Origin of the sequence: Pseudomonas sp. NFACC08-1 (assembly GCF_900106735.1) — a bacterium.
GTDB classification, from domain to species: Bacteria; Pseudomonadota; Gammaproteobacteria; order Pseudomonadales; family Pseudomonadaceae; genus Aquipseudomonas; species Aquipseudomonas fluorescens_Q.
This window is the reverse complement of sequence record NZ_FNNL01000017.1, coordinates 1-55,301: the sequence shown is the minus strand read 5'-3', so window position 1 is coordinate 55,301 and position 55,301 is coordinate 1. Positions and strand designations below refer to the sequence as shown.

The 55,301-nt window shown below is 59.7% G+C and carries 59 protein-coding genes, 1 tRNA gene and 1 pseudogene; 14 read left to right on the top strand and 47 right to left on the bottom strand.

Annotated features, from left to right (window positions below; genetic code table 11):
* The first annotated feature begins 68 nt into the window (after window positions 1-68).
* Window positions 69-398 carry a DUF2834 domain-containing protein gene (locus tag BLU76_RS26610; protein ID WP_092147334.1) on the top strand — a complete coding sequence of 110 codons (330 nt, stop codon included), beginning with the start codon at window positions 69-71 and terminating at the stop codon, window positions 396-398.
* On the opposite strand, the gene BLU76_RS26605 is transcribed toward BLU76_RS26610, so the two are convergent.
* The 5 genes from BLU76_RS26605 to BLU76_RS26585 all read right to left on the bottom strand — a co-directional run bounded on the left by BLU76_RS26605 (window position 391) and on the right by BLU76_RS26585 (window position 3,230).
* Window positions 391-792, bottom strand: coding sequence for a PaaI family thioesterase (locus tag BLU76_RS26605; RefSeq protein WP_092147332.1), 402 nt, complete (start codon window positions 790-792; stop codon window positions 391-393). The two genes, BLU76_RS26610 and BLU76_RS26605, sit on opposite strands and share 8 nt — an antisense overlap.
* Window positions 793-886: 94 nt before the next feature.
* The gene (locus tag BLU76_RS26600; RefSeq protein ID WP_092147329.1) at window positions 887-1,450 is read right to left on the bottom strand and encodes a GNAT family N-acetyltransferase; all 564 of its coding nucleotides are present in this window, start codon (window positions 1,448-1,450) and stop codon (window positions 887-889) included.
* Window positions 1,451-1,499: 49 nt separating this feature from the next.
* Entirely contained in the window at window positions 1,500-2,081 is a 582-nt protein-coding gene (locus BLU76_RS26595) for a hypothetical protein (RefSeq protein WP_063324972.1), read from the bottom strand.
* A 181-nt stretch (window positions 2,082-2,262) separates the two neighbouring features.
* The gene (locus BLU76_RS26590) at window positions 2,263-2,901 is read right to left on the bottom strand and encodes a helix-turn-helix domain-containing protein (RefSeq protein WP_092147325.1); all 639 of its coding nucleotides are present in this window, start codon (window positions 2,899-2,901) and stop codon (window positions 2,263-2,265) included.
* Entirely contained in the window at window positions 2,898-3,230 is a 333-nt protein-coding gene (locus BLU76_RS26585) for a type II toxin-antitoxin system HigB family toxin (RefSeq protein WP_092225104.1), read from the bottom strand. The genes BLU76_RS26590 and BLU76_RS26585 overlap by 4 nt, the downstream gene beginning before the upstream one ends.
* Window positions 3,231-3,385: 155 nt before the next feature.
* Here BLU76_RS26585 and BLU76_RS26580 point away from each other — a divergent pair, with 155 nt between their 5' ends.
* Window positions 3,386-3,736: a DUF7079 family protein gene (locus BLU76_RS26580; protein ID WP_092225101.1), complete on the top strand. Its 351-nt coding sequence runs from the start codon at window positions 3,386-3,388 to the stop codon at window positions 3,734-3,736.
* Window positions 3,737-4,041: 305 nt separating this feature from the next.
* Entirely contained in the window at window positions 4,042-4,407 is a 366-nt protein-coding gene (locus BLU76_RS26575; protein ID WP_371915050.1) for a BRCT domain-containing protein, read from the top strand.
* A 186-nt stretch (window positions 4,408-4,593) separates the two neighbouring features.
* Here the strand turns inward: BLU76_RS26575 and BLU76_RS26570 are convergent, their stop codons facing one another.
* The 5 genes from BLU76_RS26570 to BLU76_RS26550 form a co-directional block, all read right to left on the bottom strand.
* Window positions 4,594-4,881, bottom strand: a complete 288-nt coding sequence (locus tag BLU76_RS26570) for a type II toxin-antitoxin system Phd/YefM family antitoxin (RefSeq protein ID WP_092225097.1) — start codon at window positions 4,879-4,881, stop codon at window positions 4,594-4,596.
* Between the two features lie 160 nt (window positions 4,882-5,041).
* Window positions 5,042-5,998, bottom strand: a complete 957-nt coding sequence (locus BLU76_RS26565; protein WP_092225095.1) for a 2-hydroxyacid dehydrogenase — start codon at window positions 5,996-5,998, stop codon at window positions 5,042-5,044.
* A gap of 194 nt (window positions 5,999-6,192) precedes the next feature.
* Window positions 6,193-6,951, bottom strand: a complete 759-nt coding sequence (locus tag BLU76_RS26560) for an SDR family oxidoreductase (protein WP_063324967.1) — start codon at window positions 6,949-6,951, stop codon at window positions 6,193-6,195.
* Between the two features lie 21 nt (window positions 6,952-6,972).
* A complete protein-coding gene (locus BLU76_RS26555; protein WP_092225093.1) occupies window positions 6,973-7,671 on the bottom strand; it encodes a fumarylacetoacetate hydrolase family protein in 699 nt (232 codons plus the stop codon).
* Window positions 7,672-7,773: 102 nt separating this feature from the next.
* The gene (locus BLU76_RS26550) at window positions 7,774-9,105 is read right to left on the bottom strand and encodes an MFS transporter (protein WP_092225091.1); all 1,332 of its coding nucleotides are present in this window, start codon (window positions 9,103-9,105) and stop codon (window positions 7,774-7,776) included.
* Between the two features lie 564 nt (window positions 9,106-9,669).
* On the opposite strand from BLU76_RS26550, the gene BLU76_RS26545 reads away from it, so the two are divergent.
* Complete coding sequence (locus BLU76_RS26545) at window positions 9,670-10,602, top strand: helix-turn-helix transcriptional regulator (protein ID WP_092225089.1); 933 nt, start codon at window positions 9,670-9,672, stop codon at window positions 10,600-10,602.
* 74 nt (window positions 10,603-10,676) lie between these two features.
* Here BLU76_RS26545 and BLU76_RS26540 read toward each other — a convergent pair whose 3' ends face one another.
* Window positions 10,677-11,306: a hypothetical protein gene (locus BLU76_RS26540; RefSeq protein ID WP_092225087.1), complete on the bottom strand. Its 630-nt coding sequence runs from the start codon at window positions 11,304-11,306 to the stop codon at window positions 10,677-10,679.
* 280 nt (window positions 11,307-11,586) lie between these two features.
* Between BLU76_RS26540 and BLU76_RS26535 the strand changes: the two are divergent.
* A pseudogene (locus tag BLU76_RS26535) lies at window positions 11,587-11,865 on the top strand (GNAT family N-acetyltransferase); the annotation flags it as partial.
* 13 nt (window positions 11,866-11,878) lie between these two features.
* On the opposite strand, the gene BLU76_RS26530 reads toward BLU76_RS26535, so the two are convergent.
* The 4 genes from BLU76_RS26530 to BLU76_RS26515 form a co-directional block, all read right to left on the bottom strand.
* Window positions 11,879-12,106, bottom strand: coding sequence for a zinc ribbon domain-containing protein (locus BLU76_RS26530; protein ID WP_092225085.1), 228 nt, complete (start codon window positions 12,104-12,106; stop codon window positions 11,879-11,881).
* A 141-nt stretch (window positions 12,107-12,247) separates the two neighbouring features.
* A complete protein-coding gene (locus tag BLU76_RS26525; protein WP_092225082.1) occupies window positions 12,248-12,730 on the bottom strand; it encodes a nuclear transport factor 2 family protein in 483 nt (160 codons plus the stop codon).
* 258 nt (window positions 12,731-12,988) lie between these two features.
* Window positions 12,989-14,188, bottom strand: a complete 1,200-nt coding sequence (locus tag BLU76_RS26520; protein ID WP_092225080.1) for an MFS transporter — start codon at window positions 14,186-14,188, stop codon at window positions 12,989-12,991.
* A 216-nt stretch (window positions 14,189-14,404) separates the two neighbouring features.
* Window positions 14,405-14,494 (bottom strand) — tRNA-Ser (locus BLU76_RS26515).
* A gap of 308 nt (window positions 14,495-14,802) precedes the next feature.
* Here BLU76_RS26515 and BLU76_RS26510 point away from each other — a divergent pair.
* From BLU76_RS26510 to BLU76_RS26500, 3 genes are all read left to right on the top strand, one after another.
* A complete protein-coding gene (locus BLU76_RS26510; RefSeq protein WP_013693979.1) occupies window positions 14,803-15,492 on the top strand; it encodes a crotonase/enoyl-CoA hydratase family protein in 690 nt (229 codons plus the stop codon).
* A 188-nt stretch (window positions 15,493-15,680) separates the two neighbouring features.
* The gene (locus BLU76_RS26505) at window positions 15,681-16,403 is read left to right on the top strand and encodes a 1-acylglycerol-3-phosphate O-acyltransferase (RefSeq protein WP_092225078.1); all 723 of its coding nucleotides are present in this window, start codon (window positions 15,681-15,683) and stop codon (window positions 16,401-16,403) included.
* 133 nt (window positions 16,404-16,536) lie between these two features.
* Window positions 16,537-17,508 (top strand): magnesium and cobalt transport protein CorA, encoded by a 972-nt coding sequence (locus BLU76_RS26500; protein WP_063324951.1) that lies wholly within the window; start codon window positions 16,537-16,539, stop codon window positions 17,506-17,508.
* Between the two features lie 131 nt (window positions 17,509-17,639).
* Here the strand turns inward: BLU76_RS26500 and BLU76_RS26495 are convergent, their stop codons facing one another.
* The 3 genes from BLU76_RS26495 to BLU76_RS26485 all read right to left on the bottom strand — a co-directional run bounded on the left by BLU76_RS26495 (window position 17,640) and on the right by BLU76_RS26485 (window position 21,839).
* The gene (locus BLU76_RS26495) at window positions 17,640-18,374 is read right to left on the bottom strand and encodes an amidotransferase (protein WP_063324950.1); all 735 of its coding nucleotides are present in this window, start codon (window positions 18,372-18,374) and stop codon (window positions 17,640-17,642) included.
* 88 nt (window positions 18,375-18,462) lie between these two features.
* Window positions 18,463-20,607 (bottom strand): 3-hydroxyacyl-CoA dehydrogenase NAD-binding domain-containing protein, encoded by a 2,145-nt coding sequence (locus BLU76_RS26490; RefSeq protein WP_092225076.1) that lies wholly within the window; start codon window positions 20,605-20,607, stop codon window positions 18,463-18,465.
* A 26-nt stretch (window positions 20,608-20,633) separates the two neighbouring features.
* The gene (locus tag BLU76_RS26485) at window positions 20,634-21,839 is read right to left on the bottom strand and encodes an acetyl-CoA C-acetyltransferase (RefSeq protein ID WP_092147205.1); all 1,206 of its coding nucleotides are present in this window, start codon (window positions 21,837-21,839) and stop codon (window positions 20,634-20,636) included.
* Between the two features lie 604 nt (window positions 21,840-22,443).
* Between BLU76_RS26485 and BLU76_RS26480 the strand changes: the two genes are divergently transcribed.
* Window positions 22,444-23,256, top strand: a complete 813-nt coding sequence (locus tag BLU76_RS26480) for a cytochrome c (protein WP_092225074.1) — start codon at window positions 22,444-22,446, stop codon at window positions 23,254-23,256.
* 129 nt (window positions 23,257-23,385) lie between these two features.
* Here the strand turns inward: BLU76_RS26480 and BLU76_RS26475 are convergent, their stop codons facing one another.
* From BLU76_RS26475 to BLU76_RS26410, 14 genes are all read right to left on the bottom strand, one after another.
* Complete coding sequence (locus BLU76_RS26475) at window positions 23,386-24,189, bottom strand: transglutaminase family protein (protein WP_063324947.1); 804 nt, start codon at window positions 24,187-24,189, stop codon at window positions 23,386-23,388.
* On the bottom strand, window positions 24,186-25,136 hold the full coding sequence (locus BLU76_RS26470; protein ID WP_063324946.1) for an alpha-E domain-containing protein: 951 nt from the start codon (window positions 25,134-25,136) through the stop codon (window positions 24,186-24,188). Before BLU76_RS26470 ends, BLU76_RS26475 begins: the two co-directional genes overlap by 4 nt.
* Window positions 25,137-25,145: 9 nt before the next feature.
* Window positions 25,146-26,555 (bottom strand): circularly permuted type 2 ATP-grasp protein, encoded by a 1,410-nt coding sequence (locus tag BLU76_RS26465; RefSeq protein WP_063324945.1) that lies wholly within the window; start codon window positions 26,553-26,555, stop codon window positions 25,146-25,148.
* A gap of 387 nt (window positions 26,556-26,942) precedes the next feature.
* The gene (locus tag BLU76_RS26460; RefSeq protein WP_003179463.1) at window positions 26,943-27,284 is read right to left on the bottom strand and encodes a ribonuclease E inhibitor RraB; all 342 of its coding nucleotides are present in this window, start codon (window positions 27,282-27,284) and stop codon (window positions 26,943-26,945) included.
* A gap of 201 nt (window positions 27,285-27,485) precedes the next feature.
* Window positions 27,486-27,722 (bottom strand): hypothetical protein, encoded by a 237-nt coding sequence (locus BLU76_RS26455; protein WP_092147199.1) that lies wholly within the window; start codon window positions 27,720-27,722, stop codon window positions 27,486-27,488.
* A 141-nt stretch (window positions 27,723-27,863) separates the two neighbouring features.
* Window positions 27,864-28,472: an START domain-containing protein gene (locus tag BLU76_RS26450; protein WP_092225072.1), complete on the bottom strand. Its 609-nt coding sequence runs from the start codon at window positions 28,470-28,472 to the stop codon at window positions 27,864-27,866.
* A gap of 54 nt (window positions 28,473-28,526) precedes the next feature.
* Window positions 28,527-28,781, bottom strand: coding sequence for a YkgJ family cysteine cluster protein (locus tag BLU76_RS26445; RefSeq protein WP_063324943.1), 255 nt, complete (start codon window positions 28,779-28,781; stop codon window positions 28,527-28,529).
* A gap of 148 nt (window positions 28,782-28,929) precedes the next feature.
* Entirely contained in the window at window positions 28,930-29,406 is a 477-nt protein-coding gene (locus BLU76_RS26440) for a translation initiation factor 2 (RefSeq protein WP_092147193.1), read from the bottom strand.
* Window positions 29,407-29,491: 85 nt separating this feature from the next.
* Complete coding sequence (locus BLU76_RS26435) at window positions 29,492-30,934, bottom strand: aminotransferase-like domain-containing protein (RefSeq protein WP_014339472.1); 1,443 nt, start codon at window positions 30,932-30,934, stop codon at window positions 29,492-29,494.
* A 200-nt stretch (window positions 30,935-31,134) separates the two neighbouring features.
* Window positions 31,135-31,944, bottom strand: a complete 810-nt coding sequence (locus BLU76_RS26430; protein WP_092225070.1) for an OmpA family protein — start codon at window positions 31,942-31,944, stop codon at window positions 31,135-31,137.
* On the bottom strand, window positions 31,941-32,300 hold the full coding sequence (locus BLU76_RS26425; protein WP_003204190.1) for a DUF4398 domain-containing protein: 360 nt from the start codon (window positions 32,298-32,300) through the stop codon (window positions 31,941-31,943). Before BLU76_RS26425 ends, BLU76_RS26430 begins: the two co-directional genes overlap by 4 nt.
* Before the next feature lie 9 nt (window positions 32,301-32,309).
* Window positions 32,310-33,134 carry a substrate-binding periplasmic protein gene (locus BLU76_RS26420; protein ID WP_092225068.1) on the bottom strand — a complete coding sequence of 275 codons (825 nt, stop codon included), beginning with the start codon at window positions 33,132-33,134 and terminating at the stop codon, window positions 32,310-32,312.
* 75 nt (window positions 33,135-33,209) lie between these two features.
* Window positions 33,210-34,139, bottom strand: coding sequence for an electron transfer flavoprotein subunit alpha/FixB family protein (locus BLU76_RS26415; RefSeq protein WP_003204194.1), 930 nt, complete (start codon window positions 34,137-34,139; stop codon window positions 33,210-33,212).
* A 2-nt stretch (window positions 34,140-34,141) separates the two neighbouring features.
* Window positions 34,142-34,891 carry an electron transfer flavoprotein subunit beta/FixA family protein gene (locus BLU76_RS26410; protein ID WP_014339477.1) on the bottom strand — a complete coding sequence of 250 codons (750 nt, stop codon included), beginning with the start codon at window positions 34,889-34,891 and terminating at the stop codon, window positions 34,142-34,144.
* Window positions 34,892-35,437: 546 nt separating this feature from the next.
* Between BLU76_RS26410 and BLU76_RS26405 the strand changes: the two genes are divergently transcribed.
* A complete protein-coding gene (locus BLU76_RS26405) occupies window positions 35,438-37,102 on the top strand; it encodes an electron transfer flavoprotein-ubiquinone oxidoreductase (protein WP_092225066.1) in 1,665 nt (554 codons plus the stop codon).
* A 308-nt stretch (window positions 37,103-37,410) separates the two neighbouring features.
* On the opposite strand, the gene BLU76_RS26400 is transcribed toward BLU76_RS26405, so the two are convergent.
* A complete protein-coding gene (locus BLU76_RS26400) occupies window positions 37,411-38,301 on the bottom strand; it encodes an AraC family transcriptional regulator (RefSeq protein ID WP_063324937.1) in 891 nt (296 codons plus the stop codon).
* 178 nt (window positions 38,302-38,479) lie between these two features.
* Between BLU76_RS26400 and BLU76_RS26395 the strand changes: the two genes are divergently transcribed.
* Window positions 38,480-39,532, top strand: coding sequence for an NAD(P)-dependent alcohol dehydrogenase (locus BLU76_RS26395; protein WP_092225064.1), 1,053 nt, complete (start codon window positions 38,480-38,482; stop codon window positions 39,530-39,532).
* A 6-nt stretch (window positions 39,533-39,538) separates the two neighbouring features.
* On the opposite strand, the gene BLU76_RS26390 is transcribed toward BLU76_RS26395, so the two are convergent.
* The 5 genes from BLU76_RS26390 to BLU76_RS26370 all read right to left on the bottom strand — a co-directional run bounded on the left by BLU76_RS26390 (window position 39,539) and on the right by BLU76_RS26370 (window position 44,720).
* A complete protein-coding gene (locus BLU76_RS26390; protein ID WP_063324935.1) occupies window positions 39,539-40,342 on the bottom strand; it encodes an IclR family transcriptional regulator in 804 nt (267 codons plus the stop codon).
* Window positions 40,343-40,400: 58 nt separating this feature from the next.
* Window positions 40,401-41,711 carry an MFS transporter gene (locus BLU76_RS26385; RefSeq protein WP_092147175.1) on the bottom strand — a complete coding sequence of 437 codons (1,311 nt, stop codon included), beginning with the start codon at window positions 41,709-41,711 and terminating at the stop codon, window positions 40,401-40,403.
* A gap of 190 nt (window positions 41,712-41,901) precedes the next feature.
* Window positions 41,902-43,050, bottom strand: a complete 1,149-nt coding sequence (gene dgoD / locus BLU76_RS26380) for a galactonate dehydratase (protein ID WP_092147172.1) — start codon at window positions 43,048-43,050, stop codon at window positions 41,902-41,904.
* A 49-nt stretch (window positions 43,051-43,099) separates the two neighbouring features.
* Window positions 43,100-43,720: a 2-dehydro-3-deoxy-6-phosphogalactonate aldolase gene (locus tag BLU76_RS26375; protein WP_003204208.1), complete on the bottom strand. Its 621-nt coding sequence runs from the start codon at window positions 43,718-43,720 to the stop codon at window positions 43,100-43,102.
* Window positions 43,721-43,739: 19 nt separating this feature from the next.
* Complete coding sequence (locus BLU76_RS26370) at window positions 43,740-44,720, bottom strand: 2-dehydro-3-deoxygalactonokinase (protein WP_092225062.1); 981 nt, start codon at window positions 44,718-44,720, stop codon at window positions 43,740-43,742.
* Window positions 44,721-44,907: 187 nt separating this feature from the next.
* Between BLU76_RS26370 and BLU76_RS26365 the strand changes: the two genes are divergently transcribed.
* A complete protein-coding gene (locus BLU76_RS26365) occupies window positions 44,908-45,540 on the top strand; it encodes a glutathione S-transferase family protein (protein WP_092225060.1) in 633 nt (210 codons plus the stop codon).
* Window positions 45,541-45,545: 5 nt separating this feature from the next.
* Here BLU76_RS26365 and BLU76_RS26360 read toward each other — a convergent pair whose 3' ends face one another.
* Entirely contained in the window at window positions 45,546-46,028 is a 483-nt protein-coding gene (locus BLU76_RS26360) for a GNAT family N-acetyltransferase (RefSeq protein ID WP_053123788.1), read from the bottom strand.
* Window positions 46,029-46,217: 189 nt separating this feature from the next.
* Here BLU76_RS26360 and BLU76_RS26355 point away from each other — a divergent pair, with 189 nt between their 5' ends.
* Together BLU76_RS26355 and BLU76_RS26350 are read left to right on the top strand one after the other, a co-directional pair.
* A complete protein-coding gene (locus BLU76_RS26355; protein ID WP_018613594.1) occupies window positions 46,218-46,562 on the top strand; it encodes a hypothetical protein in 345 nt (114 codons plus the stop codon).
* A 31-nt stretch (window positions 46,563-46,593) separates the two neighbouring features.
* Window positions 46,594-46,974: a Rho termination factor N-terminal domain-containing protein gene (locus BLU76_RS26350; protein WP_092225058.1), complete on the top strand. Its 381-nt coding sequence runs from the start codon at window positions 46,594-46,596 to the stop codon at window positions 46,972-46,974.
* 153 nt (window positions 46,975-47,127) lie between these two features.
* Here the strand turns inward: BLU76_RS26350 and araH are convergent, their stop codons facing one another.
* From araH to BLU76_RS26310, 8 genes are all read right to left on the bottom strand, one after another.
* On the bottom strand, window positions 47,128-48,096 hold the full coding sequence (gene araH, locus BLU76_RS26345; protein ID WP_063324929.1) for an L-arabinose ABC transporter permease AraH: 969 nt from the start codon (window positions 48,094-48,096) through the stop codon (window positions 47,128-47,130).
* 10 nt (window positions 48,097-48,106) lie between these two features.
* On the bottom strand, window positions 48,107-49,651 hold the full coding sequence (araG, locus tag BLU76_RS26340) for an L-arabinose ABC transporter ATP-binding protein AraG (RefSeq protein ID WP_092147157.1): 1,545 nt from the start codon (window positions 49,649-49,651) through the stop codon (window positions 48,107-48,109).
* Between the two features lie 75 nt (window positions 49,652-49,726).
* On the bottom strand, window positions 49,727-50,731 hold the full coding sequence (locus BLU76_RS26335; RefSeq protein WP_092147154.1) for a substrate-binding domain-containing protein: 1,005 nt from the start codon (window positions 50,729-50,731) through the stop codon (window positions 49,727-49,729).
* Window positions 50,732-50,906: 175 nt separating this feature from the next.
* Window positions 50,907-51,725 carry an SDR family oxidoreductase gene (locus BLU76_RS26330; RefSeq protein ID WP_063324926.1) on the bottom strand — a complete coding sequence of 273 codons (819 nt, stop codon included), beginning with the start codon at window positions 51,723-51,725 and terminating at the stop codon, window positions 50,907-50,909.
* Window positions 51,726-51,961: 236 nt separating this feature from the next.
* Window positions 51,962-52,837 (bottom strand): SMP-30/gluconolactonase/LRE family protein, encoded by an 876-nt coding sequence (locus BLU76_RS26325; protein ID WP_092147151.1) that lies wholly within the window; start codon window positions 52,835-52,837, stop codon window positions 51,962-51,964.
* Window positions 52,834-53,580: a FadR/GntR family transcriptional regulator gene (locus BLU76_RS26320; RefSeq protein ID WP_092147147.1), complete on the bottom strand. Its 747-nt coding sequence runs from the start codon at window positions 53,578-53,580 to the stop codon at window positions 52,834-52,836. Before BLU76_RS26320 ends, BLU76_RS26325 begins: the two co-directional genes overlap by 4 nt.
* Window positions 53,581-53,742: 162 nt before the next feature.
* A complete protein-coding gene (locus tag BLU76_RS26315; protein WP_092225056.1) occupies window positions 53,743-54,303 on the bottom strand; it encodes a DUF1285 domain-containing protein in 561 nt (186 codons plus the stop codon).
* Window positions 54,304-54,319: 16 nt separating this feature from the next.
* The gene (locus tag BLU76_RS26310) at window positions 54,320-54,925 is read right to left on the bottom strand and encodes a DUF4823 domain-containing protein (RefSeq protein WP_063324923.1); all 606 of its coding nucleotides are present in this window, start codon (window positions 54,923-54,925) and stop codon (window positions 54,320-54,322) included.
* Window positions 54,926-55,301 lie beyond the last annotated feature (376 nt).

Below are 55,301 nucleotides of genomic sequence, written 5' to 3'. Positions count from 1 at the left end.
ATTGAAACCATGACGGTCAAATCACTAGCCTACCTCTATTGCCCCATGAACGAGTCCAAGGAGGTAAAGTGAAAAGACCCTACGTTGCACTTGTCGCGCTCCTGCTTTTTTCAATTTACACGGCGAGTACTGTGTTTCTCGCCGAGCAATCGCTCCTGGAGTTCGGCGTCAGGCTCATGTCCAGCCCGGACACCGCGCAGGTAGTCATCGACCTTTATCTGCTCGCTAGCATGGCGTGCATCTGGATGTACCGGGACACACGTTCGAAAGGCAGGTCGCTCACCTCGTTGCTGCCTTACTTCCTGATCACGGCGATCTTCGTATCAATCGGTCCGCTGTTGTACATCGTCGTTAACGGATTTGGACGTCAATCGCCAGTTCAGCCTCCACCTAGCTGAGCACCAGAAAAGATGCACTGGCTCGAACCACGCGCTCCTCTCCAGCGCTGATATAGGTATTGGCAAACACCAATCGACTACCGGTTTTTTGAATATCTACGGCAGCCTCCAACCAATCGCCGATCTTAGCGGAGCCAGCGAAATCAGTAGTCATCGTGGTCGTCACGAGCTTAAGAGGCGGATCTTTCGAGAACGCAGCGCTGTAGCCCAGCGCGATATCAGCCAGCGCCATGAACAATCCTCCGTGAGCGATTCCACGCGCATTGGTGTGTTTCTCCTCCACCCGAATCCCAACGGTAAAACCTTCGGAGTTTTCCCGATAATAAAAGGGACCAAGTAAGTCAAGAAAAGGGCTGCTACGAAATAACGGCCTGAAACCCTGTGGAATATCCATTTCACATTCCTTTATCCGTTAACCCGACAGATAGATCCTGACGACGACCGTGTTGAATTGTCGTTCACAGGCGACTTGACCCATTTGACTCTGCTCAATTCGATCCCAACGCGGACTTTTTCTCAAGCCAATTCTCACGCGTTATTTCCCAGATATCCTTAAGCAACGACCCACAGACAAACTCCCCCTGCTGCGTCCCGATCAGGCGCATGCCTTCATGCTCCGAAACTTTGCGCGAAGCCTCGTTGCCCACCGCCTTGGGCACTTGCATGACGGGGCGTTCAAGGTTTTCAAACCAATAGGCATTGATCGCTTCACAGGCCTCGCGCATGTAGCCCTTTCCCTGCCATTGCGGCGCCAGCCAGAAACCACGGTTGTTGCCGGGCTGGTCGTACAGGCTGATGCTGCCGATGCTCTGTGTCGGTTCTTCGGCAATGCGGATCATCCAGTGCCACTCGCGCCCGGCTGCAATAGCCGGGAGCGCATGGTCGCGCACGTACGTCAGCGCGCCGTCATCCGGGTAAGGCCAGGGCACGCGGCTGTCCAGGTAACGGACCACTTCCCAATGGGGAAATAGCCGTTGGATCGCCGGTGCATCCGTCAGCTCAAGGGGTGTGAGGATGAGGCGGCGGGTTTGGAACGTGGGGATGGGGCTCATGATGAAACTCCTTTTTCAACGTTATGGCGTCCTTGGAAAACCCTCCATGCTAAAAGTTATCCGTCGCCCTGCAGAGTTTGCTGTCCTTCAAGAATGAACGGGGAAGTTGTGTCGTTGCCGCAGGCAGTTGCTTGAGCCTCACCTCACACTCATAACGCCCCGCAGCATCCAGCTGGTAATCCTCCCCTGCCTTAGGGACAAAGCTGAACATGTTGTAGCATTGAGCACCGATGTAATGAAAGGCAATGGGCTGCCCGGCAGGCACCAGCAGCTCAGTCATGACCGTGGAAGACGAGTGTTTGTCGTCATCCGGCATGCCCAGGCTTTCGCCGTTGCGATTGGCGTAGCCATCGCGGAACGCCACCATGACGCCCGCGCCCGGCAGGCGGAAGTCCACGCAATCGGACTTGGGTACAGCCCTGACCATGCCATCGCTGATCACCCGCAAGCGGGCGGTCTCACCACCATCAGGCGTTGAGTAGGGAGTGGAAAAAGAGCGGACGTCCGATAGCGCTCCGCAGCCGGTGAGCAGGGTCAGTAAGGTGAGGCTCCAGGTATATCGCAGGACGCGGGACGTAATGCGCGGGCAAATGTCAGTTCGGGAGTTGAGGGGGTGCGGCGATTGGCTCACGATGATGCTCCATGCGGGTCAGATATCCAGGGCCAACGACGGTCGAGAAGAACGCGATGCCAGCGCGGGATTTTATAGAGGGTTCGGGGATTGGCTGCAATGGCCGAGGTATCGAAACGCGTGTCATCCTGAACTTCCGTGAATCGACAACCAATCCTGCCCCTTTCAGCAGATGATTGCCCTATCCCTTGTCCGGCTCTTTGGCTGTCTTTCTGTGGCCCTTCGAAGTCACCACGTTGTACTCACCGACACCGGCCTCTTCCACTGAACATGCGATCGGAGAGCCCTCGTGCAAAACGTAATGACCTGAAGCGCTAACGGAAAGAGGGACAGTTTCGATATGAGCCGCCACCTTTGCTGAGGTCGCGGTCAAGAAAGCACTCGGCTCCATCGCAAACCGCTCCGCCAGCGCATACGCCATCTTGTGGCTGATAGGCCTATCGCCATTGAGCACTTTGGACACCGCCGTTTTATCACCGATTTCAGGGAGGTCCGAACCGGTGAGCCCGAGCGTCTCCATCAGATCCTTGATCAATTGCACAGGCGTGCAGGTCGCCTCAAAAGCGGCATTCGACTCGCGAAACTGTTCGGAGTCGCGCTGGTAGGCCAGGATTTCCTCCTCGAGCTCAACGAGAATTTTCGCCTCAGTCTTGCTCAGTTCGCGTCCGTCGGTGAGCGCATCGAGCAGGTCGGTCGCACGCTCATAATCGGCAGGGGTCTTGATGCCATGCACAAACTCACCGCGCAGGCGATCCAGTACCGCATGTAGCTCGCCAAGCGTTGCGATCACGGTTTGAAAGTCGTTCCGGGCTGCGCTCATCGTCTTACCCCTTTGTTTCTTGCATACCAACTGTTGGCAACGTCGTAATCGGCATGCGTGTAGATGTGTTTGACGTAGAACTTCTGCCGGGTGTAGTTGACGCCACCTATCACCCTGAGATTATTGCCGCCTACGTCGATCACCACCCAATTCATTGCGGCTCTGGGCTTGAACAAGTCGACACCGTGCGTACCGAAAAGCTTTTGCAGGTCCGCGAACGCTTTGGGGCGTGCCATCCTCAAAATGCGCAGGCATCGATCAAGCCCGGCCTTGTCGTTCGGGTACAAAATCGCGGCGTCGTCAAAACGTGATGGCGTGAGTATATCCATGGGCTTCCTTGTCTTTGAGCCGATGGTACTCTGGTTGTGTTTTTTCACAACTCCAATTTATTGGCGGCAGCGGGATTCATACCGTGGCAAGCAGGCGATTTGGCCGGCAGCATTGGGCCAAATGGGTTATCACCTACACATCCCGAGACAAAAACATGAACCCTGTCGACTCGAACCACCTGAAAACCTGGCAGGCCCTTTCCTCGCTCTTTCTGGATACCGAGATCGACGACCTGACCTACGACTACATCGCTCGCGTAGTCCTTGAAACCAATTATTCGCCAAAGGAAATCCACGGCATCCTGTGGAATGAAGTGTTCCCGGTGCTCGAAACGAACCTCAGGTCCATGGCGGGTGAATGGGCGGGATGGACGGATGAGTGGCTGCTGGAGCACATCATTGCAAGTGATGGGATCGAGCCCAGGAAAGGCCGCGGCAGCATTGCCAAGGAGATTGCCAGGTGTTGGAGCCAGGTCGCGACGCGGCTCCCACCCGGATACGCTTGATACAACTGCATTGCCTCGTGACGAAATAATGGTGGTAGATTTCGACGGCATATGTTGAGGAACAAATGTTTCTCCAACCGTAACGAATACCGGAAGGATTCCGGGTAGATGCTGGTTTGGCCGGTAATGTGACAATCACAAGGAGTGACGCAGTGACGATTATCAAGTTCAGCTACAAAGATGCGAGGGGTAATTTGAGTGTCCGAGAACTGATCCAGTGATCAGAGAACTCACTCTACATTCAGGGACGATCCACTGGCGACTCATTCCCAAAAACCTTCCGAAAGGATCGAATTGTCGAGATATTGTCGGGCGCGGAGCTATTACTGAATGACGCCGCCCCTCCCGCTCCAAGGCTTTCGCCAAAACCAAAACCGTCTGCTTTGGCAGCACTGGGGGCCGCCTCCAATTGTCCCCGCCCCAAGTCGCCGCCCGGCGGGATAAATCAAATTCTTTTCACTGGTTTTACTGCTGCGCATCGTGCAGAGCTCGAACAGAAGGCGCAGGATTTTGGGTTAAGGGTGATGAGTACTCCAGGCAAGACTCTGACGTTTCTTTGCTATGGCGATAACGCCGGCCCGACGAAGGTCGCAAAGGCACTAGCGGCTGGTGCTTTCATCTTCGATGCGGAACAGTTTTTGAACCTGATCACTACGAGCGAGATGCCTTGAGACATCCGATGCAAAGTCGTTTGAGCGGTTTGACATAGCGGCGGAATATCCATCCCCAAAAGCAACGGTATGCGGGGCTGACTAACATGCCTTGCTGACCCCGACGTCAAAAGCGATGGTGTCCACCTAACTTTAAAGTGGACATCACTTCTAGCCTGGCTCCATCGGTACTGTCCCACCATGTAATCAATGCCCATTGGCGATATCAGCCTCAGCTTCGCCAATGAGCTCGTCAAGAGACACATGGACAGGCGTCTCATTGGCCTCGATCCGTGCCTTTACCATCTGTGCCAGCTCCAGTTCATCCAGGCGCTCAACCATGGCCTCGTAGGCACTTGCCGGGACCATGTAGCCCATAACACGGTTATGGTTCAACACGGCCACTGGCGCGCCATTAGCACCGTTCAGGACGGATGACGGATTTTTTTTGAGTTCGGATAGGCTGACGGCCACATCAGCCAAAACGAGTTGCATGGAGGCGGCTCCTTCAAAATAGGTCGTTATTTTGGTCTTTATTAACTGCACGGGCAAAGCGCAGACCAGCATACAACCTGAGACCTTACCTCCGCTTCCGCCTCAACATAGCAAGTTCATTAATTTGACCGTGTCATGACCTCCTTAAAGCTCTACACCCTCACCCCGTCACACACCCCTGCGGCACCTTCCCAGCAAAACTATCCACCAGACTCGCCACCACCATCTCCCCCATCCGCGTGCGGGTCTGCAACGTCGCGCTCGCCCGGTGGGGTTGCAGCACCACCTGCTCATTGCCAAACAATGCCTCAGGCACATGCGGCTCATCGACAAACACATCCAGCGCCGCACCGGCGATTTCACCAGCGGTCAGCGCCGCCACCAGGTCGACCTCGTTGACCAGTTTGCCTCGCGCCACGTTGATCAGATACCCGCCCTGGCCCAAGGCACGCAGCACCTCGGCATCGATGATGGCTTCAGACTTGTCCGCGGCGGCCGCGAGGATCAGGGCGTCGCTGTCGCGGGCCAGTTGCTTGAGGTCGGCGACGAACGTGTGGTTCACGTCACTCATGGGTTGCAGGTCGGTGTAGCTGATCGGGCAACCGAACGCGGCGGCGCGGGTAGCCACGGCGCGACCGACCCGGCCCATGCCGACGATGCCGATGCGCATGCCGGACACCTGCCGGGCCAATGGCAGCGGGGACAATGGCGTCGGGCTGTGAGGCCATTGGCCGGAGCGCACGTAACGGTCACCGGTGCATAGCCCGCGACACACGGCAATCAATAGGCCAATCGCCAGGTCGGCGACATCTTCGGTCAGCGCGCCGATGGTGGCCGTCACGCGGATTTCGCGATCCCTGGCGTAGGCCAGGTCCACGGCATCGGTGCCCACGCCGTTGACCGCCACCACTTCCAGCTTGGGCAGTTGGGCCATGAGCGCCTGGCTGATGCCGGTATGCCCGCCAGTGATCACACCGCGAATATTGGCACCGTGTTCTTGCAGATAGGCTTGTTTGTCGGCCTGTTCGAAATAGCGCCGCACCGTGAACAGCTCGTTGAGCCGGGCGTTGATTTCAGGGATCAGGATCGGGCTGAGTTGCAAGACTTCTGGCTTCATGTAGACCTCGTATCGAAATAGGAAAAACCAATTCAAGCGCAATCAAGGCGTGCTCGAATCAGTGTGTGGCGAGGGAGCTCGCTCCCGCTTGAGTGCGAAGCGCTCATAAAAAGAACTGGGGCCGCTATGCAGCCCAGCGGGAGCAAGCTCCCTCGCCACGAATGCACACCCTCGAAAATGAACGGCACGCAGGCTCAACCGCGGCCGGCAAACGGCATGGCCGTGGCCATGACGGTCATGTTCAGGACGTTGGCCGACAACGGCAGGCCGGCGATGTAGCGCACCGCATCGGCGACATGCTTGACGTCCACCATCGGCTCCACCGCGATGCTGCCGTTGGCCTGGCGCACACCCTTGGTCATGCGCACGGACATCTCAGTGAGGGCGTTGCCGATGTCGATCTGGCTGCAGGCGATGTTGTATTCACGTCCGTCCAGGGCCAGGGATTTGGTCAACCCCAGCACCGCGTGTTTGCTGGCGGTGTAGGCGCTGCTGAACGGTCGTGGGGTGTGGGCCGAGATCGAACCGTTGTTGATGATCCGTCCACCCTGGGGCTGTTGCCGGCGCATCAGGCCGAAGGCACCACGGGCACACAGGAAAACGCCGTTGAGGTTGGTGTCGATCACGTTTCGCCACTGCTCGAACGTCAGCTCATCCAGCGGCACGGCGGGCGCATTGACGCCAGCGTTGTTGAACACGACGTCCAGGCGTCCGTAGACCTCGGCGATGGTTGCAAACAGCCCATCGACACTGACCGGGTCGCGTACATCAGTGGGCACCGCCAAGGCTTCGCGCCCCTGGCTGGCCGCCAACTCGGCCAATGCCTGCAAGGGCTCTGGCCGACGACCGGCCAACACCAGTGTGTAGCCGTCTTCCATCAGGCCCAGGGCCACCGCTCGGCCAATCCCGCTGCCGGCGCCAGTCACCAAAGCCACTTTCAATGCGTTGGACATGTGGGTTCTCCTTTCTCGAATTCAGTAAGACAAACGCGGACCGACGCGCATTTCCAATTCGCCAATACCGTCGATGCCAGCCGTGACGACATCACCCGGCTGCAGCACATCGACGCCTGCCGGGCTGCCGGTCATGATCAGATCACCGGCCCGCAGCGCCACCGATTGGGAGATGCGGGCGATCACTTCACTGACCGACCAGATCTGGCTGTCGAGGCTGTCGCGCTGACGCTCCTGGCCGTTTACGTTCAGCCACAACTCGCCATCGGGGTGCCCCGCCCGGGAGACCGGCACGATGGCGGTCATTGGCGCGGCGCCGTCAAACACCTTGGCGCCCTCCCACGGCAAACCGTTACGCTTGGCCTCGCGCTGGACATCACGCCGGGTCAGATCCAGACCCGCCGCGTAGCCCCACACATAAGCCAACGCCTGGCTCTCAGGGATGTTGGCGCCGCCCTCACCGATGGCCACGACCAATTCGATTTCGTGGGCGAACTCCTCGGTCACCGATGGAAACGTCACCTCACCCGCCGCTTCCACCACGCAACTGGCTGGCTTCATGAAGAACACCGGTGGCACTCGGGATTCACCCTGGGTATCAGGCCAGGGGTAGTTGCGACCGACGCAAAAGACCCGGCCGACGGGAAAACGCTGCGGGCTGCCAACAACCGGCAGGGTCACTGGCAAGTCCGGGGTAAAGACATACTCGGGCATGTTCATCCTGATAAAAGTCCTGTTGGAGGGGCCAGCGTACGGCGGCAATCCTCGGCGAAGTTGGAGGAATGCCACCTCGTGTTGGAGAAAAACAGCTTTTTTCCGGGCTCAACGCGCCTTGAGTTCAATGCGATACAAACGGCCGAGCAGCAACGAATAGGACAAGGTGCCGATCAGCGCCACGCCGCCGATGAACCAGAAGGCCAAGGCGAATGAGCCGGTCTTGTGGACGATTGCGCCAATCACGATGGGGGTGACAATCCCGCCGATGTTGGCCGCCAGGCTGGTGATCCCGCCGGTCAGCCCGATCAGTTCCTTGGGCGCCACTTCCGACACCGCCGCCCACGAGGACGAAGCGATGCCCTGGGCGAAAAAGGCAATCGTCAGTACGGCGATGCAGATCACGTTCGAATCGGTGAAATTCACCAGGACGATGGACATGCCCAGCATCGACCCGACCACCAACGGCAACTTGCGGGCGAAGGACAGCGAGTAGCCGCGACGGATCAGCAGGTCGGACACAATCCCGGCGAGCAGGATGCCCACCGTCGCGCCCACGAACGGCAGCACGGCGAAGATCCCGGCCTTGATCATGGTCAGCTGACGCTCTTCGATCAGGTACGTGGGGAACCAGGTGAGAAAGAAGTACAGCGCCGAGGTGCTGGCGAACTTGCCAATGCAAATCGCCCAGACCTGCCGATAGCTGAACAGCTCGGCGATCTGCCGCCAGTTGAAGCGGGTGCGCTCCTGGCTGCTCTTGACCAGCCCTCCCCCGGCTTCGATGTACTTGAGTTCTTCCTTGCTGACTTTCTTGCAGTTCATCGGGTCGCGATACAAGAACAGCCAGGCCACACCGAAGACGATGCCAAGTGCGCCGGTGCTGTAGAACACATGGCGCCAGTCATAAGTGGTGGCTAGCCAGAGCAGTGCACCGGTAAACAGCGCCGTGCCCAAGTACTGGCCGCAGACGTAAATGCTGCTGGCCAGGCCCCGTTCACGCGCCGGGAACCACACCGTGACCGCCCGGCTGTTGGCCGGAAACGCCGGCGCTTCCATCGCGCCGACGGCCAGGCGCAGACCGAACAGCGAAGCGAAGCCCGTGGCCAAGCCCTGGCACACGGTGACGGTCGACCAACCGATCAGCGACACCCCGTAGGTGAACCGGGAACCGAAGCGATCGGCGATGAAGCCGGCCGGCACCAGTGCGATCGCGTAAGTCCAGGCAAACGCCGAAAAAATCAGGCCCATCTCGATCTTGTCCAGGCCCAGGTCCTTGGCGAGGAACGGCGCGGCAATCGAGATATTCACACGGTCGATGTAGTTGATGATCGTCGCGATCAGCAGCAACGACAGCATGAACCAACGCCGCCGCGACGGCAGACGCTCTGGTACTGCGGCGTCCCGGGCGCTGGCAATTTGGGAGGTGTGAGAGTTCGACATGGTGGACCTCGTTATTGTTAGAAGCGTCGAAATGTTTACGAGCAGCCGAAAACAATGCCCTCGATGCCGGGGCAGAACAATCGCTACAGGAATGAGAAGCGCGAACAGCCGGTGTCAGGTGTTCAAAGAGGCCTTGCAACAGGATCTGTCGCAGGAGCAATCGGGAGGGTCGGCGTGAAGCAGGAACAGGTTCATGATGTGCGCACCTTTTGATTGTTTTTGGATGGAGAGACGGGTTGCGTGGCTCAACAGTGGTCGTACAACCATTCGAAATCAACTGAGCTGTTAGATCATTTTTCCCGTTTAAAACCGCATCAAAGGAACCTGTCCAAAAAAATAAGATGGGTGATTTTTTTCATAATCTTCCTATTACAAACCTAAGTATTTGTTTTTAAAGCACAAACTAAAAAAATAAAATTTATCGTTTTTGGACAAGCGCCCTCCATTTTCAAGAGACAGAAAATTCACGCCAACAGCTTCGTCATCGTATGACTCCTTGAAAATCATCAAGATGCACAGTCACAATCGTCATCACCGTCATGCACCGCAAAGGATTCCCAGGAGATGTCATCACCGAGCCGAGTCCCCACCTACGTCATGCAGCAACGCAGCGAATTGACGGATTTCTACATCCGCGACAAAAAGGGTCGGCGCGCCGAAACCAGCCCGCACCGCCACGAATACTTCCAGATCCAGATCAACCTTGGCGGCGATACCGTGCAACACATTGGCAACGTCGAACGTCCGTTTCCGCGCAACACCCTGGCCTTCATCCTGCCCCACCGCGTGCATGTGATTCCGCACCCGGCCGAGAGCAACTTCATGGTGATCAATTTTTCCCAGACGTTCCTGCTGCCGCATCTGCAGTGCGACCCGATGGACCTGGAAGAGGTCTCGATTCTGCTGGCGCCGGAACTGTCACCGTTCCGCTTCCAGGAACACTTGGACTTCATTCTGGGGGAGGAGGATTTCGCCAAAGCCTGCGCGCTGATCGAGCAGATGCGTGGCCTGGACCAGAACCGTCAGTTCGGCACCCGCGAGATGCTCAAGGGCTTGTTGCTGCAACTGATCGGCAGCGTCTGCGCCTTGTACGCCGAGCCGCTCAAGCGCTTGGCTGAAGAGAACGCCGCCGAAGTCAGCCGACGCGATGCGCTGGGCCGGATGTCCGAGTACTTGCGCAAGAACATCGCCGACCCCGACCTCAACCTGATCAAGGTGGCCGCGGCAACTTACCTGTCACCGACGTACCTGACCCACTGGCTGCGCAAGGAAATCGGCAAGACCTTCACCGAACTGGTACTCGAACGCCGGATGCATGCGGCGCGCAATTACTTGCTCAATGGAACACGGCCAGTGGGCGAAGTGGCGAGGTTGTGCGGTTTTGCCGACGAGGCCTATTTTTCCAGGCGTTTTCGCCAGATACATGGACAGCCGCCGGGGCAGTTCAGGCGACAGCAGTTGAATCCGGACAGTCCGCAATTGGCATTGAATACGTGATGAGTCTGTCGGCTATGGAAAAACGGCTCGTTCAGTCAACGAGCCGTTTTTATACCAACTATTCCAGGCTGCGCCTAACCTGGAATGTGCGTGTTGATGCCGTCGAACCTCTTGTATTTCCAGCTGAATCCGTCTCGCTGCACAGGCGCGAAACTTTTAAACCAATCCACCCAATTACTCGCCGACGGCATCCACCAGCCCTTGACGGTATTACCCCAGTGAGCAAGTCCCAGCTCGGAAATCAGATAGTGGCTATGGCTCACACAGTTCTGGTACTGGGTTTTCGCAGTCGGGAGATTGGGCCAGAAAGCATCGTAGGAGGTTTTGGTTTTTTTTAGCTTGGCTTCAAGCTTCCGATACTTTTTCACGAAAGCTTTATTCACACCGATGTAATAGACATAAGTGGTCGCGCTGCCAGTGGCACGAGCCCAGTCGGTGGAGCCAAGAGCCCCTGTATTGAATACCCATCCGTCATCACTGATACCCGTCATGGTGATGTTTCTGCCGTCGATGAGAAAGGTCGTGGCATGCCCATCTTCGACAAGCTTGCCCAGTGTTTTTTTCCAAGCACCAAAACTGAAGGGACTGAAGCCTTTTCCTACACCGCTCCAGGTGAGTATTGAATAACAGATTCCGAAAATCCCTGCTGCTCCGGTGATTGTCTCTAAACCCGCTACCAACTCAGTTCCTTTCTTGTTCGCCATTCCATGACTCCCTGGACACCGTGCAATGAGTATCGATGTGGTCCTGCCGACCAGGAAAGACTAGGACACGGTGGATGATGGCGCCAGGCCATGGATCCAGTGGAGACGAGTGGCCGGACAGTGGAACGGCAGCCCTTTTCAGAGTAAAGATTTACGTGGCGGGACTTACACGGCGCATCAAATTCATCGCTTCGCTTAAGTCATCCATATGGCCTGTGAACGCGGACTTTTTCTCGCCAAAGCGGCGAATCGGTTTGCATTCTGGATCACCTGACTTGTTCGGGTTGGGTTCGTTGTGGTCAGGCCCCTCAACAATGAGCTCTTGATTGACCACTTGTATGTCAGGCCCTGCGCGCAAGGCTCAAGAATAGGCGCTGCTGTTCTCGGTCATATTTTCAAGGAAGCGGATGCGGCCGCGCTCCCGCTCAGGGTGGGTGCCCTTAAGGAAAGCGCCTCGAATCGCTTTTACATCCGCCACGGTTTCCAATTCGTCGAAAGCAGTGAATTCGACAATTATTATGTTCGGCAGAGCGCTTGCACGACGGGCCCGGCTAGCTAGCCAATCGACACAGTCACCGCAGAATCAACACCGCCGCCACCGCAACCACGGCCACCACACCAAAGACCATCCGCGCGATCCACGGCGCGGTGAGCCAGACGCCGGTCACCCCGGCAATCTGTCCCACGTTCTTCTCAGTCAGACGGAAACTCGGCTCCCGGAAAGGATTGCCGCAATGTGGGCAGGCGTAGGCCTTGTCGGAAATTCTGGAAGCGCATTCAGGACAATCGATCAGACTCATTGTGCGACCTCAGGGAGAGACGAACTTGGGGTACTGACAAAGACCACGCATTTCCGGTTTTTGTTCTGAATCGAGTAAACCTTTTGGAGAGCACGCCACGGAAAAGCGAACTGCTTCACAGCCAACAAGATAGCCCAGCCACTACTGTGGGGGTTTTACGCGTTGGATAAGATCGTTCAGCACGTAGGTATCCAGGAAGGCGGTGACTTCAATGATCTGACCATTCTTGAAGGTCATGTGCCACAGGTAGGTGTTGTTGTGGGGCTTGTGATCAAGCGCCGTGGCTGTTCCGTTCCACAGCACAACCACGACATCATTCTGAGCAACGATGCTCTGCACCGTGGGGACAATTGGTGTTGCCAGTCGCGCGGTAATCGGCCGCACGACTTGGGCCAGTTCAGCCTTACTGTTATAGACACCGGAAACAGGACTCGTCCCGGCCACGGTCCATTTCGCATTGGGCGCCAGCAGATCGAACGCCGTGCCGTTGCCCTGCTGCCAGTTAATGAACGCCTGGCGGACCAGCGTCGCATTCGCGTGCTCGGTGTTTTCCGAAGCCCAGACGTTGTTCGTAAACAATATTAAAGACAGTGCAAGCGCCTGGACGCGCCAAGCAAAATTCATCCATCGGGTCATGATGTTCTCTCACAGCCATGCAGTTGATAAGACGCTCTTCCAAGAGGACCTTAACGGCATGTGCCCAGAAACCTTTGCCCGATACTGCTGTGAGGTTGCCTGATGCTGTCCAGTGGCGAGGCTCCACGGGCAGCCGTCCATCAAGCAATTTGCCGTGCCTTTCTGCCTTCAGTCTTCGCGACCTTCTTGCCCCAGTGCTCAATCTCCCCGCCCACCGGAAGCTATCGCACGCCTGAGGAGAATTTTTCATTCAGAGAAGGCTGGTTTCCAGAACCGCCCGGCCAGCCAGCGACTGACGCTCAAGGCCCAGGCAAGCAGAGCGATCAATCCGACACTAAGCAGCATCCCATTCACGCCCGTGCTGCTGATGAGCTTGCCGGCGATAAAGGGAAACCCGAATACGCCAATGAAGTAGGACAGGCTGAAAAGCAGCAGCGCTTGTGCGGTCAGCCCAGGTGGCGCCTCGTTGGCAGCCAGGCCATTGATGACTGAATAGTTGAGACCGTAACCGACCCCAAGCAAGGCGGCGGTCACCCCATAACTCAGACTGTCATGGACCCACACACCGAACCCTGTCACGGCGACCAACATCAACGTGGTCAACAGGCAAGAAGTCGCGAGAGGGTCACGGCTGACCACCCACCCGGCAATCAACAACCGACAAGCGATAGCCGCCCCCATGAAGCCGACGAAAAACAGGGAGTAATCAAGTCCCTGACTGGCGGCATAACTGGTCTGGAAACTGCCCAGGCCGCCAAAGATCGCGCCGCCCAGCCCCACCATCAAAATGGACAACGCCGAACGTGAGCGCAGCACATCCGTCGCCGATCTCAGCCCCATCCGAGCCTTATCGCCAGAGCGGCGCTCCACTTCGGCAAAGCCCGTTCTCAGCCACCAAAAATACAGCCCACCCAACAATGCTGCTGCGGCGGCAAAGAAGAAAGCCGTCTGTATGGGGAGCCCAACGGAGCTGGCCAACTTGCCTGAAAGAGGGCCACTACCGATCCCCGTCAACATGCTGCCCGACAAAAGCGCGAAACAATGAGTCCGCCTGGATGGCTCGACCATCGCTGCGACCATGATGGGCCCAACCGTGTAAAACAGTCCCCAGCCGATCCCCAGCATCAAACCGCAGGCCAACAAACCGATACCAAGGTCCGATAGCAGCGCAAAACCCATGGACGCAATGACCAGAAACACAGCGCCAAGGGCCACGCACAGTGCAGCGCCTACGCGCTGCATCAAATGCCCCGAGGCGACCACCGCGACCAGAGTACTCGTCATGGCAACGGCAAAGACTTGCCCTGCATCGCGCTCAGTTCCCCCCAGGGAGGACACCAGCAGCGAGATCAGGAAAGTGGCGCCATAAGAAATGGACAGGAGAAAACTGGCTATGCAAAACAAGCCGAATCGATTGGTGGGCCTTCCGTTGGCGAGCGATGACATCGTTTTTTTTCCGCGCGTTGAACAGGCCGTTTTGTAGCATGGCTACATTGGGGGATAGTCATTTGGGTGGCGGAGTCAAGGTTAGGAAATTCACACCTTTTGCACTGCCGGCGTGTCACCTGGGGGCCATTTCCCCCTATCGTCATTTTTCAGACGGCAGAAACCACAAAACCCCTGGTTTTCTTGGAAAACCAGGGGTTTTGTGTGTATCGAATTTGGCGGTGAAGGAGAGATTCGAACTCTCGATACAGTTTCCTGTATACACACTTTCCAGGCGTGCTCCTTAAGCCACTCGGACACTTCACCGTATCTCGGCAAACTGTTCAGTCTGTCGAGGCGCGCTAATGTAGTCGAAAGCTTTTCCGATGGCAAAGGTTTTTTTCAGAATTTTCATGCGGTTAAGCTTGGTCGGGCTTTTCAAACGCGCCTGGGCATGGCAAACCGGCCAATCTTCGGGGCTGTATAGGCAATGCTCTATAGATGAAGGCTTGGTGGGATGGGAGGGCCAGGCTGTTTGCGGGGCTTGGGGCTGACCGGTGAGTCAGTCACGGCGCTTTACCTGACCTGCGGCGGTGGGTAACGTCTGCGTCACTTCTCTTACAAGGAATAGCGTCATGAGCGACTTGATTGCCTACCATCTCGAAGACGGTATCGCGACCCTGACCTTGAACAACGGCAAGGTCAATGCCATCTCGCCAGATGTGATTGCCGCGTTCAACGCTGCGCTGGACCAGGCGACGGCGGATCGGGCGGTGGTGATCATTACCGGGCAACCGGGGATTTTGTCGGGTGGTTACGATCTGAAAGTGATGACTGCCGGTCCCAAGGAAGCGGTGAGCCTGGTCACGGCCGGCTCGACCCTGGCGCGTCGCCTGTTGTCGCACCCCTTCCCCGTCGTTGTTGCTTGCCCGGGGCATGCGGTGGCCAAGGGTGCGTTCCTGCTGCTCTCGGCGGATTACCGCATTGGTGTGGAAGGGCCATTCAGCATCGGCCTGAACGAAGTGCAGATCGGCATGACCATGCACCACGCCGGTATCGAGCTGGCTCGTGATCGCCTGCGCAAGTCGGCGTTTCACCGCTCGGTGATCAATGCCGAGATGTTCAATCCGCAGGGCGCTGTGGATGCCGGTTTCCTCGACAAGGTGGTGTCGGCCGAAGAACTGCAGGGCGCGGCCCTGGAAGCGGCGCGTCAGTTGAAGAAGATCAACATGACAGCCCATAAGAACACCAAGCTGAAAGTGCGCAAGGCTCTGCTGGATACGCTGGACAGTGCGATTCTGCTGGATCAGGAGCACTTGGGCTGACGCTTGTAGAGCCGGGCTTTTTCCTACGCGCGCCGTTTAAAAGTCCGCAACCGCTCTAGGCCGGTTCTGTCGCGTTATTTGGAGACATGCGCTTAAACATCGTCTATTTCCTACATCTATAGGGGCAATTGCCGAAAACAGTGCACATCCGTACACTGCGCAACCTTTTGTCCCGATGGGGCCCGTAGATGCTGTTTGTATTGCGTATGTTATTGATGGGCCTGCATTTTGTAATGGCTGGCGTGCTCGGGGTGATTCTGGGCCTGTGCCGGCCGTTCAATCCGGACAACAGCCGTTTATGCGCAAGGTTGTACGCATTGCCGGCGATGTGCATTTTGCGTTTGCGGGTCCGGACGCAGGTCGACTCGCTGGTGAATAAGCCCAACGGCTGCGTCATCATCGCCAACCACCAATCCAACTATGACCTGTTCATGTTCGGCAACGTGGTGCCGCGCCGTACCGTGTGCATCGGCAAGAAGAGCCTGAAATGGGTGCCGCTGTTCGGGCAATTGTTCTGGCTGGCGGGCAACGTGTTGATCGACCGCGGTAACGCGATCAAGGCCCGAAAATCGATGCTGACCACCACCCATACCTTGCAGCACGAGGACACCTCGATCTGGGTTTTTCCGGAAGGCACGCGCAATCTGGGCGCAGACCTGCTGCCATTCAAGAAAGGCGCCTTCCAGATGGCAATAGCCGCCGGAGTGCCGATTGTTCCGGTGTGCGTGAGCAGCTACATCAAGCACATGCGCCTCAATCGCTGGCGCAGCGGTGACATCCTCATACGCTCGTTGCCGGCGATTCCTACGGCCGGATTGAGCATGGATGACATGCCTCGGCTCATCGCCCAATGCCGTGAGCAGATGCGCGAATGCATCGCGGCAATGGACCGGCAGTTGCAAGCCGCCTGAATGGAAACCCACCCCCTCGGTGGGTTTTCTTTTGCCGCCGAACTCCGCAGATTTTGCTGACTCTCAAGCTACAGGGCGCGTTAAGCTGGACGCCGCCTGTCACTGCCATTTCCAATAAGAAGTGAACCACATTATGGGTAGAGTCGTTGCTGCTGCGGTCTACAGCGCCGGTAAGAAAGTCACCAATATCACCCTCGACGAAGGCAGCACCTGGGCTGCCAAACCTGGTCATTTTGTGTGGATCGGTCTCGAAGAGCCCAGCGCCCTGGAGCTGACCAACTTGCAGCGTCAATTCAACCTGCACGAACTGGCCATCGAAGACGCCATGGAGAAACACAGCCGTCCCAAGCTGGAGACCTTTGGCGATGCGCTGTTTATCGTCACGTATTCGCCGATACGCAAGGACGGCAAGCTGCAGTTCATCGAAACCCATATCTTTGCAGGTAAGGGCTACATCATCACGGCTCGCAACGGCCACTCCGCGTCCTACGCCCACGTCCGACAGCGCTGTGAGGCGCGTCCGCTGTTGCTGAAACACGGGGAAGATTTCGTCCTCTATGCCATCCTTGATTTCGTGATTGAAAACTACCAGCCAATGGGTGAGGCCATCCACGCCGAAATCGATGAGCTGGAACACAATGTCATGTGCAGTTCCCTGAACGAACGGGACATCCAGAACCTGCACAGCTTGCGCCGCGACGTATTGCGCCTGCGCCGTTATGCGGCGCCAATGGTGGAGATCAGTGAAGAGTTGCAGCGACTGGACTTCCCCTTCATCGACAAGAACATGAGCCCGTACTTCCGCGACGTGCAGATTCATGTCACCCGGCAAATGGAAGACCTGACAACCCTGGCCGACATCGCCAGCCAGACCATCGAAGTCGGCGTGTTGCTCGAAGCGTCGCGCCAGAGCGTGGTGCAGCGCAAGTTTGCAGCTTGGGCGGCGATCCTGGCGTTTCCCACGGCTGTGGCCGGGATCTATGGGATGAACTTCCAGGACATGCCGGAGCTGAGTTGGCAATACGGCTATTTCGCGGTGCTAGGAGTTATCGCGGTGGGATGCTCGTCGCTGTGGTGGAGCTTCAAGCGATCAGGATGGTTGTAGGCGAGCGTTCCTCGCTGGGATGTGTGTGGGATTCATCGCGAGCAAGCTCGCGATGACCTGGCACATCCAGCATCAGGCCAACTGATCCACCGCTATCGCGAGCAAGCTCGCTCCCACATGAGGGGGGACCGTTAGCCTTGGGTGGCTTCGGCCTGCGGCTTGTGCGCGACGAAACGCATCATCCACTCCGCCACCGTGGTGCCGTGATGCTCGTGGGCAAGGCTCGCCACACCCTGGCTATAGATCTGCTCGCCGAGGTGCTGCTGGCGAATCTCCAGCAAGGCCCGGGAATAATCGTGGATGAACTCTGGGTGCCCCTGGAAGCACAGCACCTGATCGTTGATGTGGTAGGCGGCGAACGGGCAGAAATCGCTGGAAGCGATGACCGTCGCGCTTTCGGGCAATTCGGTGACCTGGTCCTGATGGCTGATCAGCAAGGTCAATTCTTCCATCACCGGGCTCATCCAAGGCGCCTTGGCGGCGAGCTTGTAGCGATGGGTGCCGACGCCCCAGCCTTGGGTGGCGCGCTCGGTCTTACCGCCCAGCAACAACGCCAGCAGCTGGTGACCAAAGCACACACCGAGCAATTTATCGCCGCGCTGATAGCGCGCCAGCAGGTAGGTCTTGAGGGTTTGGATCCAAGGGTCGGTGCCGAAGGAATCAGCCTTGCTGCCGGTCACCAGATAAGCGTCGAACTGCTCGTCATCGCTGGGGTAATGCCCCTCCATCACGTTGTACACAACAAATTCGGCCGCAATGGGCTGCTGCGAAAACAGGCGCTGGAACATCTGCCCGTAACCCTGATATTGGTCGACCAGTTCCGGACGCAGGATATCGGTTTCCAGAATGCAGATGCGTAGCGACATAAAAAATACCTGACACGATGATGGGAATATTGCACACCCCAGAGCCTGCCTTGAAACATGGTTCCAAGGCAAGCCCTTCCCCGGTCTGTCAGAACAGTTCGTGGCGGGCGGCTTTCTCCAACAACAAGGCCGGCGGGGAGAAGCGCTCGCCGTATTGCTCGGCCAGATACTGGGCGCGACCGACAAAGTCTTGCAGGCCGTATTGGTTGATGAACTGCAGCGCACCGCCGGTCCAGGCAGCGAAGCCGATGCCGAAGATCGAGCCGATGTTGGCGTCGGCCGTCGAAGTCAGCACTCCCTCCTCCATGCATCGCACGGTTTCCAGGGCCTGGATGAACAGCAGGCGATCCCGGATATCCTGCGGGGAAATCTGCCCATCGGTTTTCTCGAAGCGGCTCTTCAGCTGTGGCCACAGGTACTTTTGCCCATTGGCCGGGTATTCATAAAAACCGGCACCGGCGGCCTTGCCCGACCGCTTGTACTCGTTGAGCAGCAAGTCAATCACGGCGAATGCCGGGTGCTCAATCGGCATCTTCCCTTCTGCGTGCAGGTCCTTGGAGGTTTGCGCGCGGATATGGCTCATCAGGCTGAGGGAAACTTCGTCAGAGATCGCCAGAGGCCCGACCGGCATCCCGGCCTTGCGCGCTTCGGTCTCGATCATCGGCGCGCTCACGCCCTCGCCGAGCATGGCGATGCCCTCATTGGTAAAGGTGCCGAACACCCGCGATGTGAAGAAACCGCGACTGTCGTTGACCACAATCGGCGTCTTGTTGATCTGCAGGACAAAATCGAAACCCCGAGCCAAAGTCGCGTCACTGGTACGCGCCCCCTTGATGATCTCCACCAGGGGCATTTTTTCCACCGGGCTGAAGAAGTGCAGGCCGATGAACTTCGTCGGGTCCGGTACAGCCAGGGCCAGGCCGGTGATGGGCAAGGTCGAGGTGTTGGAAGCGATCACCGCATCATCGCCCACCACCGCCTGGGCGGCGGCCGACACGCTGGCTTTCAGGGCGCGATCTTCAAACACCGCTTCGATGACCAGGTCGCAGCCGGCCAGGTCTGCGTTGCTGTCGGTGGGGTGAATCCGCGCCAGCGTGGCTTCGCGCTGCTCGGCGGTGAGTTGGCCGCGGGCGACCTTTTTATCCAGCAACGCCGCCGAACGGGCCTTGCCCTTCTCGGCCGCCGCCAGATCGACATCCTTGAGTACCACCGCGATGCCGGCCACGGCGCTGACATAGGCGATACCCGCCCCCATCATGCCCGCGCCGAGCACGCCGACTTTTTTCGTCAGATAAGGCGCAAGACCCTGTGGGCGAGAACCACCGGCCTTGATCTCGTTGAGCTGGAACCAGAAGGTGCCAATCAGGTTCTTCGCCACCTGGCCGGTGGTCAGTTCAGTGAAGTAGCGGGTTTCGATCAGGTGCGCGGTGTCGAAATCAACCTGGGCGCCCTCCACCGCTGCGCAGAGGATTTTCTCCGGTGCCGGCAGGCAACCCTGGGTCTTGTTGCGCAGGATCGAAGGGGCGATTGCCAGCATTTGCGCAACTTTCGGATCAGACGGCGTGCCGCCCGGGAGTCGATAGCCCTTTGCATCCCAGGGTTGGATGACGCTGGGGTTGGCAAGAATCCAGGCCCGGGATTTGGCCAGCAGTTCATCACGATCCTTCGCCAGCTCATCGATCAAACCGGCCAGCAGCGCTTGTTGCGCATTGACCTTCTTGCCCTTGAGCAGATACGGCAAGGCCTTTTCCAAACCGAGCAGTCGCACCATCCGCACCACCCCACCACCACCCGGCAACAGGCCGAGCGTGACCTCCGGCAGGCCGAGCTGCACCGACGGCAGGTCCAGGGCCACACGATGATGGCAGGCCAGGCAGATTTCCCAACCACCGCCGAGGGCCGCGCCATTGATGGCCGCCACCACGGGTTTACCCAGGGTCTCCAAAGTACGCAGTTGGGCCTTGAGCAGCAGGACCCTGTCGTAGAAAGCCTTGGCCTCGGACTTGCCGACCTTGATCAATTCATTGAGGTCACCACCCGCGAAGAAGGTGTGCTTGGCCGAGGTGATGATCACACCGGCAATCGAGTCCTTTTCAGCCTGCAAACGGGCGACGCAGGCGGCCATGGCCTCACGGTACACCGCGTTCATGGTGTTGGCGCTCTGGCCCGGCATGTCCAGGGTCAGGACGACGATCCGGTCCTGGCCAGTTTCGTAACGGATGGCATCGGTCATGAAAAAGTGTTCCTTGAAGTCGGGGCTCAGAGGCGTTCAATGACGGTGGCAATGCCCATGCCGCCGCCGACACACAGGGTCGCCAGGCCATAACGCAGGCGACGCACCTCCAATTCGTCGAGCAACGTACCGAGAATTGCGCACCCCGTGGCGCCCAAGGGATGCCCCATGGCGATGGAGCCACCGTTGACGTTGACCTTGGCAGGGTCGATGGCCATGTCCTTGATGAACTTGAGCACCACCGAGGCGAAGGCTTCATTGACTTCGAACAGGTCAATGTCCTCCACCCGCAACCCGGCCTTGGCCAGGGCCTTGCGGGTAGCCGGCGCCGGGCCGGTGAGCATGATGGTCGGGTCGGTACTGGTGACAGCGCTGGCGACGATCCGCGCCCGGGGTTGCAGGCCCATGGCGCGCCCCTTGGCTTCGGAACCGATCAACATCAGCGCCGCGCCATCGACGATGCCGGAACTGTTGCCCGGCGTGTGCACGTGATGAATTCGTTCGACATGGCTATAGACGCGCAACGCCGTGCCATCGAACCCCATCTGGCCTATGGCCTCGAAGCTTGGCTTGAGCTTGCCCAGGCCTTCGAGCGTGGAGTCGGCGCGGATGAACTCGTCGTGGTCCAGCAGCACGATGCCATTCTGGTCCCGCACGGCGACCAGGGATTTATTGAACGAACCGTCAGCCCGGGCACGCGCTGCTTTTTGCTGGGAATGCAGCGCATAACCGTCGACATCCTCACGGCTAAAGCCTTCCAGCGTGGCGATCAAGTCGGCGCCGATGCCCTGGGGAACGAAGTGACCGTGCAGGTTGGCTTGCGGGTCCAGCGCCCACGCGCCGCCATCGCTGCCCATGGGCACCCGGGACATGGATTCGACGCCGCCGGCCACCACCAGGTCTTCGAACCCGGAACGCACTTTCATCGCCGCCAAGTTCACCGCCTCCAGGCCCGAGGCGCAAAACCGATTGAGTTGCACGCCTGCCACGCTGACATCCCAATTGGCCACCAGCGCGGCGGTCTTGGCGATATCGGCCCCCTGCTCACCTACCGGGGTCACGCAACCGAGCACGATGTCATCGACCTGGCTGGTGTCCAGATCCATGCGCTGCTGCAAAGCGCTGAGCAGGCCACCCATCAGGTTCACCGGCTTGACGCTGTGCAAGGCGCCATCGGCCTTGCCCTTGCCGCGGGGCGTGCGTAATGCGTCGAAAATCAAAGCTTGGGTCATGACGTCCTCGAAACCACGGGGTAATGCGATGCCTTCAACCATAAGCCCAGCGGCGCCGGATTCAATGACCGCAGTGCTCAATGGCGTTGACGGCCACGCTCAGACGAACGGTAGCGAGCTATCGGGTTAACCGATTCAGGAGGGCAAGCTGTCTAGCAAAAGGGCCGACAGGAAGGTGGCAATAGGCCTCATGCCTTTTTTAGAGCAACCTGTACCAAACTGATACGAATTGGATCTAAGCCAAGGCCGCCGCGGCCCCTAATGTAATCCTTGTACAAGAAAGTCGTCGGGTTTTGCCGAGGCGCTTGTCGAACAGGAAGTGCAACGCCAGCCGCCATGGATATGCAGGCTGGCTTTTAGGAAATAACAATAAAGGCGGGTCAGCCATGTTCAAACATTCGAAAGTTCGCCAAGCCGGACTCATTCTCTTTGCCACGACGCTGCTGTTGATTTTGCCGAATATCACCAAGGTGATTGGCTGAATCCTGCGCGAGGGCATCTGCATCATCCATTAGTTGTCGCCAAAAAATGTGACGGTCTCTGTTCGAGCCGCGATGGCTGTGCCAACCTTTGCGGCACCCCCTCGACATGGAAGGCGATCGACTTGAAAGCTCTTATTGTGTTCGGGGCGTTGCTGCTCAGCACGCCCCTTTATGCCGCTCAACTGGTGCTGGAGTTGGGCGCGGGTACGCGCACCTGGCAAACCGAAGAACTGCTCAAGCATCCGGATGTTCAAACGGTCCAGATCGCTGATGACGTTTCCTACAAGAAACCGATGAGCTATCGAGCCGTGCCGCTGACGGCACTATTGACGGGCGTCCAAGCGAACGACCACCTGCAAGCCGTTGCCCTGGACGGCTTCGCTGCCGAAATGCCTGCGGCGCCGTTACTCAACAAGAGCGGGGCCCGGGCCTGGCTGGCGATCGAGGACCCGGCCAAGCCATGGCCGTCGCTGGGGGAAGGCAAGCACAGTGCCGGGCCTTTCTATCTGGTCTGGACCGATCCGCAGGCTGGCCACATCAGCCCGGAGCAATGGCCCTACGCGGTGGCGACAATCAAGCGCCTGTCGGCCGTGGCCGAACGCTTCCCCGCCCTGCTACCGGCGCCCAGCCTGGCCAAGGACGACCCGGTCAATAAAGGTTTCGAACTGTTCCAGAAAAATTGCCTGGCATGCCACCGGCTCAATGGCGCAGGCGATGCACAGTTCGGCCCTGACCTGAACATTCCCTTCAACCCGACCGAATACTTCTTCGGGGATTTCCTCAAGCACTACATTCGCGACCCGCAAGCGCTGCGTCGCTGGCCCCAGGGCAAGATGCCCGGGTTCTCGGCTGCGGTGCTGCCGGATTCCGAGCTGGATTTGCTGGTGGGTTATTTGAAGCATATGGCGGGACGCAAGCAGCCATTGGCCCCGTGAGATTGCTTTTTTTGTGGCGAGGGAGCTTGCTCCCGCTGGGCTGCGCAGCAGCCCCTTAAAAAGCTTGCGAGCGCTTCGCACTCGAGCGGGAGCAAGCTCCCTCGCCACAAAAGCGCCCTCGTTGGAAGGTTATTGTTGTTGCACCGTGATCACCGGCGCCGGTGGCACGACCAGCTTGGCATGCATCTGCTCGCAACCGCCGCCACGACGCATGCCACGTACCGGGCAGGCGTCCAGGTAATCCAGGCCCACGGCCAGCTTCAGGTGGCGCTCCGGACGGGCCAGTTGGTTGGTCACGTCGAAGCTGTACCAGGCGTCGTCAAGCCAGGCCTCCGCCCAGGCATGGCTTGCCAGGTGTTCGCTCTCTTCGCTGAACAGATACCCCGAGACATACCGCGCCGGCACCCCCAGGCTACGGGCGCAGGCCAGGAAGGCGTGGGTGTGATCCTGGCACACCCCGCTACGACCGGCAAAAGCCTGGGCCGCACTGGTCTCCACCTCAGTGGTGCCTGGGGTGTAGATCATGTGCTGGTTCAGCCCGTGCATCAGGTCGATCAGCGCCGAGCGATCACGACGCTGCTGGCATTGCTGCGCGGCGAAGGCTCGAAGGGCTTCGTCCGCTTCCGTTAGCCGGGTGAAGCGCAGGAACGGCAGCGCCGATTGGCTCTCGTGCTCGGCTTCGCGCAACGGATCGATATCCACCTGTCCGCGGGCACCGATGATGATTGTTTCGTGGGGTTCGTCCAGGGTCAGTACGTGAAGGATATTGCCGAACGGGTCCAACTGCGCACGCACCGGCCGGGGCAAATCCAGTTGCCAGCTCAGCACATGCTGGCGTTCGCTGTCGTGGGGCGTCAGGCGCAGGTACTGGATGCTGGCGCGCACCTGATCTTCATAGTGGTAGGCCGTTTCATGGCTGATCGAGAGTCTCATATGACCTCCAGGTAGGAACTGTGAATGGCATTGCCCAGTTCACGGACCAGTGGGATGAATTCGGTGAGCCAGGCATGCAGGCCCCCGTCGAGGATTTCATTGATGCCGGTGTAGCGCAGGCGTGCGTCCATTTCCGCCGCCAGCCGTTGTGCCTGCCGACCGTTGGTGCCCGGCAGGCTCGCGAGGATCTGGTTGATTTCTTCGGTGCAGGCGCGCAGCGAACGCGGCACATCGGCGCGCAACAGCAGCAACTCAGCCACATGGCGAGCGCCCGGGGCGTCACGGTAGATCTCGGTATAAGCCTCGAAGGACGACAAGGCTCGCAACAAGGCGCTCCATTGGTAATAGGCGTGGGCCGTGCCATCGCTGACCGTGTCGGCCTGGTCACCGGCCATTTCGTAGCGGGCGTCGAGCAAGCGCAGGGTGTTGTCGGCCCTTTCGATGAAGGTCCCCAGGCGAATGAAGCGGAACGCGTCGTTGCGCATGATGGTGCCGTAGGTGGCGCCGCGAAACAGGTGGGATCGCTCCTTGATCCACTCACAGAAACGGCTCATGCCGTAGCGATTCAAGCCTTGCTCGGCGATACCGCGAATTTCCAGCCAGGTGGCGTTGATGTTCTCCCACATGTCGGCGGTGATTCGCCCACGTACCGCGTGGGCACTGGCTCGCGCGGCGCCGAGGCAGCTGTAGATACTGGCCGGGTTGGCCGCTTCCAGGGCAAAGAAATGCAGCAGGCGCTCGGCGTGCAGATCGGCGTGTCGCTCCCGATAATCATCCAGCGTGCCGGTGATCAGCAATGGCATGGCCAGCTCGTGCAAGCCATCGCCACGCCCGTCCTGGGGCATCAGTGACAACGAATAGCTGACGTCGAGCATCCGTGCGAGGTTTTCCGCGCGCTCCAGATAGCGCGACATCCAGTACAGGTCCGAGGCGGTTCTACTCAGCATGGCAGCTCCTCAATCCTCGACTACCCAAGTATCCTTGGTCCCACCGCCCTGGGATGAATTCACCACCAGGGAACCTTCGCGCAGCGCCACCCGCGTCAGCCCACCAGGCACCACGCGGGTCTCGCGCCCCGACAGCACAAACGGCCGCAAGTCGATGTGGCGCGGGGCGATGCCGTTTTCGACAAAGGTCGGACAGGTCGAGAGCGACAGCGTCGGCTGAGCGATATAGGCGTGCGGCTTGGCCTTGATCCGCTCTCGGAAGGCATCGATCTGCGCCGTCGTCGCGGCCGGCCCCACCAGCATTCCGTAACCGCCGGAACCCTGGGTTTCCTTGACCACCAGGTCGGGAAGATTCGCCAGCACGTGGGAAAGTTCAGCAGGATTACGACATTGCCATGTAGGGACGTTCTTCAGAATCGGCTCCTCGTCCAGGTAAAAACGGATCATGTCGGTGACGAAGGGGTACACCGACTTGTCGTCCGCCACGCCCGTGCCGATGGCGTTGGCCAGCACCACGTTGCCGGAACGATAGGAGGACAACAGGCCCGGCACCCCGAGCATCGAGTCCGGGTTGAAGGCCAGCGGATCGAGGAACGCGTCGTCGAGGCGACGGTAGATCACATCCACCGCTTTCGGGCCGTCGGTGGTGCGCATGAACACTTTGTCATCACGCACGAACAGGTCGGCGCCTTCCACCAACTCCACGCCCATCTCTCGGGCCAGGAACGCGTGCTCGAAGAACGCGCTGTTGAAACGCCCCGGCGTGAGCACCACGACACTGGGATCGTCCAGCGGGCTGGCGCTTTTCAGGGTGTCTAGCAGCAGGTTCGGATAATGATCGATAGGGGCGATGCGCTGGGCGGCGAACAGTTCGGGGAACAGGCGCATCATCATCTTGCGGTCTTCGAGCATGTAGCTGACGCCGCTGGGCGTACGAAGATTGTCTTCGAGCACGTAGTACGTGCCGTCACCGTCGCGAACCAGATCGACACCACAAATGTGGGCATAGATGTCGCGGTGCAGATCAAGCCCCTGCATCGCCAGTTGGTACTGCTCGTTGACCAGCACCTGTTCGGCGGGAATGATGCCGGCCCGGATGATCCGTTGTTCGTGGTAGAGGTCGGCCAGGAACATGTTCAGCGCCTTGACCCGCTGGATGCAGCCGCGTTCGACCACCCGCCATTCACTGGCCGGGATGCTGCGCGGAATAGTGTCGAAAGGGATCAGGCGCTCGGTCCCCTGCTCGTCCCCGTAGAGCGTAAACGTAATGCCAGCACGATGAAACAACAGGTCGGCTTCGCGCCTGCGTTGCGCCAGCAGCTCACCAGGCGTTTCAGCCAGCCAGCGGGCAAACGCCTGGTAATGCGGGCGGACCTGGCCGTTGGCATCGTACATTTCATCAAAACCGCTGCGGATCATGCCGTACTCCTTGTCACCCTGGCAGCAAGGCTTCGCAAGCCCCGTGCCATCGGCATAAACGCTTTATGATCAACGGGTTGGATTCTCCTCTGACAGGCCGCGCACTTTTCTAGTGCAACAAATGCCCCCACCCCGCTGCCCCCGCTTCATTGCGACGCAGGGGCGTCGCTCTGCTGAGCATAGTCTCGGAAAAACGACGCGACTTGATCTGGATACAGTTAAGTACAAAACCTGGGGAAGTGATTGTGGTGTGTCAGCGAGTAATGATGTTGATCGTGCAGCCGCCATCGCGAGCAAGCTCGGCTCCCACAGGGACTCTCGTTAGCTCACAGACATGAAAACGGCCGACACAAGGTCAGCCGTTGCTGTGGTTGCGGTGAGTGACTGTCAGGCCTGCAGGCGCCGGATCTCTTGCTTGACACCCCAGCCCTCGATCACACCACCCAAGGGTTCGACGACTGCCTCAAAGTCTTGCTCGAAGTCGCCAATGTCATCGTAAGTGGCGTACATCACCCGGCTCAGTTCCAACGACCAAGCCCCATCGTCCCGTGCACTGATCTGCGCGTTCAACGATTCTCCCCGAAAATGACCTGCCGCCCTGCGCGCCCGCTCCTCGTCCGGGAAAATGGCGTAGAACTCAATGGGATGGAATCGGGAAAAATCGAAACCGCCTTCTTTCATGCGGCGCAACACGCTGGTGCTGATGTCTTCTTGATAGGCTGTGCTCATGAAACGTCCTCCTGAAACCAATGGATAGACTTTCCGTCTTCCCGTGCGTGAAGCCCTCAGGCTGCAAGCAGTACGGCATCAAATGGCCGTCGGGACACAAGCATGTAGCTGACAAGACCGGACCTTGGCGATCCTTTCGCTGATCTCAATTGCAGAGTAGCCGCAAGTGGCGGCCGCTGCCAAGCGAGACCAGGCACCGTTTCATGAAATCGATGTAATGCTGATGATTTCGATACTGTGCTGGGACTTGAGGTTCTTGACGGTGGGATCTTCAGTGCGACCTTCCAGGTCGTTGAGGTCCAGTTGGGCGGAAACGGGCAGCAATTTTTCGCGAATCAGTTGTGCAGCCTGCTCCATCGTAGGCTCCTGCTCGTAGTCGAACTGCTCGGCGATGGCTTCGCCATGATCATCCACGAAAGTGATTTCCCACTTTTGCATCGGTGTCTCCTTGATCAATTCAGGGCCTGGCTTACCTTTATCTCGACATTGAGGTCTGAACAATCGTTCCGCCGAGCGTCTGGACGGCACCCATGAAAAGACCGCCTCTGGGGCGGTCTCTGGGTATGAAGCCGTGGCCGATCAGTTTTCGGCGCGCGCCTTGAGGGCTTTCAAAGTATTGAACGGTGCATCCACCACGAACTTGTTCGCCAGCCAGGACGGCACGTCCCCCCCTGGTTCGGTGTGGACCTGGTAGGTCACTTCGATCTGGCCAGCGCCCTTTGGCGTGAACTTCCAGAAGCCGTCGACCTGGGTCACGCGCACGAAACCTTGCTCTTCGGGCAGGTATTTCGGCACACCCTTGAGCTTGCGGGTCAGGCTGCCATCGGCGCCCTCCTCGGTGGTGACTTCCAGTACCGAGTCCCGGGACGTCACCGGCCATGGCGTGTTGAACTGAGTGTAGGTCCAGCTCTGATTGCCTTCGTGCTTGAGCAGTTTCTGGCTCTTGCATTCATGAATCCAGGCGCAGGCACCGGGAACGTCTTCCTGCAGGGTCCGAAGCTTGGCCATGGTGGTTTTCATCACCGTCACGCCGCGATAGGCCTTGTATTTGGAGCCCGCCACCTCACTGAGGGAAACCTTGATACCGTCTTTCTCCTTGGCAACCTGCCAGTCCTCTGCCTGAGCGGTGGCCGTTGCCAGCAACACGGTCAACCCACACAACACAGCCATACGATGCAGCGAACCCATAGTTCTTTTCCTTATTGTCCAAGTTCGTTCAGTTAGGATCCGTTCATTGACTCATTACGCTGCCGTGATTTGCTCCCACCAACCGATCAGCCGGATGGCCTCTTCACTGCTGCTGCCGCAAACCTCGATGTCGGCTTCGAACGCCGAGCACACCGCCGGACGCTCCGGCAGGCCGAAGATCCGGCACAGGTTATCGACCGACAATTGCACGCAACGTTCTCCCGCCGGCTTGCCTTGGGGCATGCCAGGGATAGGTGAGCTGATGGAAGGGGCGATGCAACAGGCGCCACAGCCTTCACGGCATTTCATGACGACAACATCCTCAGGACAGGTAATGGTTAGTAACAGAACACAGAGTAACGGCTAAAACACTCGTTTTAAATTACCGTCTGCGTGTTTTTTTGCCCACGGCGGGATGACCGAATGGTCAGCGACGAACTGCAGGCCTGTCGAAGGTTTATTGCTTGAATTCGAAGTCCAGTGCTGCGCCTTCCACCTCATTGCGCTCCTGGTTGCGCAGTGGCAGCTGCATTTCATTGCTCAACAAACGGCCATTGAGCTGAAACGGCCCGGGTTTCTCGCCGAACATCGACGGCAAGAGGGGTTCACGCTTGAACTGCACCACCTTACCCGGTGGTTGCAGTTGATCGACCATCTCATGGGGCAAGCTCAAATCCAGCTTGGCCGGCGGCAATGGGGTCTTGGCGACCTCGTGGGCGGATTTGCTCTTGGAGGCGATGGGCGCGCGTTTTTTCTTCGCCGGTGCCACCTTCTTGGCGGAAGGTTTCTTGGCCGCCGTGATTTTTTTCGGCGCATCCTTCGTGACACTGGCGGCCGGTTTTTCCTGCGCCGGCGCTGCCGCGACTACGCCTCCCATGTGGAAGACGCTCAACAGGCCGATCAAAACCCAGGCAGCAGGAACAATGGCTTTCATAGATACAACAGCATTGACGGCAGAGACCCCCATGCTCGCCTGATAATGAGGCGCTGACAAGCACATCGAGCTAAGCCACTGACGTCTAAAGAAATCCGTTGGCTGTCTCCTGGCACAATTGAGTGGCCAACAGCCCCAGCGTCATCAAGGCCCGCTCTGCCTCACGGTTCCAAGGGGTGCCGCAGTTCAAGCGAATGCAGTGGTTGAACTGCTCGGTGTTACTGAAAATCAGCCCTGGCGCGATGCTGATGCCTTGTTGCAACGCCCGCACATGCAACTCCTGGGTATTGACCCGCCCCGGCAGGCTGACCCACAGGATGAAGCCTCCAGTGGGACGGCTCATCTGCGTGCCTTCGGGGAAGTACTGCTGCACCGCCAGCTGAAAGGCGCTGAGGTTCTTGCGGTACTCCTGCCGGATATAACGCAAGTGCCGGTCATAGCCGCCGTTTTCCAGGTACGCGGCAATGCCCATCTGCGTGACGCTGCACGCCGAATGCGTACTGAAGGTCTGGAGCCGCTGGATTTCCTGCTGGAATTTCCCCGCGATCATCCAACCGATGCGCACACCCGGCGACAACGTCTTGGAAAAACTCGAGCAGTAGATGACCCGGTCCAGCCGGTCGTAGGCCTTGAGGGCCTTGGTGCGCCCCTGCTCGAACATCAACTCGCCATAGATATCGTCCTCGACGATCTGGATGTCGAAGTCCGACGCCAGGCGCAGCAGTTGCTTTTGTCGCTCCTCCGGCATGGTGCCGCCAAGAGGATTGCTCAGGCGCGTGGTCAGCACCAGCGCCTTGATCGACCATTGGTTGGCCGCCAACTGCAAGGCCTCCAGGCTCATACCGGTGACCGGGTCGCTGGGGATCTCGATAACCTTGAGGCCCAACAGATCCGCCAGTTGCAGCAAGCCGTAATAGGTCGGCGACTCAGCGGCGATCAAGTCCCCGGGCCGCGTCAGCACCCGCAAGGACATCTGCAACGCATCGACGCAGCCGTGGGTGATCACCACCTCGGAAGGGTCCACCACGACGCCGGCATCGCGCATGCGAATCGCCACTTGGCGGCGCAACGGCTCGAAACCCGGGCTGAACATGTAGCTGAACGCCCGCGGGCTGTGGAAGCGTGTGACCTTGGCCAATTGCTGATGCAGGGCCCGGACAGGCAGATAGTCGACGCTCGGGACCGCCGCGCCCAAGGGAAACACCCCTTCGCGGCGCGACTCGACCAATACTTGCTGAATGATGCTGCTGCGCGTCACCAGCCCCGGACGCTCGACCCGGGCAATGTCCGGCGTCGGTGCCGTCAGGGCCGGCGTCTGGTGCACGTAGTAGCCCGACTGCGGCCGCGCGCGGATCAGCCCCTGGTCTTCAAGGTTGGCGTAGGCCTGCAGCACCGTGGCATGGCTGACGTTGAGCTGCGAGCTCATCTTGCGCACCGAAGGCACGCGTTCACCGGGCTGATACACACCGCGCCGGATGTCTTCAGCCAGCTGTTGAGCAATACGTTGATAGAGCAGAAGGTTGGTCATGACGCAGCACTCGATTTCACGGGCATTTTATTCTTGTCGGAAACGATACCGGAACAGTTTAGAAGTGTACTGGGACAGTTGCCAGATTACTCGACAGTACAGTGGAGTGACAGCTCTAACTGTACTCATCGCGCATCGATTGCAGGGCCAAAAAAACCCGGCGCCTTCTACAGGGGCCGGGTTTTCCAGTGACGCAACCCTTAGCGGGCGGCGCCGAGCTGGCCTTTTTCGTCAGAGAACACAATTTCAACGCGACGGTTCTGTGCCCGGCCGCGCTCGGTAGCGTTGACGTCCACCGGGTATTCATCACCGTAGCCTTCGACCTGGATGCGCTTTTCATCAACCCCAAGGTCCACCAGCACATCCGCGACCGCTTGCGCGCGATCGCGAGACAGCTTGAGGTTTTCCTGCTTGCCGCCCGTGCTGTCGGTGTACCCCTCGATACGCACCACGCGCTTGGGATTGAGCTGTAAGAACTGCACAATCTTGAGCACCACCCGGTTGGCCGAGTTCTTCAGTTCCGCTTCGCCGGTGTCGAACAGCACGTCGCCCAGGGTCATCACCAGGCCGCGATCGGTCTGGGTGGTCGCCATCGCCATGATCTGTTCTTCGAGCCATTTGCCCTGCTGCTGCACACTCAGCAACTTGGATTCGCGCAGGGCCAGTTGCAGGCGCTGGCGCTCCAGTTCGAGCTTCGCCGCGCGCTCTTCGTTGAGCACCTGATTGCTGTGCTCCCGGGCGATCGCACTGTAGCGCTGGCTCAGGTAGGCGTAATGCTGCACATCTTCGCCGCTGCCCCAGTAACTGGACAAACGATCGGCACGGGCCAGGGATTCGCCAGCGCGGATCACGTCCCGGGGCGCGGCACGCAATACGTTGGCGTCTTCCTTGACCTTCTGGAAATCGGTGCTGGCCTGCTCGAGCGCCGCTTCGCTGCGTTGGCCGGCGCAGCCATACAAGCTGGCCAGGCCGGCGAGTACCAGACCGCCCAATACGTGGGAGTGCTTCATTGGGCATCCTCCCTCAGCTGTTTGCGCAAGCGCTTGATGCGGGTGTCGAGCACATTCAGTTGCTCCTGGCTCTTGAGGGTCAGCACCTTCGCTTCGGCCAGGCGGGCGTCGAGTTCGGCCTGTTCGGCCCGCATGCGCGCCTTCTTGTAGGATTCGTCGGCCATGTTGGATTTGGCGCGAGCGAATTTTTCTTCAGCCAGTTTCAATTCGGGCACTTCGTCGGCAGTAGCGCCAACGGCCCGCGCTTGCTCCAGTGCCTGTTCGGTCAGGCGGATCTGTTCATTCGGCGCCGGATCGGCTGCGCAGCCCGCCAGAGCCAGAACGGCCAGGGCAGCGAAAAGAGGTCGAATAGTCACTAATGTTCCCTACTGTTTTGGGGCACTGACAGGTGGCTGCAACTGTGTTTTCCAACGCTCGAGATTGCGCTGCAACACAGCCTCCGTCAGACCGGACGCGGCCAATTCTGTCATCTTTTGCGCCAGCTGTCCGCGTAACCATGGGTCATTGCAGGCGGAGTTATGGGAAACCGCGAGGAACAGCCCGGGTTTGTCCACCGGTTGCGGTGCGGCTTGCAGATCGTTGGCCATCCCCAGTGTCTGCGCCATCGCCAGGCCCGAATAGCGCCCCGCCAGGACATATTCCACCTCTCCCAGCAGCAATTTCTGAAAGGCCTGGGTCAGGTTGGGCGTGCGCACCAGGGACAATTGCTGCTCGGCAAAGACGCCAAATCCCTGGGTCATACGGGCCTTTTCCGACAAGGCCCCGGGATGACCGTGAAGGTCTGCGGGCTGGTTGATGACCAGCGTCGAGTCCTTGCGGGTCCAGACCAGGTAATCGTTTTCGAGCAAGGGCGGATGAACGTAATCCAGCACTTCAAGCCCGGTAACGGTCAATGGCGCGTCGGTGAGCAGGTCCATGCGTCCGCTGCGCACTTCGTCCAACGCCTGGGCGCGCTTGCCGGCATACAGCAGTTCGATCTTGATCCCCAGTTCTTGCGCGACGTGCGTCAGCAGGTCGGCACTGGCGCCAATCAAGTGCTTGGGGTCTTGAGGGTCCTGCCAGAGATAGGGCGGCGCATCCGGGCTGCCGGTAGCGATCAGTCGTTCACATTTGCCGGCGGCGACAGACAGGCCTGGCACGAGCGCCAACGTCCACAGCAACGGCCAGCCGGCCAAACGACGCAGATCCATGGCAATACGCTCCTCTGAGGCAGAAATAAAAAGCCCGGCCAAAGGGCCGGGCTCTTTATAAGTGAAGACGCCGGATTAGACCAGCTTCTCCAGCTCAGGGATGGCTTCGAACAAGTCCGCGACCAGACCATAGTCGGCCACCTGGAAGATCGGCGCCTCTTCGTCCTTGTTGATCGCAACAATCACTTTGGAGTCTTTCATGCCCGCCAGGTGCTGGATCGCGCCGGAGATACCGACGGCGATGTACAGCTGTGGCGCAACGATCTTGCCGGTCTGGCCGACCTGCATGTCGTTGGGCACGAAGCCTGCGTCGACCGCCGCGCGGGAAGCGCCGACCGCCGCGCCCAGCTTGTCGGCCAGGGCGTACAGGTGCTTGAAGTTATCGCCGTTCTGCATGCCACGGCCGCCGGAAACGACGATCTTGGCAGCGGTCAGTTCAGGACGGTCGGACTTGGCCAGTTCTTCGTTGACGAAGCTGGAGATGCCGGCGTCGTGGGCAGCGCCTACCGCTTCAACGGCAGCCGAGCCACCTTCGGCGGCAACCGGGTCGAAACCGGTGGCGCGGACGGTGATGACCTTGACGGCAGCGGTCGATTGCACGGTGGCAATGGCGTTGCCCGCGTAGATCGGACGCTTGAAGGTGTCGGCGCTTTCGACCGAGATGATCTCGGAGATCTGGTCGACGTCCAGTGCAGCAGCCACGCGCGGCAGGATGTTTTTGCCGTTGGACGTGGCGGCCGCCAGGATGTGGCTGTAGCCCTTGCCCAGCTCGGCTACCAGCGGCGCAACGTTTTCCGGCAATTGGTGCGCGTAGGCGGCGTTGTCGGCCGACAGCACTTTGGCCACGCCTGCGATTTTCGCAGCAGCTTCAGCCACGGCGCCAGCACCCTGGCCAGCTACCAGCACGTGAATGTCGCCACCGATTTTAGCGGCAGCAGCAACAGTGTTCAGCGTGGCCGGAGCCAGCGCCTTGTTATCGTGTTCGGCGATTACGAGGATAGTCATGATCAGATCACCTTCGCTTCGTTTTTCAGTTTCTCGACCAGTTCAGCCACCGACTTGACCTTGATGCCCGCGCTGCGTGCAGCCGGCGCTTCGACCTTGAGGGTCTTGTTGGTGGAGGCGGTGGAAACGCCCAAAGCGTCAGGCGTCAGCACTTCAAGCGGCTTCTTCTTGGCTTTCATGATGTTTGGCAGGGACGCATAACGCGGCTCGTTCAAACGCAGGTCGGTGGTGACGATCGCTGGCAGTTTCAGGGAAACGGTCTGTGCGCCGCCGTCGATCTCGCGGGTCACGGCAACGCTGTCACCAGACACTTCGACTTTGGAGGCGAAGGTGCCCTGACCGTAGCCGCTCAAAGCAGCGAGCATCTGGCCGGTCTGGTTGTTGTCGCTGTCGATGGCTTGTTTGCCGAGGATCACCAGCGATGGTTGTTCCTTGTCGACAACGGCCTTGAGCAGCTTGGCCACAGCCAGCGAGGTCAGGTCTTCGGCGGATTCGACGAGGATGGCGCGATCGGCACCCAGTGCCAGCGCGGTGCGCAGTTGTTCCTGGGCGGTGGTCGGGCCGATGGAGACGACGACGATCTCAGTCGCCACGCCTTTTTCCTTCAGGCGTACGGCTTCTTCTACGGCGATTTCGCAGAAAGGGTTCATCGACATCTTGACGTTGGCGAGGTCGACGCCGGAGTTGTCCGCCTTGACGCGAACCTTGACGTTATAGTCGACCACTCGTTTGACAGCTACAAGAACCTTCATGGATTCCTCGTTACTCTCCGGTGAAAAAAAGTCGCCTAGGCGAACCTGGCGGTTGATGCTCATGGGCGCAAGGGCACCTCTAAAAACGCCGGCATGAACCACACATGACCCAGCTCACGGGAGTGAAGACCATTCGTCAGTGACGACCGATGAGTCATTCATTATCGCGGCGTGTAAACTGCGCGTCGGAACCACGCAATGCGTCACTTTGTGCTGCCTTCGCCCTGTCTTTAGAGGTGCTCTTGAAACCAACAGTCAGCCTACGGCGAGCGCAAAACCGCCCGTATCTTGACCGGAACGCCTATTCCGGTCAATACGGCAAAATGGTCAGTCATAAGCCGTACGTCAGTGATTTATCTGGGCTGCGGCAATTTCAAACAAACGTTTGTATTGGACCCTGAGAGTGGTGTAGATATAATGCGCCGCTTAAGAGAGACACGCGTTTCATCCATTGTCGCTTTCGTCGCTTTTTGCGAAGGAAACAACGGATGCAACGCCAAACCTCCAATTAGAAAAAACTGTGAGCCTTGAGTAGGAGATAGCCCTGTGGAACGCGAATACATGGAATTCGACGTGGTCATCGTCGGTGCCGGCCCCGCTGGCCTGTCTGCCGCTTGCCGACTGAAACAGAAGGCCGCCGAAGCCGGTAAGGAAATCAGCGTCTGCGTGGTCGAAAAAGGCTCGGAAGTCGGTGCGCACATTCTCTCCGGCGCGGTGTTCGAACCCCGTGCCCTGAACGAACTGTTTCCAGACTGGAAAGAACTCGGCGCACCGCTGAATACGCCCGTCAAACGCGATGACATTTATGTCCTGAAAAACGCCGAGACCGCGAGCAAAATCCCTGACTTCTTCGTGCCCAAGACCATGCACAACGAAGGCAACTATATTATTTCCCTGGGCAACCTGTGCCGCTGGCTGGCCCAGCAAGCCGAGAACCTGGGCGTGGAGATCTACCCAGGGTTCGCCGCCCAGGAAGCGCTGTTCGACGAGAACGGCGTGGTGCGCGGGATCATCACCGGCGACCTGGGTGTCGACCGCGAAGGCAATCCGAAGGAAGGCCTCTACACCCCGGGCATGGAGTTGCGCGGCAAATACACGCTGTTCGCCGAAGGCTGCCGTGGCCACATCGGCAAGCAGTTGATCAAGCGCTTCAACCTGGACAGCGAGGCCGACGCCCAGCACTACGGCATCGGCCTGAAGGAAATCTGGGAAATCGACCCGGCCAAGCATCAACCCGGCCTGGTGGTGCACACCGCCGGCTGGCCGCTGGACATCATGGGCACCGAGAACACCGGCGGCTCCTTCCTTTATCACCTGGAAAACAACCAGGTGGTGGTCGGCCTGATCGTCGACCTGTCCTACAGCAACACCTACCTGTCGCCGTTCGACGAGTTCCAGCGCCTCAAGCATCACCCGGTGCTCAAGCAGTACCTGGAAGGCGGCAAGCGCGTCAGCTACGGCGCCCGCGCCATCTGCAAGGGCGGTCTGAACTCGTTGCCGAAAATGGTCTTCAAGGGCGGCGCGTTGATCGGTTGCGACCTCGGCACTTTGAACTTCGCCAAGATCAAGGGCAGCCACACCGCCATGAAGTCCGGCATGCTCGCCGCCGAGGCGGTGGCCGATCGCCTGTTCGCCGAATCCGAAGGCGGTGATGAACTGACCGCCTACGTCGACAGCTTCAAGAACAGCTGGCTGTACGAAGAGCTGTTCGCCAGTCGCAACTTCGGCGCGGCGATCCACAAGTACGGCGCCATCATCGGCGGCGGCTTCAACTGGCTCGACCAGAACATCTTCGGCGGCAAGCTGCCCTTCACCCTGCACGACAACAAGCCGGACTATGCCTGCCTCAAGCTGGCGGCCGATTGCAAAAAGATCGACTACCCGAAACCGGACGGCAAGATCAGCTTCGACAAACTCAGCTCGGTGTTCATCTCCGGTACCAACCATGAAGAAGAACAGCCCTGCCACCTGAAGCTGACCGACCCGAGCATTCCGATCAGCAAGAACCTGCCGCTGTACGACGAACCGGCCCAGCGCTACTGCCCGGCCGGCGTGTACGAAGTGGTGACCAAGGAAGACGGCGAGAAGCGCTTCCAGATCAACGCCCAGAACTGCGTGCACTGCAAGACCTGTGACATCAAGGACCCTTCGCAGAACATCACTTGGGTGTCGCCGGAAGGCGCTGGCGGACCGACTTACCCGAACATGTAAGCCGACACGCTGTACATCGAGGCTCCCGCAATGGGGTAATGCTGTTCACTTAAGAAAAATGATGGACCTGTGGCGGGGAGCTTGCTCCCGCTCGGCTGCGAAGCAGTCGTAAACCGGCGGGTGCGGTGTGTCTGATGCTCCGTATTTGGCAGGTTGTGGGGCCGCTTCGCGGCCCAGCGGGAGCAAGCTCCCTCGCCACGGGTTTGTCGACTGTCTTAAGTGAACAGCATTACCCGCAATGGGGGCCTTTTTGTTGCCTGCCATCTAAGCAGCACCACAGCTCGCTCCCACAGGGCGACATCAGTGGATCAGGCGGCGCGCTCTTCCCCAGGGTTGCGCTCGAAGTAACGCTTGTATTCCCGGCTGAACTGCGACGAACTCTGATACCCCACCTGATGCGCGACCTGGGCCACGCCCAAGCCTTCGCTGAGCAGCAGTCGTTGAGCCTTGAGCAGGCGCAGACGCTTGAGGTACTGCACGGGCGACAGCAAGGTGCTGCGCTTGAAATGCTCATGGAAGGTCGAAGCGCTCATGTTCGCGCAACTGGCCAATGTCTCGACGTTCAGCGGCTCGGTGAAGTGCGTATGCAAATGGCTCAGGGCCGCGGCAATCCGGGCGAATTGGCCTTGCTGCTCCACCAGCGCCCGCAGCACATCGGCCTGGGGCCCGCGCAACGCGACGAACAGCAACTCCCGCAGCCGCGCCTGGCCCATGACCTGGCATTCCAGTGGGTCGTGCAAGCACTGCAACAGGCGTTCGACGCATCCGCGCATGGCGCCATCGAGCACGGCGCTGGTCATGGACTCCGGCGTCTGGGCCGCGAGGCTTCGCCCCGGCATCAATCCCATGGCCAGCACCAGCTCGCCCAACAGCGCCCGATCGATCGCAACCGAAATCCCGAGCAACGGAGCATCGGGCATGGCGTAGGTTTCACATTCGAACGGCACCGGCAACGCCTGGATCAAGTAATGCCCGGCGCCGTACTCCAGCGTACGCGGTCCCAGGTACGCCAGCTTGCTGCCTTGGGCGATGATCACCAGGCTCGGCTCGTAGAGCTGCGGGCCACGGGCGATGTCCTGGCTGCACCGCAGCACTTGCACGCCAGGCAGGCGCGTAGGAATAAAGCCGTCACGGGTCGCCAAGGGTTCGATCAGCGAAACCAGCGCCGCGTTGGCATCGAGATGACGGGTCAGCAACATGGGGAAACTTCACGAAAAAATGGATGGGAACATCATCGCAGGTCTGGCGTCACATAGGAGCAATCCTAGGCCAAGGCCGGAGGATTAGGCATGACACCCGTAGGAATGGTCATCGCCGCATACGGTCAAGGCTCCCAGAATAGATCACCTCACTGTTCACTGCTTAGCGAGGTCCATCATGTACACCGCCATCGGATACGCCGCCCAATCGCCCACCACTCCCCTCGCCCCCATGAAGTTCGAACGCCGCAGCCCGCGAGCTGACGATGTGGCGATCGAAATCCTCTATTGCGGCGTCTGCCACTCCGACATCCACCAGGCGCGCAACGAATGGGGCATCGCCGTTTATCCACTGATGCCTGGCCACGAGATCATCGGCAAAGTCACCGCCGTCGGTGCAAATGTCACCCGTCATAAGGTCGGCGACTTGGTGGGTGTTGGCTGCATGGTCGATTCCTGCCGCGAGTGCGAAGCTTGTCACGCGGACCTGGAGCAATACTGCTATCAGGGCATGACCCAGACCTATGCCAGCCCGGACCGGGTCAGCGGCGGGCATACCATGGGTGGCTACTCCAACAGCATCGTGGTCCAAGAGCACTTCGTGTTGCGCATCCCGGCCGCGCTCGACCCGGCCAGCGCCGCACCGATTCTCTGTGCCGGCATCACCACCTACTCGCCCCTCAAGCACTACGGTGTGAAGGCCGGCGACAAGGTCGGCGTGCTGGGCATGGGTGGCCTCGGCCATATGGGTATCAAGTTCGCCAAAGCCATGGGCGCGGAAGTCACGTTGTTCACCCGCTCGGCCAGCAAGGCTGAAGAGGCCCGTCGCCAGGGCGCCGATCATGTGATCGTGTCCACCGATCCCGAGCAGATGGCCGCCGCGGCCGGACGCTTCCATTTCCTGCTGGACACCATTCCAGTGCAGCACGATCTCAATCCCTACCTCAGCACCCTGCGCTTCGACGGCGTGCACATCCTGGTGGGTCTGGTCGAGCCGATCGATCCACCGGTCCATGCGGCCAACTTGATCATGGGCCGGCGCGTCCTGGCCGGTTCGTTGATTGGCGGGATCGCAGAAACCCAGGAAGTGCTGGATTTCTGCGCCGAGCACAACATCAGTTGCGACATTGAGATGCTCGACATCCGTCAGATCAACGAGGCCTACAGCCGCATGATCGCCGGGGACGTGAAGTACCGCTTTGTCATCGACATGGCGACGCTCAAGGCCTGACCTTCGTCAAACCTTGGCACCCAGTTCCGCCGACAGCCGGGCTGTGACCCCTTTGACCAGGGGAATCAGCTCGGCCATCTTTTCCAGCGGCATGTACGGCACGGTGCTGGCGATGCTGATACCGGCAACGATGCGCTTGCCGGCGTCCCGGATCGGCGCCGCCACACAGCGAATCGACGGTTCGTTGTCTTCCAGGTCGAAGGCATAACCCCCCGCCACGTACTCCAGCATCCGTTGCTGGAACTGTTCCCAGGATTGCTCCTGATGCTGGGGCCAGAACTGATTCTTCCCACCGGCTGGCAGGCTGATTTCATACAGCCGCTTCCATTGTTCCTGCGAATCATCGAGCATCAGCGCCTTGCCGATCCCGGTGCGCGCCAGCGGCATGCGATGGCCTACGCGCGAACGCATTTCCGGGCCGTTGCGCCCTGGATTCTTCAGCAGGTACAAGACTTCGTCGCCCTCACGAATCGCCAGGTGAACGGTGTCCCCGGTCAGTGCCGACAGTTCGTCCAAGTACGGCCCCGCCAGGCTCACCAGTGGCAACTCTTCGCGGGCCTGGAAACCCAGCTCGATCAGCTTCGGTCCCAGCAGGTAGCCCACTTGCGGCACCACGCGCAGGTAACGTTCGTCCACCAGGCAACTGGCCAGGCGATGGGTGGTGCTGCGGGTGGTGCCGATCAGCCGGGCGATTTCCTTCAAGTCACGGGCGCCGCTGGCGACCGCCTGGACCACCCCCAGGCCACGCAACAATGTCTGCGTGCCCGTAGGTGCGGCATCCTTGGTGATTTTTGGATCGTCTTGCTGCATAGCCGGCCTTCAACAGTGAGCGGGAACGGGCGGCATTATGGTCGCCCGCCCCGTCGGACTACAACTCGATGCGCTCGACCTTCCCGACCAGCAGGATGTAGGACAGCGCGCCAGCCAGTGCCAGGACAGAGATATAGGTGATGGCCGGGGCAAACGAATCGCCGCTGGCAAGGAAGCCAATGACGATCGGCGTGGCGATCGCCGCCAGGTTACCGATGAAGTTGAACACCCCACCCGTCAGCCCGAGCAACCGCGCCGGGGCCAGTGTGGAGACCAGCGACCAGGTGATCGACGCCAGGCCATTGCCGAAGAACGCCAGGGCCAGGAAGGCGATCACCAGCGGCGTCGATTCAACAAAGTTGGCGCCGATGATCGAGGTGGAGATCAACAGACCGCCAATGATCGGCAGCTTGCGCGCAAACCCCACCGTGGCGCCGCGGCGAATCAGCCAGTCGGAGAAGAACCCGGAGCACAGCACGCCGACAAACGCCGCGAGGAACGGCAACGACGCCAGCAGACCGGACTTGATGAAATCCATGCCGCGATATTTCACCAGGTAGGTCGGGAACCACGTCAGGAAAAACCACAGCGTGGAGTTGAGGCAGAACTGCCCCAGGTAAATGCCCCACAACTTGCGTTGCGTCAGGACAATGCCCAGGTCGGCCCAGCTGAATTTGGCCTTGACCTTGGCGGTATCGGCCTGGATATCCACCAGCCCGCCGCCTTCGCGGATCAGTTCGATTTCGGCGGCGTTGGCGCCTTTGAAATCCCGTGGCTCGCGGTACACCGCGTACCAGATCGCCGCCCAGAGAATGCCCACCGCGCCCGTGGCGACAAACACCATGTGCCAACCGAACGCGTGTTGCAGCCACGCCAGTACTGGCGTCAGGAAAGCCAGCCCGACGAACTGCCCGGAGGTGTAGAAACCGATGGCCGTGGCCCGCTCACGCTCAGGAAACCAGGTAGTGACCACGCGGCTGTTGATCGGATAAGCCGGCGCTTCCAGGGCACCGACCGCCATGCGCAGCACGAACAGCGCGATGAAACTGGCGGCAAAACCCAGCATGACCGTGGCCACCGACCACAACAGCAACGCCACGCTATACAGAATGCGCGGCGGCACCCGGTCCACCAGCCAGCCACCGGGGATCTGCATGGCGGCATAGGTCCAGCCGAACGCCGAGAAAATCAGCCCGACATGGATCGGATCGATGCCTAGGTCGCTGGTCAACGCGGGGGCGGCGATCGAGAGGTTGCTGCGGTCCAGGTAATTGATCACCACGGTGATGAACAGCAGGACCATGATGAAAAAACGCTTGCGGCTGGGCGTCACCAACGACGCCTGCGCGCTCAGGGTGTGCGCTTGCATGTGAGGTGCCTCTTTTTATGTTTATTGAGGGCGAAACTAACGAGCAGTCGAGTCGACCCGTGGCGAGGGAGCTTGCTCCCGCTGGGCTGCGCAGCAGCCCCCTGTATGTATGAACTGACATCTCTGCGACTGCTGCGCAGTCGAGCGGGAGCAAGCTCCCTCGCCACAGGGGTAGTGGGTGTCTAGGCGATCACCACTCGGCAAAACTGCCATCGGCATGACGCCAGATCGGGTTGCGCCAGCGGTGGCCGATGGCCGCGCGTTCGATGACGTATTCCTCGTTGATCTCGATGCCCAGGCCCGGGCCATTCGGGATTTTCACGAAGCCCTTGTCGTAGTCGAACACCTGCGGATCCTTGATGTAGTCCAGCAGGTCGTTGCTCTCGTTGTAGTGGATACCCAGGCTCTGTTCCTGGATGAACGCGTTGTAGCAGACCGCGTCCAGTTGCAGGCACGCCGCCAGGGCGATTGGGCCCAGCGGGCAGTGCAGCGCCAGCGCCACATCGTAGGCCTCGGCCATGTTGGCGATCTTGCGGGTTTCGGTGATGCCGCCGGCATGGGAGGCATCCGGCTGGATGATGTCCACGTAACCTTCGCTGAGCACCCGCTTGAAGTCCCAACGGGAAAACAACCGCTCGCCCAGGGCAATCGGGGTGCTGGTCAGCGGCGCCAACTCCTTGAGGGCTTCGTAGTTTTCGCTGAGCACCGGCTCTTCGATGAACATCAGTTTGTAAGGGTCGAGTTCCTTCATCAGCACCTTGGCCATCGGTTTGTGCACCCGGCCGTGGAAGTCCACGCCAATGCCGACGTTCGGCCCCACCGCATCGCGCACCGCCGCCACGTTGGCCAGGGCCAGGTCGACTTTTTCGAAGGTGTCGAGAAACTGCAGCTCTTCGGTGCCGTTCATCTTCACCGCCGTGAAGCCCCGCGCCACCGCCTCTTTCGCCGCACGAGCGGTGTCCGCCGGCCGGTCGCCGCCGATCCACGAATACACACGGATCTTGTCCCGCACCTGGCCGCCCAGCAGGTCGCTGACCGACACACCCAGGGCCTTGCCCTTGATGTCCCACAGCGCCTGGTCGATGCCGGCCAGGGCGCTCATGTGAATGGCCCCACCACGGTAGAAGCCGCCGCGATAGAGCACGGTCCAAATGTCTTCGATGTTGCGTGGGTCTTTGCCGATCAGGTAGTCGGACAATTCTTCAACGGCAGCCGCCACCGTGTGGGCACGGCCTTCGACCACAGGCTCGCCCCAACCGATCACGCCCTCGTCGGTCTCGACCTTGAGGAAGCACCAGCGCGGCGGAACGATAAACGTGGTCAGCTTGGTGATTTTCATCTTGTTGTCTCTCTTGTCAGATGCAGCGCACAGGGCGCTGGAAAAGTCTTCAGTTCAAGGCGTTCCATGCGGCCACGTAGGCCTTGGCGCGCACCGCCACTTCATCCGCTGTCAGGCCCGGCTTGAACAGCCCGGAACCGAGGCCGAAACCCTTGACGCCGGCTTCGACAAACACCGCCATGTTGTCCGGCGTAATCCCGCCCACCGGCACCAGCACGGTCCCGGCCGGCAGCACCGCGAGCCAGGCCTTGACCACTGCCGGGCCCATTTGCTCGGCAGGAAACATCTTCAACACATGAGCGCCTTCGGCCAGTGCGGCAAAGGCTTCGGTGGGCGTGGCGACACCCGGCGACAGGTACAGACCCGCCGCTTTCGCCGCCCGCAGCACCTTCGGATCGCTGTGAGGCATGACGATCACTTGGCCGCCAGCGGCTTTCACCTGCTCCACCTGCTCCGGCGTGAGCACGGTGCCGGCGCCGATCAGGCAATCGGCGGGCAAGGTGCTACGCAGGATGCGGATGCTTTCGTACGGCTCGGGGGAATTGAGCGGCACTTCGATGACGCGAAATCCGGCGCTGTACAGGACTTCGCCGATGGCCGCCGCCTCTTCGGGACGCAGACCACGCAGGATCGCAATCAGCCCGTTGTGCGCCAGTGCTTGAGTGAGCATGTCAGACCTCCAGTCAGGTTCAGGGGGCGGTGGAATCGAGCAACCCGGCCGCTACGGCCAGTTGCCACAAACCGCGTTCGGTGGCCTGTTCGGCCAGGACCACCCGGGCGAAACCGCAGGCGTCGAGGGCCCGTTGATAACGGACACAGAGTTGGGAGTTGCCGATCAGCACCACCGTCGGCAGATGGAGGCTGTCGCGTCGCCGACGCTGCACCTCGGCCAGCGCCGTCAGCTCATGGCCGATCAGCAGGCCCGAGAGGTAATCGGCCTGGGCGCTGGCCTCCAGTTCGCCGGTCAAGCCCAGACTGCGAGCGCTGAACACCGTGGACAGCGGACCGATCTGGCCGTCCACCGACAACGCCACCTGTACGCCACGATCAAAGGCCACGCCATCGAAGGTCGTACTCCGTTGCTGGGTGCGGCCGAGAATGCTGTGGTCACTGAGCACGGCAAAGATCTCGCCGGTCATGAAGGTGTCGAAATGCACGATGCAGCCATCGGTCACTTCCACCCATTTCGAATGACTGCCGGGCAAGCCGATCAACACCGCTTCGTCCGGCAGGCTGTGCAAGGCGCCGAGCACCTGGGTTTCTTCACCGCGCATGACATTGGGCAAGCGTGAACGCTGAATCACGCCGGGCACGATGTGCACATCGACACCGCGAAGGCTGCGAACGGTTTGTAGGGAATGTCCGAGATTGGCGACGTTGGCGGGTGTTTCGCAGTAAGGCGCTTCACGCCAGCCCTGAGCACTGCCGACCATGCCACAGGCAATCACGGGCAAGCCTGGCTGGGCATCGAGCCAGTCGCCGCAGGCCTCGTCGAAGGCCAGTTCGAAACCGTCGATGCACACCCCGCCGGCCACGGTTCGCGGCCCGGAAGGCAACTGCATGATCCCCGATGACAGCGAGCGCTGCTCGAGCACCTCGCCACCGGCTGCGAGTTTGTAAGCCCGTAATGAGGTGGTCCCCCAATCGAGCGCGATCAATTGCGCCTGCATCCGCTTCACCTGTTCTGTTTTTTGGCAGTGAGTGGAACGGACTATAAACCCGGGCGCGACAAAATCTCAATATATAAATATCACTCCCATATATTGGGATTTGATGAGCCAACCCTAAAGCCCATCGCCATCCGTTCAAGACCCTGCTACGTTTCTGAGCGGACGCCAAACAACTAGGGAAAAAGTGATGGGACAACAGCTGAAAATCCTCGGTCGCACTTCCTCGATCAATGTCAGAAAAGTGTTGTGGACCTGCCAGGAATTGGAAATCGCCTACGAACGCGAAGACTGGGGTATCGGTTTTTCCTCGACCCACGACCCGGCGTTCCTGGCCTTGAATCCCAATGCCCAAGTGCCGGTGATCATTGATGAGAACGGTGTGCTCTGGGAGTCGAACACCATTTGCCGCTATCTGGTGGGCAAACATGGGCGCAAAGACCTGCTGCCTGTCGAACCTGCCGCACGGGCGCGTGTCGAGCAGTGGATGGACTGGCAAGCCACAGAGCTCAACCCGTCATGGGGCTACGCATTCCACGCCCTGGTACGCAAGAATCCAGACTTCCAGGACCCACAGCGCATCGCCGCCGGCGTCAAGGGCTGGAACGAGAAGATGGGTTTGCTGGAGCAGCAGTTGAACCGCACCGGCGCCTACGTGGCCGGTACGGCGTTTTCCCTTGCGGATGTGCTCATTGGCTTGTCGGTGCACCGCTGGCGCCAAGCGCCCATGGAGCGTCCCGACTATCCGGCGGTCGCCGCCTATTGCAAGCGGTTGGAACAGCGCCCCGGATTTGCCGAGTACGCATCTGCCGCATATTGGTGAAGTGCTCAGTTGCCGTGGGCGAAATCCCGTAGCACCTTGCCGTCCATTCGGTAGCGCACCCATTCTTCCTGGGGCTGCGCGCCGAGGGATTTGTAGAACTCGATGGCCGGGGTGTTCCAGTCCAGCACACTCCATTCGAAGCGACCGCAATCATTGTCGCAGGCAATTTTCGCCAGGTGCCGCAACAAGGTCTTGCCCGCCCCGCCGCCGCGCTGCTCTGGCGTGATGTACAGGTCCTCGAGGTACAGGCAATTGCTGCCCAGCCAAGTGGAATAACTGAAGAAAAACACCGCGAAACCAATCGGCACACCGTCACGCAGGCAGATCAAGCCGTGGGCGGTCGCGCCCTCGCTGAACAGGCTACGCTCGATGTCCGCCACACTGGCGATGACTTCGTGACGGGCCTTTTCGTAATCGGCCAGCTCGGTGATGAAGGCAAGGATTTGAGGCGCATCGCTGGGTTGCGCAGGACGGATCTCGATGGACATGAACAGGCCTTGTAGCCAATTGAAAGCGCCATACTAAGCCGCGACGCGGCGCTCGTCACATATCGATCCAACTATTTGATCGCGGCGCACGCCTCCTTCAGAACCGCCATTCGTCGCGTCCGAGGCACCAACCCAAATCCAGCGAGGCCCAAGATCAGGTAAGCATTCTGAAAAATGGAGGCGACACCCATGATCACTTCAAGGCTGACCGCATTCACCTTCGCCGCGTTGCTGTCCTCGGTGGCCTTCGCGGCTTCGACCTCCGGCACCGGGCCGACCGACCCCGTGCAAGCGCCCAACTCCCCCGCCACGCAAGGCCTGCCCAAATTGAACACCGACGGTACCGGCGGCGGCCTGAACAATGGCCAGCCACCCGCCACCGGCACCGATCCGCGTGTACAGGGTAATGACACGGGTCGTCAGGGCGGCATGAATACGCCGGACTCGACAGCGCCTGATAACGCCGAGACCGGGGTGGGCTCGAAAACCACGACCGGTGGTTCGGGCTCCGAAGGGGGCGCCGCCAGCCAATAGCCTCTGCTCAGACATTTGAGGAGGAACATCCATGCCTCGTGGAAGCAAAGACAAATACACCGCCGAACAAAAGCGCAAGGCCGAGCACATCGAAGAGAGTTACGAGAAGAAAGGCCTGTCCAAGGACACGGCCGAGGCACGCGCTTGGGCAACGGTCAACAAACAGTCCGGCGGCGGCGAACGCTCCGGTGGTTCGGGGAAGGCGAAACCGGCCGCGGCAAAGAAAACTGACCGCAAGGAATCGGCCCGCCGCGCCGCCAAGACCCGCGAAGGTCATCCACGCACCAGCAAGGCCTCTCATGAGGCCCAGACGGTGGACAGCCTGATGAAGGAGGCCCGGGCGAAAAACATTCCCGGGCGCTCGAAGATGCGTAAGCAGCAATTGGTTGAGGCGTTGCGCAAGGCGGGGTGATTGTCGGCGTCTGGGTGCACGCCTTCGCGAGCAAGCTCGCTCCCACAGTGGGCCTGCGCTGTGCTGGAGTTCTGCGTCCCGGCACAACATCCTGTGGGAGCGAGCTTGCTCGCGATAGCGGTAGATCAGTCGCCAGAGATCGCTATGGGTTGTTCAGCGTTGTTTCAAGCGGTCGATCACCACCGCCAGCAGCAGGATCGAGCCGCGGATGACGTATTGGTAGAAGGTGTCGATGTTCTTCAGGTTCATCGCGTTTTCGATGATCGCCAAAATCAGCACGCCTGCAATGACGTGGCGGATCATGCCGATACCACCGCTCAACGACACCCCACCCAGCACGCAAGCCGAGATCACGGTCAGTTCGAAGCCCTGGCCGATCATCGGCTGGCCCGAGGTCATGCGCGAGGCCAGGATCACCCCGGCCAGGGCACCGATCACGCCATGCACGGCAAAGATGATGATCTTGGTGCGATCAACGTTCACGCCGGCCAAGAGCGCCGCTTCCTGGTTGCCGCCAATGGCCATGGTGTTGCGCCCGTAGGTGGTGTAGTTCAGCAGCCAGCCGAAAAACAGGAAGCACACGATGGTGATCAGGATCGGCACCGGCACGCCGAACATCTGCCCGTTGCCGAACACGAAGAACGATTCCTGGGACACACCCACCGCTTTGCCGTTGGCGAAGATGTAGGCCAGGCCGCGGACGATCTGCATGGTCGCCAATGTGGTAATCAACGCATTGACCCGCAGCTTGGCAATGACGATGCCGTTGATCAAGCCGACGATCAACCCCATCACCAGCGCCGCGCTGATGCCAAGGAACACGCTGTTGGTGTCGCGCATCACCACCGCCGCGACGACGCCGGCACAGGCAATCACCGAACCGACCGACAAGTCGAAGTGCCCGGACGCCAGGCAATACAACATGGTGCAGGCCGCGATGCCGGTGGTGGAAATCGCCAGGCCCAGCCCGCGCATGTTCAGCGGCGACAGGAAGTTGTCGATCATCAGGGTGCAGAGCACGAAGATGCCGATGGCCGCCAGCAACATGACCCAGTCATCCAGGAAGCGACGCAGGTCCAGGGGTTTGCGTGCCGTTGGCAGTGCATTGTTTTGAATGGTCATGATTTACCTCTCAGTTCGCCGCGTCGGCAACGCGTTGGCGCGGCAGCGCCAGTTGCAACAGGTTGGATTCGTTGGCCTGGTCACGCGACAGCTCGCCGCGCATGGCCCCTTCGCAAAGCACCAGGATTCGGTCGGAAATGCCCATCACTTCCATCAGGTCGCTGGACACCACAATCACCGCGATGCCATCGGCCGCCAGGTTGTGGATAATCTGGTAGATCTCCGCCTTGGCCCCGATGTCGATGCCGCGAGTAGGCTCGTCCAGCAGCAGGACTTTCATCGGCATCGACAGCCAGCGACCAAGAATCGCTTTCTGCTGATTGCCGCCGGACAGGTACATGATTTTCTGTCCCGCCGTGGGGGTCTTCACTTTCAGCGACTTGATCTGTCTGTCGGCATTGCCCCGTTCCCAGTCGCCACGCAACAGGCAGCCGAGCGTGGAATGAGACGGGCGCGCACTGATGTTGATGTTCTCGCCCACACTGCCCAACGGGATGATGCCTTCTTTCTTGCGATCCTCCGGGCAGAGCAGCACGCCCGCGGCGATGGCATCCCGAGGTGAACGCAGTTTCAGTTCCTTGTCGTGCAGGACGAGACTTCCTTCGCGCTGGCGCTCCAAGCCACTGAGCAAGCGCAGCAGCTCGGTACGACCGGCGCCGACCAGCCCGAACAAACCGAGGATCTCGCCCTTGTGCACCTGGAAACTCACCGGCTCATGCAAGCCCGGCCCCAACAAGCCCTTCACTTGCAGCGCCACATCGCCGCGCTCCCGAGGACGGTAGTCATAGATGTCCTGGATATCGCGACCGACCATGCACGTGACGAGTTGATCATGGGTCAACTCGCTCATGTTCTCGAAGGTCCGCACGTAACGACCGTCCTTGAACACCGTCACCGCATTGCAGATGCGGAACACCTCTTCCATGCGATGGCTGACGTAGAGCACCACTTTGCCCTCGTCTCGCAGCCGGCCGATGATCGCCATCAAACGGTCGATTTCCCGGGCCGACAGGCTACTGGTGGGCTCGTCGAAAGCAATGACGTGAGCACCGCGAGACAAGGCCTTGGCAATTTCCACTAATTGGCGCTGGCCGAGGGACAGGCGACCGACTTTTTCCTGGGGGTCGATTTCGTCGGCCAGGCCTTTGAGCAGCGTCAGCGCCTGTTGGCGCAGCACGCCACGATTGACCAGGCCGAAACGCGCCGGCAAATGGCCGAGAAACAAATTTTCAGCGACGGTCATTTCCGGCACCAGGTGCAGTTCCTGGTGAATCACCGCCACGCCGCTGGCGATGCTGTCGGCGGTGCCTTTGAAGGCCATCGTCTGCTCGCCGATCTGCAAGTCGCCGCTGCTCGGGATGTAGGCACCACCGAGGATCTTCAACAACGTGGACTTGCCAGCGCCGTTTTCCCCCATCAAGGCATGGACCTGCCCCGGATGGGCGACGAAACTGATATTGGCCAGCGCCTGCACGCCGGGAAAGGACTTGCCGATCCCGTTGAATCGCAAGCTGCCGCCGATGTTGTGTTGCCGTGTCGCTGTTTGCGCTTGCATAACCACCTCGAACTTACAGAGATCAAGCGACCCCGCCACTCAAGTGACCAGGGCCGCTTTTGAATCAACCGGCCATCAGTTCCACAGGCCGATTTTTTCCAGCTCTTGCTTGAAGTTCTCCCGGGTGATCAGCGTCACCTCGTCCATGGCGGTGTACTTCGGCGGCTCCTTGCCGGTGGTGATCCACTCGTACATCATTTCGGCGGTCTTGTAGCCTTCGATGTGAGGGCTTGGCAGCATCGAGCCGAAGAAGCCGCTGTCAGGCTTCTTCAATTCACCGATGGCGTCGGTGCCGTTGATGCCGATGCCGATCACATTGGCCGCCTTGAACCCAGCGGCTTCGGTGGCGCGCACGCCGCCCAGCACAGTGTTGTCATTCATGCCACCGATGATCAGGTTCTTGGCGGCGCTTGGCAGCTTCACCAGGGCCGAGTTGGTGGAGTCCATGCTCCCGGGTACGTCGAGGGTCTTCAGCGCCGAATAAAGGATGTGGTCTGCCGGCATCCCGGCTTTCTTCAGGGCATCGACCGAACCGTCGGTGCGCTTCTTGCCGGTATCCAGTTCGTTATAGGTGTTGATGACGGCATAGGTGTCTTTCCAATCCCAGCCACGTTTTTTCGCCTCAGCCGCCATGGCGCTGCCCTGCTTCTGGCCGACTTCGAACGCCGCCATGCCCAGGTACGGTACGTCTTCCATGAACTTGCCATCGGAACCGACGAAGCGGTCGTCGACGGCGATCACTTTCATGTCATTGAGCTTGGCCTTGGCCACGATGGCCGGGCCGAGGGAGACGTCCGGCGGGCAGATCACGAAGCCCTTGGCACCGTTGGCGGCCAGGCTGTCGATGGCCGAGAGGGTTTTCTCGCCGTCGGGCACGGCGATCTTGATCAACTGGAAGCCTTTATCCTTGGCCGCCTTCTCGGCAAACGCCCATTCGGTCTGGAACCAAGGCTCCTCGGCCTGCTTGACCAGGAAACCAATTTTTACCGCATCGGCCGCCAGCAAGTGGCTGCTGAGGCTGACCGCGGTAACCGCCAGGGCGGCGCGACACAGGGAACGGATCCCACGACGATGTTTCATAGTTGACTCCTTGTTTTTTTTATTGAAAGCCAAACGACCAGGGTTCTGCTCCACCGTCGGTGGAAATGCGCAGGCTGGGCGGTCACATCAAGTTGCTACACAGCATAGGCCCAAATAGTCATATCGTATGATGATTGGATTACAGGCGAAGTTTCCCACTGCAATCCAGGAATATTCAGTCGTGGTACATGACTGAACGTCCCCCATCGATGGTGATGCATGAGGCATTGATAAACGGTGCTTCATCGCTGGCCAGGAACACGGCCGTCATTGCCACTTCGATCGGTTGCCCGATGCGCCGTGGCGGGTGCAGATCCAGCGCACGCTGGCGTTCGGCATAAGGATCGGCAAAGCCGTTCCAGTAGTCGACGTTCAGTTGGGTCTCGATATAACCCGGAGCGATGGCATTGACGCGTACGCCTTTGGGTGCGTATTCGATGCCCAGCGCGCGCGTCAGGCCGAGCAAACCGTGCTTGGCCACCGGGTAAGGGAAGCAACCGGGAATGATGTGGGACGAATGGGTCGAAGCAATGTTGATGATGCTGCCCACGCCCTGCTCGATCATCTGCGGCAATACCGCCTTGCAACCGTACCAGGCGCCATCCAGGTCGATGGCGAAGCAGCGACGCCAGTCTTCTTCGGTCATTTCCAGCGGGTCACGGAATACATTGACACCGGCGCAATTCACCAGCACATCGATGCGACCGTGCCGCTCGACGGCATGCCGGGCCATGGCGTGCAGGTCCTGCTGGTTCGACACATCGGCTTTCAGCGCATGCACGTCCGCCCCGCGTTCACGCCAATGAGCGGCAACCGTCTCGACCTTCTCGGCCTGAATATCGCTGATCACCAGCCGTGCCTGTTGCGAAGCGAACGCGGCGACGATCGCCTCGCCAATGCCCTGGGCCGCACCGGTCAGCAGCACCACTTTGTTTTTCAGGCGCTCGCCCTTCGGGGGCTCGGGCACTGGCGGCAATGAAAGCGGCTCAGCCATGGATCAAGACTCCCGGACGCAGGCACGACAAAAACCGGGCATCCAGGGACGACCGGTCAAAAGACGTTGTAAGCAGCCGTGAATCGCGTACGCCGCCGAGGCGTACGGGGGAGGATCGTTGCATCACTTCACCTGTCTTGTTTTTTTAGTGTGAGTGCGTATTGCCGATGGAGCCGACTATAAACCCGACCGCCGAATAATCTCAATATATATATTTACATCCCATATTTTGGGATTCATCCCGCAAACCGAGTACAGGCCACGCCCGGTATGTCGACCCGCATGGACAGCACCGCACCGTCCAGCGGATGACCCAACGGGCTCGCCGCACTGGTGATGTACAAGGTCTTGAGGTCTTCGCCTCCAAACACACAGCTGGTCGGACGGCTGACGGGCAGTTCGATCACCCGGTCGACCTGGCCTTGCGGATTCAATCGCAGCAGGCAACTGCCGTCCCAGCGCGCGTTCCAGATATAACCCCGGGCATCCATCGCCGAACCGTCCGGCCCGCCGCGCGGGTGTGGACCGAACCAGACCTCGGCGGGAGCCAGGCTGCCATCGGGATGGATAAAGTGCCGATACAAAGTGCCGTCGAGGCTCTCGCCGAAATACACCGTGGTGCCATCTGGACTCCACAACAAGGTGTTCGGGATACCCAGCCCGCGTAACAACGGCATGACCCGGCCATCGCCACTGACACGAAAGAGGCCGCCGGAGCGCCGCTCGATGGGTAGGTCCTCTGCGTTTTCACCGATGTTGTTCTGCATGGTGCCGAGCCAGAGCTGGCCCAAGGCATCGCAACGGGCTTCGTTGGCACGATTGCCCAGTTGCGGGTCGGCCATGCACAGCAGGGTCAGGCGTGGTTCCAGGCCCGGCGAGTCGAGGTCCAGCCGGTAGACACCACTGCTCAGCGTCACCAGTGCATCGCCACTCTGCGTCGGGATAAAGGCGGACACATGCTCGGGCATCTGCCAGATCTGCACATTGGCGCCGATCAACCGCAGCGCCTGCTTGCCGGCGATATCGACCCAGTACAACGCCTGGGTCGGCTCATCCCAGAACGGCCCCTCGCCCAAGATCGCCCGATGTTCCGTAACAGCCGTCCACTTCATTGAAACCTCCCGTTCCCTATCTGCCCGGTAGCGTCTGTCCGACCGGCCATGACATTAGGGTAAAAGCGCTTGATGGCCAGGTCAGCGTTATCGATCAGGGTCATGCAGGCCCAGACGCCCCGCGCCGCGTCACGGGCCGCGATGGCGTCGGCGATGTCCTTGTGGATGGGCAAGGTGCGGCGCAGCTCATCCGGGTCGGCAGCCGACACCTCGAACGATACCGCCAGCAGCGCGCCCAGGGCCGGGACCATCTGTTCGATGAATTGATTATGGCTGGCGGCGAGGATGCATTCGTGGAAAAACTGGTCGGCGCGGTTGTAATCCGCGCCGCTGTCCACGGCCCGCTCCAGCGCATGGTAGGCCAGGCGGATCGCCTGCACCTGGTCGGCCGTGGCCCGTTCACAGGCCCAACGCACCGCCATCGGCTCGATGGTGCGGCGCAGGTCCAGCAAGTCATCGACGAAATTTTCCGGCAAGCCGCTGCGTGACAGCCAGCCAACCACTTGGGGGTCGAACAGGTTCCAGCGTCGCACCGGCAACACCCGCGTGCCGACTTTCGGCCCGACCTCCAGCATGCCTTTGGCCACCAGGGTCTTGATCGCCTCGCGAATCACCGTGCGACTGACGCCCAATTGTTCGCCCAAGTCCGCCTCGACCTTGATGGTTTGCCCAGGCTTGACCTGGCCGGCGGCTATCCAGCCCCCCAGCCAATCGACGGTCGATGCATGAAAACTGCTGGACATGAAAACCCCGCGAGCCACTCTTATAGGAGGCTCACGCTAATCATCATACGATTGGGTGTCAATTTGAATTTTTACGTAACCCACCTGTGGGAGCGAGCTTGCTCGCGATAGCAGTCGTCCAGCCAACACAGCTGTTGGATCAACCATCGCTCCCAAAAGGGCTCAGGGTTCCAGGCCTATGGGGAAGAACTCGCCACCGCTCCACACGCCCAACCAGCGCTGCCCATCGATCTCGCGACTGACCGCCAGCTCCACCAGTTGGTAGAACACATTGCGATGGATCAGTGCTTCGAGATTGCTGCGCACATGCACGTAGGGCGCGGGTTCCTGGGTCTGGGGATCGATCACCACCCGCAGCAGATGCTCGCCGCCGGCCTCAGTGGTTTCCTCGACATTGGTGGTGAAGCGCAACAACTGCCCTTCCCCCTGCCCTTCGACCTCAAGGGTCACGGCCACGAACGGCGCGTCATCGACCTTGATACCGACTTTTTCCACAGGAGTGATCAGGAAGTAATCATCGCCGTCGCGGCGGATGATGGTGGAGAACAGCTTGACCATCGGCTTTCGCCCGATGGGCGTACCCAGGTAATACCAGGTGCCGTCCCGGGCGATGCGCATGTCGATGTCGCCGCAGAAGTCGGGGTTCCACAAGTGGACCGGCGGCAGCCCTTTGGTCTTGGGGATCTGCCCCAGCAAGTCATTGGCTTTTTGCGGTCCGCTCATGGTGACTCCTGATTATTTATTCGTCGCTCATCCCCAGCAGGCTGCGGGCATATTCACGCAAAGGCGTGGCGATGAGGTCTTGTGGCTGCTTGTCGTGCAACGTCAGTAAACCGCCACGACTCTTGATCCGTGCAGTATCAATCAAATACTGGGTGCTGGTCTCGATCAACATGATTTGAATCACGCTGGTATCGACACCCAAGCGATCCAAGGCTTCTTCATCCTGCCATTCATCCGTGTTGCCGATACGGTTGTCAGCCTTGGCGAAGCGGGTGTACAGCAAATAATGGGCGCCAGCGGAACGGGCCTCGCCCATGGCCTGGTCGAGGCCTTCGGGAACGCGGGCGCGACGGACCATGGGGAAATATTCGATGAAACCATTGAAGGCTTCCTCGGCCACGACGTTGGGACGCGGATAAGCGCTGCCTGGCGGAGCGAAGGCGCCCTGGGCGATGTAGATGAACGAGTCGGGCTGAATACGCAGGTTGTTCACACGACGGCTGTCGCTATGGTCTAGCAGGCCGGCGTCGCTCATGTGGTAACGAACGCCCTCTCCCATGTCACTGACATTCATGCAGCCACCAAGCGCCAAAATGGCCAGCAGCAAAACCAGGCTACGCATCCTACCCTCCAAAAAACCGGTGTCGGAAAACCGGCGAATGGTCGTGGGATGCAGCTTTTGCGCCAGACCTTGGGATTGATTGGATTTTCCGCCTGGAATGCAGTTGTGGCGAGGGAGCTTGCTCCCGCTGGGGCGCGCAGCGGCCCTAAAACCCGGCGACACGGTGGATCAGGTTGATTGAGTGAGCTTGAGGGGGCTGCTGCGCAGCCCAGCGGGAGCAAGCTCCCTCGCCACAAAAGCATCCCGCTCGACCAACCGATTAGCTCTTGAAACTGACACTGATTCGAGGCATTCCCTTAACCCGCGCCATGCCCAATTCCCGTGGCGAGGGAGCTTGCTCCCGCTGGGGCGCGAAGCGGCCCTAAAACCCGGCGAC

Coding starts and splice junctions, on each gene's coding strand:
- BLU76_RS26495 (WP_063324950.1), bottom strand. CDS start 18,374: ATGTCGCTACGCATCTGCATTCTGGAAACCGATATCCTGCGTCCGGAA.
- BLU76_RS26560 (WP_063324967.1), bottom strand. CDS start 6,951: ATGTCCAACGCATTGAAAGTGGCTTTGGTGACTGGCGCCGGCAGCGGG.
- BLU76_RS26360 (WP_053123788.1), bottom strand. CDS start 46,028: ATGTCCATCGAGATCCGTCCTGCGCAACCCAGCGATGCGCCTCAAATC.
- BLU76_RS26590 (WP_092147325.1), bottom strand. CDS start 2,901: ATGAGCGCAGCCCGGAACGACTTTCAAACCGTGATCGCAACGCTTGGC.
- BLU76_RS26545 (WP_092225089.1), top strand. CDS start 9,670: ATGTCATCACCGAGCCGAGTCCCCACCTACGTCATGCAGCAACGCAGC.
- BLU76_RS26540 (WP_092225087.1), bottom strand. CDS start 11,306: ATGGCGAACAAGAAAGGAACTGAGTTGGTAGCGGGTTTAGAGACAATC.
- BLU76_RS26365 (WP_092225060.1), top strand. CDS start 44,908: ATGGGACAACAGCTGAAAATCCTCGGTCGCACTTCCTCGATCAATGTC.
- BLU76_RS26320 (WP_092147147.1), bottom strand. CDS start 53,580: ATGTCCAGCAGTTTTCATGCATCGACCGTCGATTGGCTGGGGGGCTGG.
- BLU76_RS26435 (WP_014339472.1), bottom strand. CDS start 30,934: ATGACCAACCTTCTGCTCTATCAACGTATTGCTCAACAGCTGGCTGAA.
- BLU76_RS26450 (WP_092225072.1), bottom strand. CDS start 28,472: ATGGGTTCGCTGCATCGTATGGCTGTGTTGTGTGGGTTGACCGTGTTG.
- BLU76_RS26350 (WP_092225058.1), top strand. CDS start 46,594: ATGCCTCGTGGAAGCAAAGACAAATACACCGCCGAACAAAAGCGCAAG.
- BLU76_RS26500 (WP_063324951.1), top strand. CDS start 16,537: ATGGGTAGAGTCGTTGCTGCTGCGGTCTACAGCGCCGGTAAGAAAGTC.
- BLU76_RS26370 (WP_092225062.1), bottom strand. CDS start 44,720: ATGCAGGCGCAATTGATCGCGCTCGATTGGGGGACCACCTCATTACGG.
- BLU76_RS26420 (WP_092225068.1), bottom strand. CDS start 33,134: ATGGATCTGCGTCGTTTGGCCGGCTGGCCGTTGCTGTGGACGTTGGCG.
- araG (WP_092147157.1), bottom strand. CDS start 49,651: ATGCAAGCGCAAACAGCGACACGGCAACACAACATCGGCGGCAGCTTG.
- BLU76_RS26430 (WP_092225070.1), bottom strand. CDS start 31,944: ATGAAGCACTCCCACGTATTGGGCGGTCTGGTACTCGCCGGCCTGGCC.
- BLU76_RS26505 (WP_092225078.1), top strand. CDS start 15,681: ATGCTGTTTGTATTGCGTATGTTATTGATGGGCCTGCATTTTGTAATG.
- dgoD (WP_092147172.1), bottom strand. CDS start 43,050: ATGAAAATCACCAAGCTGACCACGTTTATCGTTCCGCCGCGCTGGTGC.
- BLU76_RS26605 (WP_092147332.1), bottom strand. CDS start 792: ATGGATATTCCACAGGGTTTCAGGCCGTTATTTCGTAGCAGCCCTTTT.
- BLU76_RS26585 (WP_092225104.1), bottom strand. CDS start 3,230: ATGGATATACTCACGCCATCACGTTTTGACGACGCCGCGATTTTGTAC.
- BLU76_RS26600 (WP_092147329.1), bottom strand. CDS start 1,450: ATGAGCCCCATCCCCACGTTCCAAACCCGCCGCCTCATCCTCACACCC.
- BLU76_RS26335 (WP_092147154.1), bottom strand. CDS start 50,731: ATGAAACATCGTCGTGGGATCCGTTCCCTGTGTCGCGCCGCCCTGGCG.
- BLU76_RS26310 (WP_063324923.1), bottom strand. CDS start 54,925: ATGCGTAGCCTGGTTTTGCTGCTGGCCATTTTGGCGCTTGGTGGCTGC.
- BLU76_RS26530 (WP_092225085.1), bottom strand. CDS start 12,106: ATGAGTCTGATCGATTGTCCTGAATGCGCTTCCAGAATTTCCGACAAG.
- BLU76_RS26520 (WP_092225080.1), bottom strand. CDS start 14,188: ATGTCATCGCTCGCCAACGGAAGGCCCACCAATCGATTCGGCTTGTTT.
- BLU76_RS26415 (WP_003204194.1), bottom strand. CDS start 34,139: ATGACTATCCTCGTAATCGCCGAACACGATAACAAGGCGCTGGCTCCG.
- BLU76_RS26395 (WP_092225064.1), top strand. CDS start 38,480: ATGTACACCGCCATCGGATACGCCGCCCAATCGCCCACCACTCCCCTC.
- BLU76_RS26460 (WP_003179463.1), bottom strand. CDS start 27,284: ATGAGCACAGCCTATCAAGAAGACATCAGCACCAGCGTGTTGCGCCGC.
- BLU76_RS26475 (WP_063324947.1), bottom strand. CDS start 24,189: ATGAGACTCTCGATCAGCCATGAAACGGCCTACCACTATGAAGATCAG.
- BLU76_RS26355 (WP_018613594.1), top strand. CDS start 46,218: ATGATCACTTCAAGGCTGACCGCATTCACCTTCGCCGCGTTGCTGTCC.
- BLU76_RS26490 (WP_092225076.1), bottom strand. CDS start 20,607: ATGACCGATGCCATCCGTTACGAAACTGGCCAGGACCGGATCGTCGTC.
- BLU76_RS26485 (WP_092147205.1), bottom strand. CDS start 21,839: ATGACCCAAGCTTTGATTTTCGACGCATTACGCACGCCCCGCGGCAAG.
- BLU76_RS26330 (WP_063324926.1), bottom strand. CDS start 51,725: ATGGCTGAGCCGCTTTCATTGCCGCCAGTGCCCGAGCCCCCGAAGGGC.
- BLU76_RS26385 (WP_092147175.1), bottom strand. CDS start 41,711: ATGCAAGCGCACACCCTGAGCGCGCAGGCGTCGTTGGTGACGCCCAGC.
- BLU76_RS26375 (WP_003204208.1), bottom strand. CDS start 43,720: ATGCTCACTCAAGCACTGGCGCACAACGGGCTGATTGCGATCCTGCGT.
- BLU76_RS26445 (WP_063324943.1), bottom strand. CDS start 28,781: ATGAAATGCCGTGAAGGCTGTGGCGCCTGTTGCATCGCCCCTTCCATC.
- BLU76_RS26565 (WP_092225095.1), bottom strand. CDS start 5,998: ATGAAGCCAGAAGTCTTGCAACTCAGCCCGATCCTGATCCCTGAAATC.
- BLU76_RS26465 (WP_063324945.1), bottom strand. CDS start 26,555: ATGATCCGCAGCGGTTTTGATGAAATGTACGATGCCAACGGCCAGGTC.
- BLU76_RS26510 (WP_013693979.1), top strand. CDS start 14,803: ATGAGCGACTTGATTGCCTACCATCTCGAAGACGGTATCGCGACCCTG.
- BLU76_RS26410 (WP_014339477.1), bottom strand. CDS start 34,891: ATGAAGGTTCTTGTAGCTGTCAAACGAGTGGTCGACTATAACGTCAAG.
- BLU76_RS26550 (WP_092225091.1), bottom strand. CDS start 9,105: ATGTCGAACTCTCACACCTCCCAAATTGCCAGCGCCCGGGACGCCGCA.
- BLU76_RS26315 (WP_092225056.1), bottom strand. CDS start 54,303: ATGAGCGGACCGCAAAAAGCCAATGACTTGCTGGGGCAGATCCCCAAG.
- BLU76_RS26390 (WP_063324935.1), bottom strand. CDS start 40,342: ATGCAGCAAGACGATCCAAAAATCACCAAGGATGCCGCACCTACGGGC.
- BLU76_RS26325 (WP_092147151.1), bottom strand. CDS start 52,837: ATGAAGTGGACGGCTGTTACGGAACATCGGGCGATCTTGGGCGAGGGG.
- BLU76_RS26400 (WP_063324937.1), bottom strand. CDS start 38,301: ATGTTGCTGACCCGTCATCTCGATGCCAACGCGGCGCTGGTTTCGCTG.
- BLU76_RS26440 (WP_092147193.1), bottom strand. CDS start 29,406: ATGAAAGCCATTGTTCCTGCTGCCTGGGTTTTGATCGGCCTGTTGAGC.
- araH (WP_063324929.1), bottom strand. CDS start 48,096: ATGACCATTCAAAACAATGCACTGCCAACGGCACGCAAACCCCTGGAC.
- BLU76_RS26455 (WP_092147199.1), bottom strand. CDS start 27,722: ATGCAAAAGTGGGAAATCACTTTCGTGGATGATCATGGCGAAGCCATC.
- BLU76_RS26555 (WP_092225093.1), bottom strand. CDS start 7,671: ATGAACATGCCCGAGTATGTCTTTACCCCGGACTTGCCAGTGACCCTG.
- BLU76_RS26580 (WP_092225101.1), top strand. CDS start 3,386: ATGAACCCTGTCGACTCGAACCACCTGAAAACCTGGCAGGCCCTTTCC.
- BLU76_RS26570 (WP_092225097.1), bottom strand. CDS start 4,881: ATGCAACTCGTTTTGGCTGATGTGGCCGTCAGCCTATCCGAACTCAAA.
- BLU76_RS26470 (WP_063324946.1), bottom strand. CDS start 25,136: ATGCTGAGTAGAACCGCCTCGGACCTGTACTGGATGTCGCGCTATCTG.
- BLU76_RS26525 (WP_092225082.1), bottom strand. CDS start 12,730: ATGAATTTTGCTTGGCGCGTCCAGGCGCTTGCACTGTCTTTAATATTG.